This is a genomic window from Frankia sp. QA3, assembly GCF_000262465.1.
In the GTDB taxonomy this organism is placed as follows: domain Bacteria; phylum Actinomycetota; class Actinomycetes; order Frankiales; family Frankiaceae; genus Frankia.
The window spans coordinates 6,243,357-6,301,027 of the sequence record NZ_CM001489.1 but is presented as its reverse complement, the minus strand read 5'-3'; the positions used below and the strand labels follow the sequence as shown (position 1 = coordinate 6,301,027).

Annotated in this window: 42 protein-coding genes and 1 tRNA gene (1 of these 43 only partly in view); 18 read left to right on the top strand and 25 right to left on the bottom strand. The window is 73.6% G+C overall.

Going from position 1 to position 57,671, the window contains the following annotated elements:
* Together FRAQA3DRAFT_RS25815 and FRAQA3DRAFT_RS25810 are read left to right on the top strand one after the other, a co-directional pair.
* Nucleotides 1–1,194 carry the 3' portion of a magnesium chelatase gene (locus FRAQA3DRAFT_RS25815; RefSeq protein WP_009741993.1) on the top strand. 258 nt of this gene lie to the left of the window's left edge, so 1,194 of the gene's 1,452 nt are visible here — the last part of the coding sequence; its start codon lies off the left edge, out of view; it ends in the stop codon at nucleotides 1,192–1,194.
* 137 nt (nucleotides 1,195–1,331) lie between these two features.
* Nucleotides 1,332–3,326, top strand: coding sequence for a VWA domain-containing protein (locus FRAQA3DRAFT_RS25810; RefSeq protein ID WP_009741992.1), 1,995 nt, complete (start codon nucleotides 1,332–1,334; stop codon nucleotides 3,324–3,326).
* Here FRAQA3DRAFT_RS25810 and FRAQA3DRAFT_RS25805 read toward each other — a convergent pair.
* Nucleotides 3,246–3,968: a helix-turn-helix transcriptional regulator gene (locus tag FRAQA3DRAFT_RS25805; RefSeq protein WP_009741991.1), complete on the bottom strand. Its 723-nt coding sequence runs from the start codon at nucleotides 3,966–3,968 to the stop codon at nucleotides 3,246–3,248. The genes FRAQA3DRAFT_RS25810 and FRAQA3DRAFT_RS25805 overlap by 81 nt on opposite strands.
* A 95-nt stretch (nucleotides 3,969–4,063) precedes the next feature.
* Between FRAQA3DRAFT_RS25805 and FRAQA3DRAFT_RS25800 the strand changes: the two genes are divergently transcribed.
* The 3 genes from FRAQA3DRAFT_RS25800 (at nucleotide 4,064) to FRAQA3DRAFT_RS25790 (ending at nucleotide 6,480) form a co-directional block, all read left to right on the top strand.
* A complete protein-coding gene (locus FRAQA3DRAFT_RS25800) occupies nucleotides 4,064–4,543 on the top strand; it encodes an antibiotic biosynthesis monooxygenase (protein WP_009741990.1) in 480 nt (159 codons plus the stop codon).
* Between the two features lie 249 nt (nucleotides 4,544–4,792).
* On the top strand, nucleotides 4,793–5,878 hold the full coding sequence (locus FRAQA3DRAFT_RS25795) for a serine protease (RefSeq protein WP_009741989.1): 1,086 nt from the start codon (nucleotides 4,793–4,795) through the stop codon (nucleotides 5,876–5,878).
* Nucleotides 5,879–6,018: 140 nt separating this feature from the next.
* Nucleotides 6,019–6,480 carry a membrane protein gene (locus FRAQA3DRAFT_RS25790; protein ID WP_009741988.1) on the top strand — a complete coding sequence of 154 codons (462 nt, stop codon included), beginning with the start codon at nucleotides 6,019–6,021 and terminating at the stop codon, nucleotides 6,478–6,480.
* 54 nt (nucleotides 6,481–6,534) lie between these two features.
* Here the strand turns inward: FRAQA3DRAFT_RS25790 and FRAQA3DRAFT_RS25785 are convergent, their stop codons facing one another.
* Entirely contained in the window at nucleotides 6,535–7,434 is a 900-nt protein-coding gene (locus FRAQA3DRAFT_RS25785) for an alpha/beta fold hydrolase (RefSeq protein ID WP_009741987.1), read from the bottom strand.
* Between the two features lie 243 nt (nucleotides 7,435–7,677).
* Here FRAQA3DRAFT_RS25785 and FRAQA3DRAFT_RS25780 point away from each other — a divergent pair, with 243 nt between their 5' ends.
* Together FRAQA3DRAFT_RS25780 and FRAQA3DRAFT_RS25775 are read left to right on the top strand one after the other, a co-directional pair.
* Entirely contained in the window at nucleotides 7,678–9,453 is a 1,776-nt protein-coding gene (locus FRAQA3DRAFT_RS25780; protein ID WP_009741986.1) for an MBOAT family protein, read from the top strand.
* A gap of 119 nt (nucleotides 9,454–9,572) precedes the next feature.
* Complete coding sequence (locus tag FRAQA3DRAFT_RS25775) at nucleotides 9,573–10,757, top strand: DUF459 domain-containing protein (RefSeq protein ID WP_009741985.1); 1,185 nt, start codon at nucleotides 9,573–9,575, stop codon at nucleotides 10,755–10,757.
* A 63-nt stretch (nucleotides 10,758–10,820) separates the two neighbouring features.
* Here FRAQA3DRAFT_RS25775 and FRAQA3DRAFT_RS25770 read toward each other — a convergent pair whose 3' ends face one another.
* Nucleotides 10,821–11,201, bottom strand: a complete 381-nt coding sequence (locus FRAQA3DRAFT_RS25770; RefSeq protein WP_009741984.1) for a hypothetical protein — start codon at nucleotides 11,199–11,201, stop codon at nucleotides 10,821–10,823.
* Nucleotides 11,202–11,310: 109 nt separating this feature from the next.
* Here FRAQA3DRAFT_RS25770 and FRAQA3DRAFT_RS25765 point away from each other — a divergent pair, with 109 nt between their 5' ends.
* The gene (locus tag FRAQA3DRAFT_RS25765) at nucleotides 11,311–11,538 is read left to right on the top strand and encodes a DUF4287 domain-containing protein (protein ID WP_009741983.1); all 228 of its coding nucleotides are present in this window, start codon (nucleotides 11,311–11,313) and stop codon (nucleotides 11,536–11,538) included.
* 73 nt (nucleotides 11,539–11,611) lie between these two features.
* Complete coding sequence (locus FRAQA3DRAFT_RS25760) at nucleotides 11,612–12,022, top strand: PPOX class F420-dependent oxidoreductase (RefSeq protein WP_009741982.1); 411 nt, start codon at nucleotides 11,612–11,614, stop codon at nucleotides 12,020–12,022.
* Between the two features lie 22 nt (nucleotides 12,023–12,044).
* On the opposite strand, the gene FRAQA3DRAFT_RS25755 is transcribed toward FRAQA3DRAFT_RS25760, so the two are convergent.
* From FRAQA3DRAFT_RS25755 to mfd, 12 genes are all read right to left on the bottom strand, one after another.
* Nucleotides 12,045–12,803, bottom strand: coding sequence for a Bax inhibitor-1/YccA family protein (locus FRAQA3DRAFT_RS25755; protein WP_009741981.1), 759 nt, complete (start codon nucleotides 12,801–12,803; stop codon nucleotides 12,045–12,047).
* Nucleotides 12,804–13,255: 452 nt separating this feature from the next.
* Nucleotides 13,256–13,330: transfer RNA gene (locus FRAQA3DRAFT_RS25750), tRNA-Leu, on the bottom strand.
* A 332-nt stretch (nucleotides 13,331–13,662) separates the two neighbouring features.
* Entirely contained in the window at nucleotides 13,663–15,165 is a 1,503-nt protein-coding gene (locus FRAQA3DRAFT_RS25745; protein WP_009741980.1) for an NAD(P)/FAD-dependent oxidoreductase, read from the bottom strand.
* Nucleotides 15,166–15,330: 165 nt separating this feature from the next.
* Entirely contained in the window at nucleotides 15,331–16,155 is an 825-nt protein-coding gene (locus tag FRAQA3DRAFT_RS25740) for a uracil-DNA glycosylase (RefSeq protein ID WP_009741979.1), read from the bottom strand.
* A complete protein-coding gene (locus FRAQA3DRAFT_RS25735; protein WP_009741978.1) occupies nucleotides 16,152–17,387 on the bottom strand; it encodes a Ppx/GppA phosphatase family protein in 1,236 nt (411 codons plus the stop codon). The genes FRAQA3DRAFT_RS25740 and FRAQA3DRAFT_RS25735 overlap by 4 nt, the downstream gene beginning before the upstream one ends.
* On the bottom strand, nucleotides 17,384–17,953 hold the full coding sequence (locus FRAQA3DRAFT_RS25730) for a DUF501 domain-containing protein (protein WP_009741977.1): 570 nt from the start codon (nucleotides 17,951–17,953) through the stop codon (nucleotides 17,384–17,386). The genes FRAQA3DRAFT_RS25735 and FRAQA3DRAFT_RS25730 overlap by 4 nt, the downstream gene beginning before the upstream one ends.
* A gap of 115 nt (nucleotides 17,954–18,068) precedes the next feature.
* The gene (locus FRAQA3DRAFT_RS25725) at nucleotides 18,069–18,440 is read right to left on the bottom strand and encodes a septum formation initiator family protein (protein WP_009741976.1); all 372 of its coding nucleotides are present in this window, start codon (nucleotides 18,438–18,440) and stop codon (nucleotides 18,069–18,071) included.
* Between the two features lie 5 nt (nucleotides 18,441–18,445).
* Nucleotides 18,446–19,729, bottom strand: a complete 1,284-nt coding sequence (eno, locus tag FRAQA3DRAFT_RS25720) for a phosphopyruvate hydratase (RefSeq protein ID WP_009741975.1) — start codon at nucleotides 19,727–19,729, stop codon at nucleotides 18,446–18,448.
* An 804-nt stretch (nucleotides 19,730–20,533) separates the two neighbouring features.
* Complete coding sequence (gene sppA, locus FRAQA3DRAFT_RS25715; RefSeq protein WP_009741974.1) at nucleotides 20,534–22,690, bottom strand: signal peptide peptidase SppA; 2,157 nt, start codon at nucleotides 22,688–22,690, stop codon at nucleotides 20,534–20,536.
* Between the two features lie 65 nt (nucleotides 22,691–22,755).
* Entirely contained in the window at nucleotides 22,756–24,093 is a 1,338-nt protein-coding gene (locus tag FRAQA3DRAFT_RS25710) for a nucleoside triphosphate pyrophosphohydrolase (RefSeq protein WP_009741973.1), read from the bottom strand.
* Nucleotides 24,094–24,236: 143 nt separating this feature from the next.
* Nucleotides 24,237–25,004 (bottom strand): SurA N-terminal domain-containing protein, encoded by a 768-nt coding sequence (locus FRAQA3DRAFT_RS25705; protein WP_009741972.1) that lies wholly within the window; start codon nucleotides 25,002–25,004, stop codon nucleotides 24,237–24,239.
* A 103-nt stretch (nucleotides 25,005–25,107) separates the two neighbouring features.
* Complete coding sequence (mfd, locus tag FRAQA3DRAFT_RS25700) at nucleotides 25,108–28,728, bottom strand: transcription-repair coupling factor (RefSeq protein WP_009741971.1); 3,621 nt, start codon at nucleotides 28,726–28,728, stop codon at nucleotides 25,108–25,110.
* Nucleotides 28,729–29,226: 498 nt separating this feature from the next.
* On the opposite strand from mfd, the gene FRAQA3DRAFT_RS25695 reads away from it, so the two are divergent.
* Complete coding sequence (locus FRAQA3DRAFT_RS25695) at nucleotides 29,227–29,664, top strand: MerR family transcriptional regulator (protein ID WP_009741970.1); 438 nt, start codon at nucleotides 29,227–29,229, stop codon at nucleotides 29,662–29,664.
* A 63-nt stretch (nucleotides 29,665–29,727) separates the two neighbouring features.
* On the opposite strand, the gene FRAQA3DRAFT_RS37710 is transcribed toward FRAQA3DRAFT_RS25695, so the two are convergent.
* Nucleotides 29,728–31,302 carry a glycoside hydrolase family 26 protein gene (locus tag FRAQA3DRAFT_RS37710; protein WP_232291767.1) on the bottom strand — a complete coding sequence of 525 codons (1,575 nt, stop codon included), beginning with the start codon at nucleotides 31,300–31,302 and terminating at the stop codon, nucleotides 29,728–29,730.
* Between the two features lie 2,833 nt (nucleotides 31,303–34,135).
* Here FRAQA3DRAFT_RS37710 and FRAQA3DRAFT_RS25685 point away from each other — a divergent pair.
* The 5 genes from FRAQA3DRAFT_RS25685 to FRAQA3DRAFT_RS25665 are packed head-to-tail and all read left to right on the top strand — an operon-like array spanning nucleotide 34,136 to nucleotide 38,845.
* Nucleotides 34,136–34,987 (top strand): sugar phosphate nucleotidyltransferase, encoded by an 852-nt coding sequence (locus tag FRAQA3DRAFT_RS25685; RefSeq protein ID WP_035921504.1) that lies wholly within the window; start codon nucleotides 34,136–34,138, stop codon nucleotides 34,985–34,987.
* A gap of 23 nt (nucleotides 34,988–35,010) precedes the next feature.
* The gene (locus FRAQA3DRAFT_RS25680) at nucleotides 35,011–36,396 is read left to right on the top strand and encodes a DUF4910 domain-containing protein (protein ID WP_009741967.1); all 1,386 of its coding nucleotides are present in this window, start codon (nucleotides 35,011–35,013) and stop codon (nucleotides 36,394–36,396) included.
* Nucleotides 36,389–37,186 (top strand): 2-C-methyl-D-erythritol 4-phosphate cytidylyltransferase, encoded by a 798-nt coding sequence (locus FRAQA3DRAFT_RS25675; RefSeq protein ID WP_009741966.1) that lies wholly within the window; start codon nucleotides 36,389–36,391, stop codon nucleotides 37,184–37,186. The genes FRAQA3DRAFT_RS25680 and FRAQA3DRAFT_RS25675 overlap by 8 nt, the downstream gene beginning before the upstream one ends.
* On the top strand, nucleotides 37,149–38,075 hold the full coding sequence (locus FRAQA3DRAFT_RS25670) for a hypothetical protein (protein ID WP_009741965.1): 927 nt from the start codon (nucleotides 37,149–37,151) through the stop codon (nucleotides 38,073–38,075). Before FRAQA3DRAFT_RS25675 ends, FRAQA3DRAFT_RS25670 begins: the two co-directional genes overlap by 38 nt.
* Nucleotides 38,072–38,845: an SDR family oxidoreductase gene (locus FRAQA3DRAFT_RS25665; RefSeq protein ID WP_009741964.1), complete on the top strand. Its 774-nt coding sequence runs from the start codon at nucleotides 38,072–38,074 to the stop codon at nucleotides 38,843–38,845. Before FRAQA3DRAFT_RS25670 ends, FRAQA3DRAFT_RS25665 begins: the two co-directional genes overlap by 4 nt.
* Nucleotides 38,846–38,892: 47 nt before the next feature.
* On the opposite strand, the gene FRAQA3DRAFT_RS25660 is transcribed toward FRAQA3DRAFT_RS25665, so the two are convergent.
* Nucleotides 38,893–40,227: a glycoside hydrolase family 26 protein gene (locus FRAQA3DRAFT_RS25660; protein WP_009741963.1), complete on the bottom strand. Its 1,335-nt coding sequence runs from the start codon at nucleotides 40,225–40,227 to the stop codon at nucleotides 38,893–38,895.
* 504 nt (nucleotides 40,228–40,731) lie between these two features.
* Here FRAQA3DRAFT_RS25660 and FRAQA3DRAFT_RS25655 point away from each other — a divergent pair.
* A complete protein-coding gene (locus FRAQA3DRAFT_RS25655) occupies nucleotides 40,732–42,081 on the top strand; it encodes a hypothetical protein (RefSeq protein WP_009741962.1) in 1,350 nt (449 codons plus the stop codon).
* Nucleotides 42,082–42,139: 58 nt separating this feature from the next.
* Nucleotides 42,140–42,811, top strand: a complete 672-nt coding sequence (locus FRAQA3DRAFT_RS25650) for an O-methyltransferase (RefSeq protein WP_009741961.1) — start codon at nucleotides 42,140–42,142, stop codon at nucleotides 42,809–42,811.
* Nucleotides 42,812–43,040: 229 nt separating this feature from the next.
* On the opposite strand, the gene FRAQA3DRAFT_RS25645 is transcribed toward FRAQA3DRAFT_RS25650, so the two are convergent.
* From FRAQA3DRAFT_RS25645 to FRAQA3DRAFT_RS25610, 8 genes are all read right to left on the bottom strand, one after another.
* Nucleotides 43,041–44,606 carry a Wzz/FepE/Etk N-terminal domain-containing protein gene (locus FRAQA3DRAFT_RS25645; RefSeq protein ID WP_009741960.1) on the bottom strand — a complete coding sequence of 522 codons (1,566 nt, stop codon included), beginning with the start codon at nucleotides 44,604–44,606 and terminating at the stop codon, nucleotides 43,041–43,043.
* A 234-nt stretch (nucleotides 44,607–44,840) separates the two neighbouring features.
* Nucleotides 44,841–47,054 (bottom strand): hypothetical protein, encoded by a 2,214-nt coding sequence (locus FRAQA3DRAFT_RS25640; protein ID WP_009741959.1) that lies wholly within the window; start codon nucleotides 47,052–47,054, stop codon nucleotides 44,841–44,843.
* Nucleotides 47,055–48,873: 1,819 nt separating this feature from the next.
* Entirely contained in the window at nucleotides 48,874–50,193 is a 1,320-nt protein-coding gene (locus tag FRAQA3DRAFT_RS25635; protein ID WP_009741958.1) for a class I SAM-dependent methyltransferase, read from the bottom strand.
* A 291-nt stretch (nucleotides 50,194–50,484) separates the two neighbouring features.
* Nucleotides 50,485–51,138, bottom strand: coding sequence for a dTDP-4-dehydrorhamnose 3,5-epimerase family protein (locus tag FRAQA3DRAFT_RS25630; protein WP_009741957.1), 654 nt, complete (start codon nucleotides 51,136–51,138; stop codon nucleotides 50,485–50,487).
* Complete coding sequence (locus tag FRAQA3DRAFT_RS25625; RefSeq protein ID WP_009741956.1) at nucleotides 51,135–52,163, bottom strand: NAD(P)-dependent oxidoreductase; 1,029 nt, start codon at nucleotides 52,161–52,163, stop codon at nucleotides 51,135–51,137. Before FRAQA3DRAFT_RS25625 ends, FRAQA3DRAFT_RS25630 begins: the two co-directional genes overlap by 4 nt.
* 721 nt (nucleotides 52,164–52,884) lie before the next feature.
* Complete coding sequence (locus FRAQA3DRAFT_RS25620; protein WP_009741955.1) at nucleotides 52,885–53,643, bottom strand: serine O-acetyltransferase; 759 nt, start codon at nucleotides 53,641–53,643, stop codon at nucleotides 52,885–52,887.
* Nucleotides 53,633–53,869 (bottom strand): acyl carrier protein, encoded by a 237-nt coding sequence (locus FRAQA3DRAFT_RS25615; RefSeq protein WP_009741954.1) that lies wholly within the window; start codon nucleotides 53,867–53,869, stop codon nucleotides 53,633–53,635. Before FRAQA3DRAFT_RS25615 ends, FRAQA3DRAFT_RS25620 begins: the two co-directional genes overlap by 11 nt.
* Nucleotides 53,869–55,959, bottom strand: a complete 2,091-nt coding sequence (locus tag FRAQA3DRAFT_RS25610) for an HAD family hydrolase (protein ID WP_009741953.1) — start codon at nucleotides 55,957–55,959, stop codon at nucleotides 53,869–53,871. The genes FRAQA3DRAFT_RS25615 and FRAQA3DRAFT_RS25610 overlap by 1 nt, the downstream gene beginning before the upstream one ends.
* A gap of 563 nt (nucleotides 55,960–56,522) precedes the next feature.
* Between FRAQA3DRAFT_RS25610 and FRAQA3DRAFT_RS25605 the strand changes: the two genes are divergently transcribed.
* The coding region (locus tag FRAQA3DRAFT_RS25605; RefSeq protein ID WP_009741952.1) for a S8 family serine peptidase at nucleotides 56,523–57,671 on the top strand (1,149 nt) is incomplete at its 3' end.

Sequence of the window (57,671 nt, the reverse complement as noted above, 5' to 3'; positions counted from 1 at the left end):
GGCAAGACCCGGCTCATCCGCACCCTGGTGAGCCTGCTCGACGAGTGGTCGCCCGCCGTCGCCGGCTGCGAGATCAACGACCATCCGTACGAGCCGGTCTGCGGCCGCTGCCGGGCGCTGGCAGCCCAGCTCGGCGACGAGCTTCCGATCGGCTGGCGGCACCGCTCCGACCGGTTCGGCGAGAAGCTCGCGACTCCGGACACCAGCGTGGGCGACCTGATCGGCGATGTCGACCCGGTGAAGGTCGCCGAGGGCCGCACCCTCGGCGATCCGGAGACGGTGCACTACGGCCTGGTGCCGCGCACCAACCGCGGCATCTTCAGCGTCAACGAGCTGCCCGACCTCGCCGAGCGCATCCAGGTGGCGCTGCTCAACGTGCTGGAGGAGCGCGACATCCAGGTCCGCGGCTACCTGCTGCGCCTGCCGCTCGACCTGCTGCTGGTGGCCTCGGCGAACCCCGAGGACTACACCAACCGGGGCCGGATCATCACCCCGCTCAAGGACCGCTTCGGCGCCGAGGTCCGCACCCACTACCCGCTGCAGCTCGCCGACGAGCTCGCGCTGATCCGCCAGGAGGCGGTGATCTCCTGGGCGGGCTCGCCGCTCGGCACGCCCGAGATAGCCGATCACCTGCTGGAGATCGTGGCCCGGTTCACCCGGCTCGTCCGCGACGCTCCGCAGGTCGACCAGCGTTCGGGCGTGTCGGCCCGGCTGGCGGTGGCCGCGGCCGAGACGGTGGCCGCCTCCGCGGTGCGCCGCGCGGCGCTGACCGGGGAGGAGACGCCCACCGCCCGGGTGGTCGACCTCGCCGCGATCGTGCCGGCGGTGCGCGGCAAGGTCGAGTTCGACCAGCTCGAGGAGGGGCGCGAAGACGAGGTGCTCGCGCTGCTGCTGCGCCGGGCGATCGCCGAGACGTTCCGGGCCCGCCTCGCCGGCGCCGACCTGACCGGGCTGCAGAACCGGTTCGACGCCGACGGCCCGGTCGAGACGGGCGACATGGTGCCCGCCGCCGAGCTGCTGCGCCGGGTCGGTCCGGTGCCCGGTCTCGCGGCGATCCTGAACCGGCTCGGCGTGGACGGTGCGGAGTCGCCCGGCCTCGCCGCGGCGGCGCTGGAGCTGGCGATGGAGGGACTGCACCTCAACCGCCGGCTGGCGAAGGAGGAGCTGCCAGGCCGGACGGTCTACGGCTCCTAAAGCCCGGCCCGGCCCGGGCCGATCAGCCCGGGCCGTCGGGCGACGGCACACACGCGGCAACGGCGCTCGCGGAGGCATCGGTCCAGGTCCGGGACGTCCGGCCCCAGACCGGACATGACACCAGTGGGAGGACCCCGGTGAGCTCCGGCACATTCCGCTACGGCCCCTGGGACGGCGGGCCCGACCCGCTCGCCTCCCCCTTCACCGCGGCCGGCGCGCTCGACGAGATGTCCCGTCAGATCCTGGAGGGGCGTACCCCCCGCGAGGCGCTGGAGGCCCTGCTGCGCCGCGGCATGCCCGGCCGGCGCGGGCTGGACGACATGCGCCGCGCCATCGAGCGACGCCGGCGCGAGGCCCGTTCCCGGGGCCGGATGGACGGCACCCTGCAGGAGGTCCGCCGGCTGCTCGACACGGCCGTCGGGCAGGAGCGGGCGGCGCTGTTCCCCGACCCGTCGGACGAGGCCCGGCTGCGCGAGGCCGAGCTCGACGCGCTGCCCGCCGACCCGGCGCGCGCGGTGCGGTCGCTGGCCGAGTACGACTGGCGTTCACCGCAGGCCCGCGAGACCTACGAGAAGATCTCCGAACTGCTGCGCCGGGAGGTCCTCGACACCCAGTTCAAGGGGATGAAGCAGGCCCTGGAAGGCGCGACTCCGGAGGATTTCGCCCGCATCCGGGACATGATCGGCGCGCTGAACACGCTGCTGGAGGCCGACGCCCGCGGCGAGGACACCGACGCGGCGTTCGGCGAGTTCATGTCCCAGTACGGCGACTTCTTCCCCGAGAACCCGCAGTCGCTCGAGGAGCTGGTCGACGCGCTGGCGCGCCGTTCGGCGGCGGCCGCCCGGCTGCTCGCCGGGCTCACCCCGCAGCAGCGCTCCGAGCTCGCCGATCTGATGTCCACCGCGATGGAGGACCTGGGGCTGGCCGCCGAGATGTCCCGGCTCGCCCAGGCGCTGCAGGCCTCCCGCCCGGACCTGAACTGGGGCGGACGGGCCCGCGGGCGCGGCGGGCGGTTCGGCGAGGGCCTCGCCGGGGACGAGCCGCTGGGCCTGGGCGACGCCACGACGGCGCTGGAGGAGCTGGCGGAGCTCGACGAGCTCGCCGCCGCGCTCGGGCAGGACTACGCCGGGGCATCGCTGGAGGACATCGACCCCGACGCGGTCGCCCGGGCGCTCGGTCGTTCCGCCGTCGACGACCTGCGCAGCCTGCAGCAGATCGAGCGGGAGCTGGAACAGCAGGGGTTCATCACCCGCCGGGCGGGCAGCCTGGAGCTCACCCCCCGGGCGGTCCGCCGGATCGGGCAGGCGGCGCTGGCCCGGATCTTCCGCCAGGTCTCCGCCCGCGGCCGCGGCGATCACAACCTCACCGACGCCGGCTCCGCCGGCGACCTGCTCGGCACCTCGCGAGGCTGGCAGTTCGGCGACACCCAGCCGATCGACGTCGTCCGCACGGTCCGCAACGCCGTGCTGCGCGCCGGGCCGCCCGGGAAGGGCCGGCCGGTGCGGCTGGAGGTCGGCGACTTCGAGGTCGCCGAGACCGAGCGACGCACCACCGCGGCGGTCTGCCTGCTGGTGGACCTGTCCTACTCGATGGCCCTGCGCGGGACGTGGGGGATCGCGAAGTCGACGGCGCTGGCGCTGCACACCCTCGTCAGCACCTCGTTCCCGCAGGACAAGATCCACATCATCGGCTTCTCGGACTACGCCCGCGAGCTGCGGCCGGTGGAGCTCGCCGGCCTCGACTCCGAGATGGTTCAGGGCACGAACCTGCAGCACGCCCTACTCATCGCCGGCCGGCTGCTCAGCCGGTACCCGCAGGCCGAACCGGTCGTCATGGTCGTCACCGACGGGGAGCCCACCGCGCACCTGCTGCGCGACGGCACACCGTCGTTCTCCTGGCCGCCGATGCCCGAGACCCTGGAGCTGACCCTCGCCGAGGTGGACCGGCTGACCCGCCGTGGGGTGACCATCAACGTGTTCATGCTCGACGACGAGCCGCGGCTCGTGCAGTTCGTCGAGGAGATGGCCCGGCGCAACGGCGGGAGGGTCCTCTCACCCGACCCCACCGCCCTCGGCAGCTACGTCATCCGGGACTACCTGCGCTCCCGGGGGCGCCACCGCGTCGCCCGCTGATCCGCCCGCGGCCTCGGCGCCCCGGGTATCCCCCCGGGTGTCCCGGGTATCCCCTGCCGGCTGCGCGGGGTCGGCCTGCGGCGCCGCGGTGGGGGCGAGGACGGGGCCGGCGGCGAGCGGGTCGGCGGCGAGCCGCTCCCAGAACTCCGCCGCGAGCCGCTCGTAGGCGAGGCCGAGATCCAGGGTGCGCCGCAGCGACCAGACCATGGCGTCCGCCGGCAATGCGGCCAGCGTGCGGTAGACCTCCAGGTGCGCCCGGTGCGCGGCGGCCTGGGCGCGGGCGAGCCGGACCACGTCGCCGGGGCGGCCGAGGTCGCTGAACGCGAGCTTGAGCAGGCCGGGGTCGCGTAGTTCGGTGCGCCCGGAGTCGACCGAGGAGAGCCAGGACGCCAGGCTGCGCCGGCCGGCGTCGGTGATCCGGAAGATCCGCCGGCGGCGGCCCCCCGCCTCCCGCTCCTCGGCCAACAGCCCGGCCGCGGCCAGGCGCGGCGGCTCCTTGTAGAGCTGCGCATGCGGGAACGACCAGAAGTTCCCGACCGACTCGGCGACCGAGACCTTGAGGTCATACGGCGTGGCGCTGCCGCGGCGGGCCACTTCCCCGAGAACCAGGTACGACACCGGTGTCAGTGCGATCTCCGCCATGGTCTCGATAATACGGCTTGACTCATACCGTCTGTTCCAGACTATCCTACCTTGAGGCAACAGTCCGAGTCAGACGATTGTGAAGGTGGGTCACCGTGCCGACGATTCCCTGGACCACCCCGCCCAGCGGCAAGCCCGGCGCCGCCGACGCCGGGGGCACCAACGCCGGGGGCACCAACGCCGGGGGCACGCAGGTCGAGGCGACCAGCGCCGAGGCCGGCCCCATCGAGGTCATGGCCTCCCACTTCGTCCTCAGCTCGACCCGGCACACGGTCACGATGCTGCGCTCGGCCCTGGCCGTCCGGCGGGCCGTGCTCGCCGCGCCCGGCGCCCTCGGCGTCTCGCTGGTCGCCCGGCCACTGCGGCGCGAGTACTGGACCCTGTCCGCATGGACGGACCGGGCCGCGCTGGACGCGTTCGTCGGCGACCCCCGCCACCGGGAGGCGATGCGCCGCCTCGCGCCCGCGATGGCCCGGTCCCGGCTCGTCTTCTGGCGCCCGCCGGCCGGCGCCGGCGCTCCCACCTGGGCACAGGCCCACGAGCACCTCGCCGCGCCCACCACACCCACCGGCTGACCACCCGCACGCCGGCCGCGGCGACCACCCTCACCCGCCGCGGGGGATCTGACCGGCACCCGGTAGGCGCCCGCCGCGCCCCGGCCACCCGGATCTCGAATTCTGCTACTCTGCGCGATCGTGATGTCACGGAGGGCAGGCAAAGATGCGAGGGGTGCGAGGCATCGAGCGGGCACGCGGCAGCACGGGCAGCGGCCCCGGCCACCAGCCCGCTCGCGGCTGGTCGCCGCCGTACTGCTGACGGCGGGCGTGGGGCTCGCCCCCACGGCCATGCCGGCCTCCCCCGCCCAGGCCGCGCCGGGCGGCGCGATCCTCGCGGACGGCCCCGGCGGTCTCACCGGCCTGCCGGGCGCGGGGGTGCGACCGGCTGGCGATGGCCCGCCGATCGCCGGCCAGGCGGCCGGGGCGGTCCGGCCGACCGACCTCGCCGCCGAGATCACCCGCGGGCAGCCATCGCCGCCGTCGGCGCCCGGCGCGTTGAGCACCACCGAGCAGCGCGCGGTCGAGCGGTACTGGACGGCCGAGCGTCGCGACCGGGCCTTCGGCTCCCACACCACCGACCGCGCCGACGCCACCGGCACCAGCACGGCGTCGGTCGCGCCGTTCGCCGACGACCCGAACCCCGGGCTGTCGAGCACGCCCCCGCCGCCCAGCGACGGCACGCCGTACACCCGGGGCGGGCTGGTCACGTCGACCACCGGTCGGCTGTTCACCACGATCAGCGGCGCCGATTTCGTGTGCTCGGCGAGCGTGGTGACGAGCCCGGGCCGCGACCTCGTCGTGACCGCCGGGCACTGCCTGCACGGCGGCGTCGGCTCGCAGTTCGCCCAGCACGTCGCCTTCGTCCCGGGCTATGTCGACGCGACGATGCCGTACGGCATCTGGACCGCCCGCCGGCTGACCGTGACCCCGGGCTGGGCGACCGGCAGGAACTTCGACGTCGACGCCGGGTTCGCGCTGTTCAACACCCACGGCGGCCGGCACATCGAGGACGCGGTCGGGGCCCAGGGCATCGCCTTCGACCTGCCAAGCACCTACCAGCAGTACAGCTTCGGCTACCCGCGCCTGTCGCCGTACGACGGCAACCAGCTCATCTACTGCGCCGGGCCCGGGTCGGCCGACCCGTACGGCGGCTCGTCGATCGGGGTGCGCTGCCGGATGACGGCGGGCGCGAGCGGCGGCCCGTTCATCACCGGGTTCGGTCGCCTCGGGCCCGGGCACGGCTGGATCGACGCGGTGGTCAGCTACGCCTACACCGGCTCCACCGACCGCCTGTACGGGACGCGCTTCGGCGATGTGGTGAAACTGCTCTACTACCAGTCCTACCGGCTCTGACCCCGCAGGAGGCACAGGACCGGCACAGGAGGCACAGGACCGGCACAGGAGGCACAGGACCGGCACAGGAGGCACAGGACCGGCACAGTCGGCCCATAGCCGGTGCATAAGCGGGAGGTGTCGGTCGGTACCGTCTGCGCATGCCGCATCCGGGCAGCTTCGGGCTCCTCCTCACCCTGCACATCCTTCTCGCGGTCTTCGTTGTCGGACCGCTGACCCTGGTGTGCGCCGCCGTCCCCCGCCTGCTGCGGGTGGGACCGGGCGCCCTGCCGATGCTGCGGCTCGCCGCCCGGCTGGTGCGGGGGTTCGGGTTGGCCTCGCTGCTCATCGTGGTGACCGGCGCGGGGATGGTGCACCAGGGGTCGTTCGGCAGCGTGCGGTCGTTCAGCGACTCCTGGCTGCTGGGCTCGCTGGTTCTGTGGGTGGTGGCGTGCGGGATCTGTCTGGCGGTCATCGCGCCCGGCCTGTCGCATGCCGTCGCCGAGATCGACGCCGGCGGGGATGCCCGGCGCCGGCTCGGTTCCATCACCGGTGGCGCCGTGCTGAGCTCCGCCTGCTGGGTCATGGTCGTCGCCCTGATGGTGGTCAAGCCCGGGGCTTGACGTCCTCGCCCAGGGTGAGCCGGCGCGCGGCGACCCGACCGGGCCCGCGTCCGCTCAGCTCGCGGCGGCGAGGGGGTGCCGGTCGGCCTCCCCGCGGTCGACGACGTCCTCCAGCTTGTCCAGCACCCGGTCCCACACCTGCCGGGGCAGGTCGTGCCCCATCCCGTCGATCTCCAGAAGCTCCGCGGCCGGGATCGCCGCGGCCGTCAGCCGGCCACCGATCACCGGGATGAGCGGGTCGGCGCCGCCGTGGATGACAAGGGTGGGCGGGCGCAGCCCGGCGAGCTCCGCGGTGCGGTCCGGGGCGGAGAGCACCGCGGTGATCTGGCGCAGCACGCCGTCGGGGTTGGTCCGGCGGTCCCAGTAGATCTCGGCGCGCCGGCGCAGCCACGCCTCGTCCGGTGCGAACTCCGGCGAGCCCAGGACCCGGTGTGCCTCGTGCGCGGCGACGATGGACTGCTCCACGTCGAGCGGCGCCGGGCGCAGGAACAGCCCGATGGCTTCCGGCGTCGGCTGCACCCGATGGTCGCCTGGGTGCGACATCACCGACGTGAGGCTGCGGACCCGCTCCGGGCTGCGTAGCGCCGCGATCTGGGCGACCATGCCGCCCATCGACAGACCCAGTAGGTGCGCCGATTCGATGCCGAGCGCGGTGAGCAGGCCCAGCGCGTCGGTGGCGAGGTCGGTAAGCCCGTAGGGGGCGAGGTCGAAGCGCCCGGCGAGGATGGCCCCGAGGTCGGGCCGGCCGAGGTGGTCGAGGTGGGTGGACAGGCCCACGTCGCGGTTGTCGAAGACGATCACCCGGTAACCGCGGCGGGCGAGCGCGGCGAGCAGGTCGGGATGCCAGCCGACGAGCTGCTGCCCGAGGCCGCCGATCATCAGCAACGGCAGACCATCGTCGTCGCCGTGGATCTCGTAGGCGAGGTCGATGCCGTTGACCGTGACGATGCCCATGGTCGGAAGGTAGCCATCCCGTGGCCGGCGCGCACGTCTTCCAGGCCGAATCGACCCAACCTCACCCGTTCGGGCCCGCCCGCCGGCCGGCCGCACCGATCTCACCGGTCGTCCCACCACGTGGAGTGCGTGATCCCCGGCCCTCAACTACCCTTTGCATCTTGTCGACTCCATAGAGTAGCGATACGGAGCGCCCATCGAGGAACCACCCGCCACGCACCCGATCTCCCTGGACGGCCATACGTGATCTTTCCAACGATCGAGTTCGCGGCGTTCTTCGTCGTGGTGATGGCGCTGTCCTGGCTGCTGATGCCCCGGCCGGCGTTGTGGAAGCCGTTCATCCTCGCCGCGTCGTACTTCTTCTACGGCTTCGCCGACGCCCGGTTCGTCCTGCTCATCGTCGCCTCGACCCTGATCAACCAGGCCGCCGCGCGGGCGATCCACCGGTTCCGGGACCGGCGCATCCTCGCCGCCGCGATCGCCTGCGACCTCGGCCTGCTCGGCTGGTTCAAGTACTACGGCTTCTTCGCGCTGTCCGTCGATCGCGCCCTGACCGACGTCGGGCTGCCCACACCGCTCCCGCTGCTCCAGGTGGCGCTGCCGATCGGGATCTCGTTCTTCACCTTCCAGGCACTGAGCTACGTCATCGACGTCCACCGCGGGATCACGGCTCCGGCGCCGCTGCTCGACTTCGCCGTCTACGAGGCGTTCTTCCCGCATCTGGTGGCCGGTCCGATCGTGCGGGCCAGCGAGTTCATCCCACAGCTCGCCACCCCACGTGACCCCGCCCAGGTGCCGACCACCCGGGCGGCGTTCCTCATCCTCGGCGGGCTGATCAAGAAGGTGGTGCTCGCCGACGTCATCGCCTCCCGGCTGGTCGACCCGGTCTTCGATGCCCCCGGCCAGCACTCGTCCGCCGAGATCGGCGTCGCCGTCTACGGCTATGCCGTCCAGATCTACTGCGACTTCTCGGCCTACTCCGACATCGCCATCGGGATCGCGCTGCTGCTCGGCTTCCGCTTCCCGGACAACTTCGACCGGCCGTACGCGTCGCGCAGCCTGCAGGAGTTCTGGCGGCGCTGGCACATGACCCTGTCGCGCTGGCTGCGCGACTACGTGTACCTGCCCCTCGGCGGGAGCCGGCGCGGACGCCGCCGGACCCACCTGAACCTCATGATCACTATGACGCTGGGCGGCCTGTGGCATGGCGCGTCGTGGACCTTCGTGCTGTGGGGGGCGCTGCATGGTGCGGCCCTGGTCACCGAGCGCCGGCTGCGGACCTGGCGGACGGGGCGGGCGGCCGCCGCCGAGCTCGCCCGGATGCCGCTGCCGCGCGCCGCCGCCACCCCTGCCGCGCCCCTCGGCGAAGCCCTCGCCGCGCAGCGCCCCGCGCCGCCGGACGACCGCGGGACAGCCCCGCTTTCCGACCTCCCCTCGCAGCCCGACCTCCCCCCACAGTCCGGCGTCCCCTCGAAGTCCGGCCTCCCCTCGAAGTCCGGCGTCCCCTCGAAGTCCGGCGGGCCGCCGCGTTCCGGCGTGGCCCCGCCGCCCAGGGCCACGGCGCCAGCCACCAGCTCCGAGTCGGACGCCGCCTTGCCGACGCCCACCTCCCGTCAGGTCGGGATGGCGACGGCGCCCGCGCCGGCCGGCCTCGCCGGGGGGATCGCCCGGGTCGCCGGCCCCATGCGCGGCTGGGCGGCGCGGCTGGCCGTCTTCCACTTCGTGTGCGCGACCTGGGTGCTCTTCCGCGCCCCCGACCTGGGCACGGCGGCCCGCCTGTTCGAGCGGTTGTTCACCGCCGGCGGGCCGGCGCCGCTGGTCACCCCCGCGGTGTTGGTCGCAATCGTGGTGGGACTGGCCACGGCGGCCATCCCGCAAGGCTGGTGGGCCAGGGCACAGGCCCGGTTCGCCCGGGTGGGCCTCGGCCCGCAGGTCGCCCTGCTGACCACCGCAATGATGATCATCTATGCGGTCGTCGGGCAGCAGGACGTCGCCCCCTTCATCTACTTCCGGTTCTGAGCCCCCGCCCGGCGGGGCGCACGACCCGACAGGGCGAGGTTAATCACTTAAGGTAATCGGGCCACTACGAAAGATGAGTGCCTGTCCATCGCCCACAGCCACCGACGGAGCCGGCGACCATGACCGAGCGCGACGATGCGGTGCCGACCCGGCCGCCGGCGTCCGCGCCCGAGCCGCCGCCCGCCGGCCCGCCGCCACAGACACCCCGCGGCCTGCGGGGGCGCCCCTTCACCCGGAGCCGCCCACCGGACCAGGCCGCTGGGCCGGCGTCGGCGCAGTCACCCCCGCGTCATCGCCCCCGGTTGCCGCCGACCGAGGCGGACGCCGTCCCGGCCCGCCGCGCCCTGGTGCTGGTGGTCGCCGTGCTGGGACTACTCGCCGTGCTGCGCGCCCCCGCGATGGTCCACGCCGGCGAGGGGATGCGGCCCGGGCTCACCCGCACGCTCGTGCTGGGTGCGGCACGGCCGACCGAGCGGGTGACGCACGCGGTGCGCCTGGACGCACCGGACCGCTGGCTGACGCGCGCCTTCGGCCACGGGACCGCACCGCGCGGCGCCGCCTCGGAGCTGGCGACCGCGGCGAGCCGCGCCGCTGCCGGCGCGGCGGCAACTGGCCGGCCCGGCACCGCCGGGGCACCCGCCGCCCCGCCCGCCCCGCTACGCCTGCCGAGCGCCGCCGACCCGCTGCGAGTGCTCGTCACCGGCGACTCGCTGACCGAGTCTCTCGGCCCCACCATCACGAACACGGCGCCGGACACGGTCCGGGCACAGACCGAGACCCGGTTCGGCACCGGCCTGGTCCGGCCCGACTTCTTCGACTGGGCCGCCCACGCCCGCGTCCAGGTCGCCGAGCGCAACCCGGAGCTGGTCATCGTCGCCATGGGTGGCAACGACGGTCAGGGCATCACGCGAGCCGACGGCACGGTGCTGCCCGCCGGATCGGCCGAGTGGGAGGCCGAGTACCAGCGGCGGGCCAGCGTCGTCATGCGGATCTGGACCGGGGACGGGGCCAGGCGGCTGTTCTGGCTCAGCCTGCCACCTGCCCGCTCGGGCCGGCTGGACGCCTACTTCCGCCGGATGAACGCGGCGACGGCGACCGCGGCGGCGGGGGTGAGTGGCGCGAGCTACCTCGACCTGACCCCGTGGCTGTCGAAGGACGGCGCCTACAGTGACTACCTCACCGATGCCGGCGGCCGGGCCGTGCTCGCCCGCTCCCACGACGGGGTGCACCTGACCCTCGACGGGGCGCGGATCGCCGCGGCGCACGTGCTCGACACCGTCCGGGGCACCTGGCGGCTCGGCTGACGCCGACCGGCTGGCATGGCCCGGCTGACGCCGACCGGCTGGCATGGCCCGGCCGAAGCCCGATCAGCGCACGCGGAACCCGAAGCCGGCGCCGTCGAGATCCGCGCGCGCCCTGGTCACCGCCGCGTGGGCGTCGGCCAGCACCTCACGGGCGGGCGGGCGGGCCGCGCCGGCGGCGTCGAGCGCGGCGAGCAGGTCCTCGGCGAGCACGGCGAGCTGGTCGGGTAGGGCATGGGGGGCGAGCTTCGGCGGGCGCATCCCGGCGGGCGCACCCGTGCCGATCCGCTCGCCGAGCACGGCCAGCTCGTCGAGCAGCCGAACCGTGCGCTCCGCCCGGGTCATCCCGGAACCCACCGCGACGTCCCAGGAGGAACCGGCCCATCCTCGGATGCGACGGATGAGCAGACCCGTCTCCCGACTGAGATCATCGACCTCATCGGACATCCGGGCATGATACCCCACGATACCGGGGCGGGGCCTTGCTCTTTGCTGTGGCATGGGGCACGCTTGCGACATGAGCCGTTGACGTCGGGTTTTACTTCTGGAGGCGCGCATGTCGCTGAACCGCTCCCCGCAGACCCACCAGACCCTCATCGAGCGGATTCCGAAGGCAACGGGGCACGGGGTGAACCACTGGCTGAGGCGGCTGGACGACGGTCCGGGCCTGCTGCGCTTCACGGAACGGGTGAACTGGCTACGCGCCGAGCACAACCTGCCGCACAGCTTCGCGGCGGCTCTCGTCCACGAGGCGGACCTGCGGCGGCGGGCGAGCCGGGCGTAGGCACCGCGGCGCCGCGGCGGGCGCGAACAGCCCGCCCGGCGCCGCGCCACCCTCGGAGGTTCACAATGAGCGGATGGACCTCGATGCCGCCACCGAGTTCGTCCGCGATCATCATCGGGCGGTGCTGAGCACCACCCGCCGGGATGGCAGCCCGCAGATGTCGCCGGTGACGGTCGGGGTGGACGCCGAGGGTCACCTTCTGATCAGTACGCGGCTCACCGCGTACAAGGTCGGCCACATCGAGCGGGACCCAACCGTGCGGCTGTGCGTGCTGCCGGACGACTTCTTCGGACCGTGGGTACAGATCACCGGCACCACGGAGATCGTCCGGCTGCCGGCGGCGATGGAACTGCTGATCAGTTACTACCGCGAGATCTCCGGCGAGCATCCCGACTGGGACGACTACCGGGCGGCGATGGTCCGCGACAAGCGCTGCATCCTCCGGATCACTCCCACCGCCGCCGGCCCGGACCACTCCGGCTGAGCAGCCGACCCGCCCGGACGGTCTACTGGCGCAGCTTGGACAGCAGCCGCAGCATCTCCAGGTAGACCCAGACGAAGCCGATGAGCAGGCCGAAACCGGCTCGCCACGCCTCGGACCGCGGCGCGCCGGCGGCGATCGCCCGCTCGATGTAGTCGAAGTCGAGGATGAACTGGAGGCTCGCGACGCCGAGCACCAGCACGCTGAACAGGATGCCCAGCGGGGTCGCGTCATTGATCACCGGCAGGTGGCTGCCGCTGACCGCTCTGATGAGCAGGTCGACCAGGCTGAGTAGAACGACGCCGAGCAGCACGCCGGTCACGATGCGGGCCATCCGCGGGGTGGCCCGCAGCCGGCGGCTGCGGTAGGCGACGAGCATCACGACGAAGATCAACCCGGTGCCGAGCAGGGCCTGCGGCACGATGCCCGCAAAGGCGTCCTCGTAGAAGCGCGAGATCGCCCCCACCGCGACGCCCTCGATCAGGGCGAAGGCGATGACCAGGGACGGGCGCAGCCGGTTGCGCATCGAGACGACCAGGCTGATGACCAGCGCGACGAGACCGGCGGCCAGGGCGATGCCCGGGGCGTCCCGCCCGACCACCCAGCCGACCGCGCCACCGACGCCCAGCAGGGCGAACAGCCCCAGCGTGTGCACGACCACGTCGTCGATGGTGAGGGTGCTCGGCTGCCGGTAGTGGCTGGCCAGCTCCTCTGGGGTGGGCGTCGGCGGCGGCGCGAACCCGCCGCGGCGCAGCACAGGGTTCGAGGAACGAAGATCGGCCATCGAGCCGGCTCCTCTCGGTCGCCGCCGGGGCGGCGCCACCGTCATCAGCTGGTGCACACGTCAACCACGCAACGAACCCACGGCCGGGGAGGTTCCCCCGCCGGTCGGGCGGCACCACGGCGGGCCACCGGGCCGAGTGGACCGGACGGCCGCGGCCGAGTGGCCTGCCGGAGGCCCCGGCCCACGGACCCCCGCCCACGGACCCCCGCGCGCGGACCCCCGCACGCGGACCGGTGAGCGGATCCGGCGCCACGGATCCGGCGCCGTGGACGGAAGACAAGACCGCCAGGCGCGGGAGTTGTAGCGAATCTGGGACGGAAAGTAGCGGATGCGGCAACGCGGGGAAACGATTGCGCCCCCGCGCCGCGGCTCACCTCGGCATCGCGACGAAGCCTTCCACGCCGACCACCCGCGGCGTTCACCAACGCGCACGGGCGATCGGCAATGGATTGTGCCGGTGGTCGGAGTCGAACCGACACTCGAGCTGTTTTTAGGACAGCCTCCTCTACCAGTTGGGATACACCGGCTCGTCTACATCGCTGATGTTTCTACCACGCTACGTAGGGTCTGGGAATAACACATCGCGGAAAAAGTGGTCCGGAGATGGCGGCACCGACGAAAGCGTGACTCTTCGTGACTAGGATGCTGCCGCATTGCCATCCCCGCCGATCAGTGGACGGCCCAGATCGCTGGAAAGCCGAGCTCGCGGCTCGTTAGCGGCGTCGGCCCACTCCGGAGATGGCGGAATCCCGCCCCCACCTTGGTGCCGTTAAGCGACGGAGGCCGGTGAACCCCTCGAGAGGCGGGGATTCACCGGCCGGCGTGGGGCCGTGGCGCGGCCCGCGGACGCGGGCGACGGTCAGCTCCGGTGCCGCGCGGCCTGCGAGTTCGCCTCCGCCGCAGCGGCGGCGGGCGCGGGCGTGCCCGGCGGGGCGGACGCGGCGGCGGCCTCGTCGACGCCGGCGGCCTCGTCGGCACCGGGGTAGGTGGTGGAGCCCTCGAGCGCGGCCGGCGTCCCCGGGGCCGCGTCCGTGCCGGTGGCCGGGGCGGTCGCGGGGGCCGCCACCCGGCGGAACTCCGCCCGGGGGTCGGCGAACGAGCCCAGCGAGACGATCTCGCGGCGGAAGAACAGCGCCAGGCTCCAGTCGGCGACCACGCGGGCCTTGCGGTTCACCGTGGGAACCCGGCTGAGGTGGTACGTCCGGTGCATCAGCCAGGCGGGCCAGCCGCGCAGCCTGATCCCGTAGACCTCGGCCACGCCCTTGTGCAGCCCCAGGGAGGCCACGCTGCCGGCGTAGCTGTGCTCGTACGGCTTGATGGGCTCGTGGCGCAGCTCGGCGAGGAGGTTCTCCGCCAGCCGGCGGGCCTGGCGGACGGCGTGCTGGGCGGACGGCCCGGTCGTCGCCCCCTCGCCCTTGGTCAGGTCGGGCACGGCCGCGCAGTCGCCGGCGGTCCAGGCGTCCGCCACCCCGTCGACCTGGAGGAAGGCGGTGGCCCGCAGCCGGCCGCGGTCGTCGAGCGGGAGGTCGGTCCGCTCGAGCATCGGGTTGGGTTTGACACCGGCCGTCCACACCACGGTGCCGGCCTCGAACCGGTCGCCGTCGTCGAGAACGACCCGGCCGTCGAGCAGGCTTTCGACCCGAGTGTTCAGCTTCACCTGGATTCCGCGGTGTTCGAGCTGCTTGACCGTATACAGCCCCATTCCGGGGGAGACCTCCGGAAGAATGCGACCCGTCGCCTCCACGAGAACCCAGCGCATGTCCGCGGGCTCCAGATCCGGGTAATAAGAACACGCATCACGCGCCATGTCCTCGAGTTCGGCGAGTGCCTCGATTCCGGCATATCCGCCGCCGATGAAGAGGAATGTGAGCGCGCGCCGCCGGACCGCGGAATCGGTGGCCGACGCGGCCGCGTCGAGACGACTGATGACCTGGTTCCGGAGATAGATGGCCTCGGCCGCGCTCTTGAATCCGATTCCCTGCTCGGCGAGGCCCGGGATCGGCAGCGTCCGCGCCACCGAACCGGGACATATCACCAAAATGTCGTACTTAAGGTCGAAAGCCTCCCCCAGCAGCGGCTGGACGGAGGCCGTGCGTCGCTCATGCGACACCGTCACGACATGTCCGCTGACGATCCGACAACCCTTGAGCACCTTACGTAGCGGGACAACCACATGCCGTGGCTCAAGGTTACCGGCAGCCGCCTCTGGGAGGAACGGCTGGTAGGTCATGTATGAGTTGGGTTCGATGACAGTGATGGTTGCCTCGCCCCCGTGCAACTTCCGCTGAAGTCGCAGGGCCGTGTACATGCCGACGTATCCCCCGCCGACGATGAGGATGTGCGGTGCCTGCCCATAGCCCATGCAAAAACGGTACCCGCGGGGGCCGGCTTACACCCTGCGTCGAGCTGGCCGACCCCGACTATTCCGTGACGCAGGACACCAATACGGACGACCTTCGGCCCATCTCGCCGCCAGAGAGACAGTGCCGTGGCTCACGTGCTGTGTCCGCGACCACAAGGCATGGGCTTAGTCGAGCCGCTCAACCACTTCTGCCAGCGCCGCCGCGGAACGGAAAACCGTGTCGAGCATCACCTCGGTGACCCGTCCGGTGAAGGTGTTCTGCTGGCTTGGGTGATAGCAACCCACGACGCGGACCCCGGCACCGGGAAGTTCGACCCGCGTCCCATGGCCGAACGGCACCCTCGGCGCCGGAACGGCGTACCCGGCCTGCGCCAGCGCCGGCCACAGCGCCGTCCATGCGAAGCCGCCCAGAACGACGACGACCCGCAGCGTCGGCCGGACGAGTTCCAGGTCCCGGACCAGCCACGGGCGGCAGGTGTCCCGTTCCGTCGTCGTCGGCTTGTTCGCCGGCGGCGCGCAGCGCACGGCCGCGACGATCCGGGTGGCCCGCAGGCGCTGGCCGTCCCCGGCGGACTCCGACGTCGCCAGGGTGGCGAGCCCGACCCGGTGCAGCGAGGCGAACAGCCAGTCGCCGCTGCGGTCGCCGGTGAAGATGCGCCCGGTACGGTTGCCGCCGTGGGCGGCGGGGGCCAGGCCCACGATCAGGATCCGCGCATCCGCCGGGCCGAACGAGGACACCGGACGCCCCCAGTACGGCTGGTCGGCGAACGCGGCCCGGCGGACCTCGGCGACCTCCTCCCGCCAGGTGACCAGGCGCGGGCAGGCGCGGCAGACCGACATCCGGGCGTCGAGCGTGTCCGTGTCGGCGGCGTCGGCGGCCAGAGCGCCCACCAGCGCGGGCGTCTCGGCGACCGGCGTGGTCGGGTCAGCGAGGTCACCCGGCCAGCCGCCGCCCGCCCGGGCGGGACCGCGGTCCGGGCCGGCCGTCATCCCGCGGCGGGACCGGCCGCGGTCGGTACGGACGGCGCGGACGGCGACGGCGGCACCGCGGCGCTCGCGGTTGCCGGGCCGCTCGCGGCTGCCGGAGAGACGGCCAGGGCCAGCGCGATCCCGTCGAGGATGTCCCGCTCGCTGGCGACGACCGACGCGGCACCGGTGCGCTCGACCAGCGTGCGCAGCACGAGCGCGCCGGACGCGATGACGTCCACCCGCCCGGGGTGCATCACCGGCAGCGCCGCCCGCTCGTCGTGCGTCATGGCGAGCAGCCGCTCGGTGACGGCGGCAACCTGCTCGGCGCTCGTCACCGACAGGTGGATGCGGTCCGCGTCGTACCCCGGCAGGCCGGCGGCGAGAGCGGCGACGGTGGTGACGGTCCCGGCGACGCCTACCAGGGTGGCGGCCTCGGTCAGCGGCACCGTCTGGGCGGCGAGGTCGAGAGCGGCGTGCACGTCGGCGACGATCGCCGCGGCCTGCGCCGCGGTCGGCGGATCGTCGCGCAGGTGGCGCTCGGCCAGCCGGACGCAGCCGACGTTCACCGAGCGGGCCGCCCGGACGCCGTGAGCGTCCCCGAGCACCAACTCCGTCGAGCCCCCGCCGATGTCGGCGAGCAGGATCGGGGTGGCGACCGACGAGGAGCCGCCCGTCCCGGACAGACCGATCTTTCCGACCTGGCCGGACGTTCCCGCCGAGCCTGCCGGGCGAGGCTCAAAGCCGGTTGCTCCGCGCGCATCCGGGTCGCCGAGATGGCTGAATGTGCCGGGCTGCCCGGATGGTCCCGAGCGGTCGGATGCTCCCGGCTGGCTCGGCGCCCCCGCGCGGCCCGACCCTCCGACCTGCCCGGATCCCCCGACGAGGTCGCCGATGGCGCCGCCGAACGACAGCGCCGCCTCCTCGTCCCCGCTGATCACCTCGGGGTCGACCCCGAGGATCGCGCGCACGCCGGTGACCAGCTCATCGCGGTTGCGGGCGTCGCGGGTCGCGCTCGTGGCCACCATCCGCACCCGCGTCGCGCCCAGGCGTTCGATCTCGGCGGCGTAGTCGCGCAGCGCGGCGAAGGTCCGCGCCAGCGCCTGCGGGGCGAGCTCACCGGTGCGGTCGACCCCGGCGCCCAGCCGGACGATCTCCATCCGGCGGGTCAGCTCGTGCAGCCTGGACCCGTCGTAGTCCGCCACCAGCAGGCGGATCGAGTTGGTCCCGCAGTCGATCGCGGCGACGCGGCTCACGCCGGCACCTGCCCCGTCGTCCCGGCGGCGCCCGCCGCGACCCCGCCCGCTCCTGCCGGGCCCGCGGCCACGCACGGCCCCCGCCGGCCCCAGTCGTCGACGGCGGCGAGCGCCTCGTCGCCGAAGGGGTTCACCCCCGGCCCCGCGGCCAGACTGTGCGCGACGAGAACGTGCAGGCACTTGACCCGCTCCGGCATGCCGCCGGCGCTCGGGGCGCCGGGCAGGACCTCGTGGGCGTCGCGGCGGGCGAGGTAGTCCCGGTGCGCCGCGGCGTAGGCGGCGGCAAGATCGGCGTCGTGGGCGAGCCGCGCGGTCATCTCCCGCATCGTCCCGGCCCCCTCCAGCCGCGACACCGCCGCGGCGGCGCGGGGGCAGGTGAGGTAGTACAGCGTGGGGAACGGCGAACCGTCGGGCAGCCGGGGAGCGGTCTCGACCACGTCCGGCAGCCCACAGGAACAACGGTGGGCGACGGCCAGGACCCCGCGCGGCTCACGGGACAGCTGCCGCCCGACGATCTCGACCTCCTCGGCCGTCACCGCCGTCGACACCACGTTCTCCTCCCGCACCGCGACGCACTCCTCCCGGGGACAGCGACCATGCACCGGTACCGCCGCCTAGCATCGCAGATCCATGGCGCACCGCAGATCCACGGCCGGGGCCCACCCGCCCGCAGGCCCGCCGCTAAGGCGTCGCGATCTCCGACCACAGCCGGCCGTACCAGGCCGAGCCGCCGGACGATCCCCCGTGCTCGCCGGAGTCTCCGGGCGCGGGGGTGGGCGCGGCGGGCATCAGGTACGCCCGCTCACCCGGCTTGATGTAGTGCAGCCGCCGGCGCGCCTCGTCCTCGACCCAGGCCTGGTCGTCGTACCGCTCCACCGTGGAACGCAGCTCGTTGACCCGGGACTGGGTCTGCGCGTTCGTCCGGGCGAGCTCGGAGAGCTTGCTCTGCTGCTTCAGGTACAACCGCAGCGGATAGGCAAGTGTCAGGACCAGCGCGCAGATCACGACGGCGAGCAGGGTCGCCCTCGTGGTCAACGCGGCGCGCGGCGGCATGCGGATCAGGCGGGCTGCCCGTGCCGCGGGAAGGCACCTGCGCCGGCGAAGCGGGCCGCGTCGTCGAGCTCCTCCTCGATCCGCAGCAGCTGGTTGTACTTCGCGACCCGCTCGCTGCGGGCCGGGGCGCCGGTCTTGATCTGGCCGCAGTCGACGGCGACGGCGAGGTCGGCGATCGTGGTGTCCTCGGTCTCACCGGAGCGGTGCGACATCATCGCCCGGTAACCGCTGCGGTGGGCGAGGTTGACCGCGTCGAGGGTCTCGGTGAGCGTGCCGATCTGGTTGACCTTGACCAGCAGGGCGTTGGCGGCCTTGGAGGCGATCCCGCGGGCGAGCCGCTCCGGGTTGGTGACGAACAGGTCGTCCCCGACGAGCTGCACCCTGTTGCCCAGCCGCTCGGTCAGCGCCACCCAGCCGGACCAGTCGTCCTCGGCCAGCGGGTCCTCGATGGAGACGATCGGGTAGGCCCCGACGAGCTCCGCGTAGTAGTCGCTGAGCTCCTCGGCGGTGCGGGTGCTGCCCTCGAAGGTGTAGGAGCCGTCCGAGTAGAACTCGGTGGAGGCGACGTCGAGGGCGAGCGCGACGTCCGAGCCGAGGCGCAGGCCGACCTTGTCGACGGCCTCGGCGATGAGGTCGAGCGCATCCCGGTTGGTGGGCAGGCTCGGGGCGAAGCCGCCCTCGTCGCCGACGCCGGTGCCCAGGCCCCGGGCCTTGAGCACGCTCTTGAGCGCGTGGTAGACCTCGGCGCCCCAGCGCAGCGACTCGGAGAAGGTGCCCGCGCCGATCGGAGCGATCATGAACTCCTGGATGTCGACGTTCGTGTCCGCGTGCGCGCCGCCGTTGAGGATGTTCAGCATCGGCACCGGCAGCAGGTGCGCGCTCGGGCCGCCGAGGTAGCGGAACAGCGGCAGCCCGCTGGCGGCCGCGGCCGCCTTGGCCACCGCGAGGCTCACGCCGAGCAGGGCGTTGGCGCCGAGGGCGGACTTGCCCGGGGTGCCGTCGAGGTCGATGAGCGTCTGGTCGAGCAGGCGCTGCTCGGTGGCCTCCAGCTCGATGATCGCCGGGCCGATCCGCTCGATCACCGCGGCCACGGCCTTGGTGACACCCTTGCCGCCGTAACGGTCCTCCCCGTCGCGCAGCTCCACGGCCTCGAAGGCGCCGGTGCTGGCCCCGCTGGGCACCGCGGCGCGGCCCAGCGTCCCGTCCTCCAGGACGACTTCGACCTCGACGGTGGGGTTGCCACGCGAGTCAAGGATCTCGCGGGCTCCGACAGCCTCGATGGACGGCACGGCTAGGACCTCCGAATGCGACGACTCGAACGCGACGACACGATGGCACCGAACGGACCGCCGCGGACCGGCGCCGGAAGCAGGCACCGCGCCGGACACCGCGGCACGCCCGACGGCGTGGCGGGCCCATGCCGCGGGACGAGCGGGGCCGTCCGGACGAACCGGTCGGTGCGAGACTACCGTCGCGCCCCCGCCGACGCGGCGCTGATCCCGGCGCGTCGCGGAAGGTTGCGGCCGGGGCCCGCCGGCCGCGACCGGCCCCGGCCGGCCAGCCAGCCCCGACGCGGGCGGCGCGGTGTCACGCATCCCACAGCCCCGCGGGCCGCGACCCGCCGCAGCCCCGGGCACCCAGGTGGGGCCGCGCACGCGCCCGCCCGGCTTACAGCGTCCGACCCGCTGGCTCCAGCGATCGCGAGGTTCCGCGAAACCATCCCATGCCGCCAGCCCCAGCGATCACGGTGTTCCGCGGAACCGCGCCAAGCGCGCTGCGTCCGGCCCAGCTCCAGCGGCAGCGGCAGCGGCAGTCCTGCCTGCGCCGCACGACCACTGCCGCCAGCCGCCAACCACCAGCCGGCCACCCGGCAAGCCCGGTTTCCGGCCAGATTGAGGCCAGATCGTGCCGAGGCTTGGCCACGGTTCTGCGGCCGAAAAGCGTAACTACCCCTCGGCACGATTCTGTGCACAGGCGATCACGGAAAGGCGCGAAGGAGGCGGCACGGCGGTAGGCACGCCGAACCCCCAGGCGACCCCGCACCCGTCGCCCGATCAGACCGCACGGCCACGGACCACTGTGGACCGAGTCGTCTAGCCGATGCGCCCGAGCGGCGGCATCATCAGCGGCCCGCCGACGGGCAGGCCGAGCCGCGCGGCCAGCGGAGCCCAGGGTCCCCAGCCGGCGGCGAACCCACCGAACCCGCCAGCACCACCGAACGCCCCGGAACCGCCGAGCCCGGCGGAAGCGAAGAGCCCGCCAGCACCACCGAACGCCCCGGAACCGCCGAGCCCGGCTCCGGCGCCGAGCAGGGCGGCCAGCCCACCGGCCAGGATCCCCGGCCGGGCCGCCGCGGCGGCGCCGCGGTCCTCGCTGGACTTCGGCGTCCGGACCCGTTCCAACACCGACGGCTTGGGCGCCAGCCGCACCCGCGGCGTGTCCCCCTCGGGCAGCCCGGCCCGCGTCCAGGCCAGCCTGAGCGCGTCCGTCAGCCCGCCGAGCTCGTCGACCAGGCCGTGGGCGTGGGCGTCGGCACCCGTCCACACCCGGCCGCGGGCCAGCTCGTGCACCTGCTCCCGGGTCAGCCGCCGGGCCGCGGCCACCTTGTCGACGAAGTCCGCGTAGACGCGGTCGAGGAACTCCTCCAGCTTCTCCCGCTCCCCCGCGGTGAACGGGCGCCGCGGCGACATCATCAGGGCGTGCTCGCCCTCGGCGACCGCGCCGAAGCCCACCCCGACCTTGTCGAGCAGCTCCCGGACCACCTGCTTGCCGGCGAACACCCCGATGGACCCGGTCAGCGTGCCCGGATTCGCGACGATGAGGTCCGCGGCCAGGGAGACGAAGTAGCCGCCGGACGCGGCGACGTCCCCCATCGACACGACGAGCGGGCGGCCGCTGGCCCGGAACCGCTCGGCCTCCCGGCGCACCAGGTCCGAGGCGACGTAGGAGCCACCCGGACTGTTCACCCGGAACACCGCCGCCGCCACGTCCTCGTCGCGCGCGGCGGCCCGCAACGCCGCCGCGGTGGCCTCCGCGGCGAGCACCGGGCTGGCGAACGGCCCCGGGCTGCCCTGCCCGAGGATGACCTGGCCGGTGCCGTGGATGAGCGCGACGACCGACCGGCGTGGGTCGCGATGCGGCGCGGTGACCGACGGCGCCAGCGGGACGCCCTGGGCGTCGCCGGTGGCGGCGCCGTCGGGCGACCCGGCGCGGCCAGCCACCGAGCCGGGGTCGGCGTGGCGCTCCGGCGCGGGTGAGGTCTCGCGCAGGAAGAAGGCGCCCGGACCCCGCGCGGTGAGGGTCGCGACCCGGCGCACCGGCGACTTCTCCCGCCGCTCGGCGAGCCGGCGGTAGGCCGTGGCGTACATCAGCACCGGCTCGGCGCCCCCGGCCCCGTCGCCCGGTGCGCCGGCGGCGAGGTCGGTGTCCGCCGTGGGGGCGAGGTCGGCGTCGGCCGCGCCGGCCGCCGGGGACCCGCCGCCCGCCGACGAGCGCCGGACCCGTTCCCGCGCGGCCGCGTACACCTCGTCGCGGTAGCCGAGGCGGTCGATGAGCCCCGCGTCGAGGGCGACGGTGCCGGCCAGCGGGCCGAGGTCGATCAGCCGGCGGACCCGGTCGGCCGGCATCCGGCGGCCCTCGGCGATGCCCGCCACCACCTGCTCGGAGCTGGACTCGATGATGCGGCTCACCGCCTCCAGGTGCGCCGGTGTGAAGTCCCGCTCGACGAGCGTGTTCACCGCGTTCTTGTACTCGTAGCGCTGGCCGATCTCGACCGCGACGCCGAGCCGGTCCAGCGCGCCGCGCAGGAAGGGCGTCTCCATCCCCAGACCGGTCAGCCCGCAGTCCCCGGACGGGGCCAGCCAGATCTCGTCGAACGCGCAGGCGAGGTAGTACGGGCCGGTGCCGCCGCCGAACTCGCCGAAGGTGTCCGCGTAGGCGATGGCCGTGCCACCGGCGGCCCGGAAGTCGGCAATCGCCGCCCGGATCTCCTGGATGCGGGCCAGCGGCGTCCCGGCGGCGCCGATGTGCGCGACCACCACCGACACTCGCGGGTCCTCGGTGGCATGACGCAGAGCCTCCACCAAATCACGCAACGTGGTGCGCCGGTGGGCGAGAGCGAGGGTCACCGGGTCGCCGGGGACGCCTTCGAGCGGATCGACCGTCAGATCGAGTTCCAGGACGATCGGAGCCGTCCGCCGCGCCGCGATCTGGCGGACGTCGGCCAGCGCCTTACGTGGGATGGCAGCCATGGTCAGAGGCTAATACCACGACGGCCCCGGTTCCTCGGTCATGTCAACCTCACGTCGTCCCGCCGTCACCCATCCGGCGTGACGCAGTCACCCGACCCCGCGGGGGCGACCCAGAGTTCCCGCCAGCGCGCGGCGGGCAGCGCGCCGGGGGCGGCTCCGTCCCCCCGGGCCACACGCTCGGCGGCGGCCAGCCGGTCGCGGAAGCGGCGCGCCGACGTGCGCAGGGCCCGCTCCGGGTCGACCCGCGCCGCCCGCGCGAGCGCGACGGCGGCGACGAGCAGATCGCCGAGGACGTCGTCGGCGGCCACGCCCGGCCGGCCGAGTGCCGTGGCGGCATCGGCCGCGATCGCCGCGACCCGCTCGCCGGCCTCGGCTACCCCGCCGGACTCCGCCATCGCGCCAGATGCCGCCATTGCGCCAGATGCCGCCACCGCGCCGGACTCCGGCAGCGCACCGCCCGTCTCACCGGCGACCCCGGCGAGCGCGAGATCCGCCGGCACGCCGATCCCACCGGCCCGCTTGAGCAGCTTGGCCGCGAGCGTCAGCGCCGGCTGGGACAGCGCCACCCCCTCGGTCACCGAGGCGCGTCCCTTCTCCACGGCCTTGATCGCCTCCCAGTTGACGGCGACGTTCGCCGGCCCGTCGACGACCACGTCGGCGAACACGTGCGGATGGCGACGGATCAGCTTGGCGACCAGCCCCGCCGCCACATCGTCGACGTCCCAGCCGTCGCCCGCGCGCTCGGCGGCGATCCGGGCGTGGAAGAGCACCTGCATGAGCACGTCACCGAGCTCCTCGCGCAGCTCGGCGAGGTCGCCGTCCTCGATCGCCTGGTACGCCTCGTAGGTCTCCTCGATCAAGTAAGGGGCGAGGGACTCATGGGTCTGCTCGGCGTCCCATGGGCAGCCGCCCGGGGAGCGCAGCCGGTCCATCACCGCCACGGCGTCGAGCAGGACCGACCCGGGCAGCTCCGCCGTGCCGGCGAGAGTGCCCACCACGACCCCGGTGGCGGGGGTCGCGGCCGCGTCGGGGTCGGCCTGCGGGCGGGGCTGGGCGAGGCGGTCGAGCAGCCGGTCGAGAGGCGTCGGCGCGGACGGGTCCGGCAGCCAGGCGAGCTCGGTCGCCGCCGGATCGGGCAGGCCGGCTCGCAGGAAGGCGGCCAGGCCGACCCCCACCGGATCGTCCCCAGCCGGATCGCCCGCAGCCGGATCGCCCGGCGCCGCGGGCGGGTGGCCGTCGACGACGACGACGGTCGCGCCGGCGGCGCGCAGGGCGGCGAGCTGCGGGTGGGCCGGGGCGGCGGTCAGCACCGGCACCCGGCGCACCAGGTCCCACGCCGGCGCGGTAAGGATGCCCGGGGCGACCCGCGGGCTGGTGACGACCACCGTGATCCGCAGCATCATGACGTCCACTCGCTTCGGCTGGTCGGGGCCGGGCCGGCTCGGCCGGTCGGCGGGCGGTTGGCGGACCGCGGCAGGTCCGGCCCGCGGCAGGTCGAGCCGCCACGGGCCGGCAGACCACCACGGATCGGGGGAACCGCCGCGGTTCAGGACTGGGCGGTCAGGTCCAGCATGGGGGTGGGCGCGGGCCGGCTGGCGATCGTCCCGTCCGCGGCGATCACGGTGAACTGGCCGGTGTCCCAGGTGCCGAACCGCGGGTTGATCGAGATCGGGTCCTTCTTCTCGGCCTGCGCGAGGACGGGCCGCAGCTTCGCCAAGCGCTCCCGCCTGACGATGAAGCGGGCCAGGTACGGCTTCGCCTGCGCGTAGGTGAGCGGGATCCGGCCGAACCGGTTGATGATGCTGTCGTACTGCTCCCGGGTCTCCGCCTCGGTGGCGAGCAGGTTCGGGCTGACCCGGTCGCCGAGGGCCAACTCCAGCGCCCCGGAACGCATGATCACGGAGACATCGCGCTGCGCGAAGCCCACGGCGGCCGCCCGCTGCTCGAACGCCCGCACGCCGCCGAACTGGAGGACGGCATACGCCTGGTGGTACGAGGCGATGTCCGCGGGGCTCAGCGTGATGCCGCGCCGGGCCGCCTCGCCGGAGAACAGCTCAAGCTGCACGAGGGTGGTCAGCGTGCGCCGTTGCAGCTCGGTGCGGTTGAGGGCGCTCGACGCGGTCTGCCCGGACTGCGAGATCGGGACGCCATCGGCGGCCGCGAGCCCGCGCTCGACGATGCCGCGCAGTTGGGAGGTCTCGATGGGCTGCGATCCGACCTGGGCGGCGGTCCCGGCGTGAGTCGTGCAGGCCGTCCCGGCGGTCCCGACAAGCACGACAAACCCGACACCGGCGAGGAGACGGGAGAGCTTCACGACTCCAGACGCTATCCGCTCGCCTGTGGCGAAGCACACCTTCCCCGCACGACACCGCCGGATTCCCCGCCTGCCGCCCGCTGGATCCCGCCCGGGGTGCCGCTCAGCCCGCGGCCGCCGCGGCGACCGAATCGCCGGCGACGGCGGTCAGCAGCTGGCCCGCCCAGGCGAGCAGCGCCCGGTCACGCAGCGGCCGGGAGCCGATGCGGCCGGTCTCCGTCGGGGCCGGCACCAGCACGATCCGCACCGCGGGCTTCACCACCGCGCCCTTGTACAGGCGGGTCAGGCGCAGGGTCTGGCTCTCCCGCAACTCCAGCGGCGCGAAGCGGATCTGCCGGCCGGCCGCGGTGATCTCGGTGACGCCGAAGCTGCGCGCGAGCACCCGCAGGCCGGCGACGGCCAGCAGGTTCTCCACCGGCTCGGGCACCGGGCCGAACCGGTCCACCAGCTCCCCGCGCACCTCGTCGATGTCGGCGTCGGTGACCGCGCCGGCGAGGCGGCGGTAGGCATCCAGGCGCAGCCGCTCGCTGGGCACGTAGTCGTGCGGCAGGCTCGCGTCGACGGGGAGCTCGACCTTGACCTCGGGCGGCTCCTCCACCTTGTCCTTGCGGTATTCGGCGACCGCCTCGCCGACCATCCGCACGTACATGTCGAAGCCGACGGAGGCGATGTGCCCGGACTGCTCCCCGCCGAGCAGGTTGCCGGCGCCGCGGATCTCCAGGTCCTTCATGGCCACGGCCATGCCGGAGCCCAGGTCGTTGTGCTGGGCGATGGTGGCGAGCCGGTCGTGGGCGGTCTCGGTCAGCGGCTTGTCCGGCGGGTACAGGAAGTACGCATACGCCCGGTCACGGCCCCGGCCGACCCGGCCGCGCAGCTGGTGCAGCTGGGACAGGCCGAACACGTCGGCCCGCTCGACGACGAGGGTGTTGGCGTTGGAGATGTCCAGCCCCGACTCGACGATCGTCGTGCAGACCAGGACGTCGAACTTCTTCTCCCAGAAGGAGACCATCACCTGCTCGAGGGTGTCCTCGTTCATCTGGCCGTGCGCGGTGGCGATCCGCGCCTCGGGGACCAGCTCGCGCAGCCGGGCGGCGGCGCGGTCGATCGATTCCACCCGGTTGTGGATGAAGAAGACCTGGCCCTCCCGCAGCAGCTCCCGGCGGATCGCGGCGGCGACCTGCCGGGTGTCGTAGGGGGCGACGGAGGTCAGCACCGGGTGGCGCTCCTCCGGCGGGGTGTCGATGGTCGACAGCTCCCGGATGCCGGTGATCGACATCTCCAGGGTGCGCGGGATCGGGGTGGCGCTCATCGTGAGCACGTCCACCGCCGTGCGCATCTTCTTGAGCTGCTCCTTGTGCTCGACGCCGAAGCGCTGCTCCTCGTCGACGATCACGAGCCCCAGATCCTTGAACCGGTTCTCCCCCGACAACAGGCGGTGCGTGCCGATGACGACGTCGACGGTGCCGTCGGCGAGGCCCTCCTGGACCGCCTTCTGCTCGCCGGCCGAGTTGAACCGGCTCATCGCCTTCACGATGACGGGGAACGCCGCGTACCGCTCGGAGAACGTCTGGAAGTGCTGCTGGACCAGCAGCGTCGTCGGGACCAGCACCGCGACCTGCTTGCCGTCCTGGACGGCCTTGAACGCCGCCCGAACGGCGATCTCGGTCTTGCCGTAGCCGACGTCGCCGCAGATCACCCGGTCCATCGGGACGGGCTTCTCCATGTCGGCCTTGACCTCGTCGATCGCGGCGAGCTGGTCGGGCGTCTCCCGGAAGGGGAAGGCGTCCTCCAGCTCGCGCTGCCACGGGTTGTCCGGGGCGAACGCGTGCCCGGGCGCGGCCATCCGGGCGCTGTAGAGCCGGATCAGCTCCCCGGCGATCTCCTTGACCGCCTTGCGGGCGCGGCTCTTGCGCTTGGCCCAGTCCGCGCCGCCGATGCGGTCCAGACTCGGCGCGTCACCGCCCACGTAGCGGGTGATCTGTTCGAGCTGGTCGGTGGGGACGTAGAGCCGGTCGCCCCGGGCGTACTCCAACAGCAGGTACTCGCGCTTCGCCCCGGCGACGGTGCGGGTGACCATCTCGACGTAGCGGCCGACGCCGTGCGCGTCGTGCACGACCATGTCGCCGGGGACCAGGGCGAGCGGGTCGATGCCCTTGCGCCGCCGGCTCGGCATCCGCCGCATGTCCCTGGTGGTTACGCCGCGGGCGCCGGCGATGTCACTCTCGGTCAGGACCGCTAGGCGCAACGTGTCGCTGATGAAGCCGGTGACGAGCTGCCCGCGGGTCACCACGGCGACCCCGGCGGCGAGCTCGGCGTCCTCGGCGTAACGAGCGCCGAGGTCGGCCTCGTGCAGCATCTCCACCAGGCGCTGGGCCGGGCCGTGCCCCTCGGTCACGAGCAGCACGCGCCACGACTCGGCCAGCCAGCCCTTGACATCGGCGATGACGGCGGCGGTGTCGCCGTGGTAGAGCGGCGCCGGCCGCAGGCTCGCGACCACCGTGTCGTCGCCCTCGACGACGAGCCCGCCCGCCTCGCCCGGCACCGCCCCGCCATCCGCGGCGGGGCCGCCCGCCTCGGCGCCGGCCGGTGCCGAGGCGAAGGGGGTGACCGACCACCAGGGCAGCCCGAGCTCGCCCGCGCGCTCGCGGACCCCGGCGATGGAACGGTAGGCCGCGGCGCCGAGGTCGATCGGGGCGCCGCCGCCGAGCGCCGCGACGCTCCAGGACGCCTCCAGGAACTCCTGGCTGGTGCGCACCAGCTCGCTCGCCCGCGAGCGGACCCGCTCCGGGTCGCAGACCAGGACGTGGGTGCCGGCCGGCAGCTCGTCGAGCAGCAACGACATCCCGTCGACGAGTACCGGGGCGAGCGCCTCCATGCCGTCCACGGGGATGCCGGCGGCGATCTTGTCGAGCATGTCCAGCAGCTGGGGGTACCTGGTGGCGAGCTCGGCGGCCCGGCCGCGGACGTCCTCGGTGAGCAGCAGCTCGCGGCACGGCGGCGCGAACAGCCCGCGCCCGCCGGCCCCGGCCGGGGCCGATTCGCCCTCGGGCAGTGCCCGCTGGTCGGCGACGGCGAACCGGCGGACGTCCTCCACCTCGTCGCCGAAGAACTCCACCCGCAGCGGGTGCTCCTCGGTGGGCGGGAAGACGTCGAGAATCCCGCCGCGCACGGCGATCTCGCCGCGCCGCTCCACCAGGTCCACCCGGTGGTAGGCCATGTCCACCAGTCGGGCGACCACGTCGTCGAGGTCGGCGGTGTCGCCCGCCGCGAGGCTGACCGGGGCGAGCTCGCCGAGCCCGGCGACCTGGGGCTGTAGCACGGCGCGGACCGGCGCGACGACGACCCGCAGCGGCGGCAGGCCGGTGCTCGCCGGATGGGCCAGGCGACGCAGCACGGCCAGGCGCTGACCCACCGTGTCCGCCCGGGGGGACAGCCGCTCGTGGGGCAGCGTCTCCCAGCTCGGGAAGACGGCCACCACGTCGGGGCCGAGCAGGCCGGCGAGCGCGGCGGCCAGGTCCTCGGCCTCGCGGCCGGTGGCCACCACGGCGAGGACGGGCCGCCCGGCTCCGTGGGCTGCGGCGAGGGCGGCGGCGGCGAAGGGCCGCAGGGCGGCCGGACCGGCGAGATCGAGCACGGGTTCGCCCGCCGCGCCGATCGCCCGCCCCAGGGCGGGATCGCCGCCCGGCCGGGCGATCAACGCGTCGAGCAGCGGCGCAAGAGTCATGGTTGCGTCCGGTGTGCCTCTCGGAAACGAGCGGAGCGAAACAGGCGTGGAGCAGACGCCGCGGCACGGGGACCGCCACCGCGGAACACGACGACATGACGCAACGGGGCCCACCACGGCCCGGACCCGCTCGACCGCCGGGCCCGACCCGCCGCCCGACCCGCCCCCGGCGATGACCCGGGCGGTCGGCCGGCACCGGCCCGACCCCGTCGGCACAGACGATATGACCAGCCTACGACACCGATGCCCGCCCCACCGCCCCACCGACCGCGCCCCACCATCCGGATTGCGCACCCGCACCCGCACCACCCGATGCGCCCCACGGGCACCTGCACCACCGCAGACCTGCTCCGACGCCCCTCGCCGGGAGCCGGGTGGGAGTCGGGCCCGGCCGGTAGCGCCGAGCGCGCCCGGCGGCCAGTCGACGTACAGTCGACTGCCTGGCGTCCAGTTCGGCCGCCCGATACCTACGCTGACGTTAGGGTCGAGTTGTCCACCATGCGCCGCAACGTTTCGGGATCGGACGCGGCCCGTGGCGACGTCTACCAGATCGGGGACGTCGCCGAACGGGTCGGCCTCTCCCTGCGAACAGTCCGCTACTACGAAGAAGCGGGCCTGCTCATGCCGGTGGGACGGACCGTCGGTGGGTTCCGCCTCTACGACGTCGACGCGATCGAGCGGCTGCTGCTCATCAGGAAGATGAAGCCCCTGGGCTTCACGCTGGAGGAGATGCGCTCGCTGCTGATCCTGCGCGACGAGCTGGCCACGCCCGACCTGGCCGCGGACACCCGCGCCGCGTTGCAGGAGCGGCTTGGCACCTGGGTGCTACTCGCCGAGGAGAAGCTGTCGACGCTGCGGGAGCAGGTGAGCGTGGCGGAGTCCTTCGTCGGTGGGCTGCACGACGACGCGGAGCGCACCGGCGGCGGCGCGGTCTGACCCACCGCCGGCTGGGCGCCCCGCGCGGCCACAAGGGGACACGCGGGGCGCCGAGGCGGGGTCTTAGCCCCAGAGCCGCTGGTAGACGGCCGCCGAGGCCGGATTGAGATTGGGGTTCACCAGCGAGGAGCGGACGTTGCCCTCCTCCGCGTCGGGGAAATACGCCTCGTAGGCGAGGATGTCGGCGTTGTGGGCGAACGTCTCGTACATCTTCTCCATGTAGGCGGGATTGTCCCCGCCGGCGGCGCCACCCCGCCCGGCCTTCGTGCCCTGCTGGCTGACCACTCCCCACTCGGGCACCGAGAACAGCTTGTGGTGGGTGCGCGCGAAGGTGATGACCTGGCAGAGCCCCGCGTCACCGTTGCACTGGTTGTCGAAGTCGGCGTAGGTCGGGCTGGGCGGGTACTGGTCGTAACTGTCGATGCCGATGACGTCGACGTACTGGTCGCCGGGGTACAGGTCGAACGCGCCGACCGGCGTGGTCGACCCGTGGGCGTTGAGATTCCAGTCGATGCGGACCTGCGGGCTGGTTGCCTTGATCGCCGACGAGGCGTTGCGGAAGCACTGGATCCACTGCTGCGGATCCGTCGCCGCCCAGGCGAACCACAGGCCGTTGAACTCCCAGCCCAGCCGGACGAACGAGTCGCCCCGCCCCATGCTCATCAGCCAGCGCCCGAACTGCCGCCATTTGGCGTCGTAGTTGCCCGCCGCGCAGTCGGCGAGGTTGCCCTTCTGCGCCCCCGAGTCGGGGAACAGCGGCTGGGTGATGACCCATGTGCCGGCATACCCGGAGAAGGTCGACGCGCTGCGCCCCATCCACGGGTCCGTGATGGCGCTCCAGCTCGACCGCTCGGTGTACATGACGACGACGTCGTTGGGCCGGCCACGAAACCTCGCCCAGGCGTTCGCCTGCGCCAGGGTGTGCGCGGCGACGCCCGTCGGGAACAGTCCGGTGGTCGCGGCCCGCTCGACCTGCGGGACGGCCGCCGCCGGCACACTGCTCTGGGTGGGCCGGGCCGCGGTGCCCGGCTGCGCGGCCGGCGACGCGCCCGATCCCGCACTGGTGGCGATGGGGTCGGACCCGCCGTCGCTGCCGGAGGGCACCAGCAGCAGGGCGGTCACCGCGACCAGGGTGAGCACCACCGCGACCGACACCGCGATGACGGGCAGATGGGGGATGCGGCTGGCGTTCCCGCCCCAGTGGGCGATGATCCACGCCGCCGCCCGAGCCCGTGGCCCGGAGTCCGTCGCCGCGCGGTCGTCGGGCCGGCCGGTGTGGCGGGCGCCGGCCTTGGCGGCCTCGGAGGCCCGCGCCGAGCCGACCTCGTCGGACCAGACCTCGTCGTCGGTCCAGGCGGCCCGGCCGCCCCGCCCCGGTCCACCCTTCGCCGCCGCACTCCGGCCCGATTCGACCCGGCCCGATCCGGCCCGGCCCGATCCGGCAGCGGCCGGCCCCGACCGGCCAGATCGAACCCGGTCCGGCGCGATTCGACCCGGGCCGACCCGGTCCAGGGCGACCCGATCCGGTCCGCCGCGGTCCGGTCCAACCCGCTCCGGCCGGACCCGGTCCGGCGCAGCCCGGTCCGACCCGGTCCGACCAGCTCCGAGCCGATCCGACCCGGTGCGATCTGTCCGCACCCGATCCGTCTGGACCCGATCTGTCCGGACCCGATCTGTCCGGACCCGATCCGGTGCCAGCGGCTGCGACGCGAATCGATCCGGCGCCGGCCGTTGCGACGCGGGCCGATCCGACGGCAACCGATGGTCCCGGGCCGGGCCGGTCCGGCGGTCCCGGTCATCCTGCCGGCCGTCGTCCAGCCGGCCTTCGGGCTGGGTTCCGGCCAGGCTCGCACGGCCGCGGGCGCCGTCGTGGCCGCGGGCGGCCGGGAGGCCATCCATGGCCGCCGGGACGGCGGGACCGGCCGGCGGCAACGGCGCCCACCGCCCGCCGCTGCGGGGATCGGCGGCCAGCCAGGCGTCGCGGGCAGCAGACCATGCACCGGTACGCGGGATCCCATGGGTGGGCCCTGAGTCGTCCCGCCCGTCGGCGTGGCGCCCGTCCTGGCCGGCTGCGTCGCGGCGCGCAACGTCCCGGGGAGCGCCGGTCTCCGACCAGCGTAGGGCGCCCGTCTCGGCCCCCGGGCGCGTGCCGTGCGGCGGCACCCGCACCGGCGGGGTCAGGGGCGCACCGTCCGCGGGCGGGGGTGGGGGCAGGTCCGCCCGATCCTCACCCGGCCACGCGCGGTCACCGCCGCGGGCGCCAGGCCGACGGAGTTGGAACAGCGCCGTGCCCTCGTCCCAGCCGGGCGGGCCGGCCGGATTCGCCGGCTGCCCGGCCGGGGATCGACCGCTCACCAGGACGGCCCGCTCGGAGAGCGGATTGGTCGGCGCGTCGGGGGGCGGACTGGCCGGTGGATCCACCGGCGCGTCGGTCGGCGCGTCGGTCGGCGGGGCGGTGGGCGGGTCCACTGACAACCCGGTGCCGAGTGACGCCGCGCGGGCGGAGGACGCCCGTGGGGACGCCGACCGGGAGCCGGCCGCCCCAGGCCCGAACGCATCCGAGCCGACCGGACCGGAGCCGACCGGACCGGGGCCGACCGGACGGGAATCGACGGACCATGGGTCGGTCGGACCGGAGTCGACGGACCATGGGTCGGGCGGATGGGGGCTGGGCAGGCGGAGATCAGGCGGACGGGCTGCGGGCAGCCGGAAGCCGGGCGGGCGGATGCCGGGCAGCCGGGGATCGGCGGGTCGGTCGGAACCGGCCGCCTCCGACCGGTCCGCGTCGGCCCCGGGGACCGGACCCGCCCAGGACTGGCGGTCGGCGTTCCCGGCGCCGGACGCGGTGTCCGCGCCGGGCGCCGGCCGGCTCGCGGCGGGGCCGGTCCTCGACCTGCCCGCGGGCAGGGTCATGGACGGAGGGAGGAGCACCACCGGCGGCGTCCGGCGGCGGCGCCCGGCCCGGCCGGCGCCCGACCGGTGGTCCGCGCGAGCGCCGTCGCTGTCCCCGTCGGGCGGCTCCGGCCCGGACGCGGCTGGCCAGGAGGGGTCACCATCCGCGAACCCGGCGCCGCCGGCCGGGCGGGACTCCACCGGCCCGGCGGAGCGGTGCACCCTAGCCGTCGTGGTCGTCGGGTCGACGCTGCGGCGGTGCTGCGGGATCCGGGCGGCGTCGGGCCAGCCGTCGCCCGGCCCGGCCGGCGCGGCGGCGGGGTCGTCGCGGCCGGCGTCCGGGCGGTGATCGGCCGCGCGGACCCGGTCGACCCGTGGTCCGCGCTGCACGCCGTCCCCGTCCGATTCGCCGGACGGTGGCGCGACCCGCTCCCGGTCGCCGGCCGGAGGCTCATCCGACCAGGAGCGTCCACGCACCCGCATCACCCCAGATCGTGCTCTCTGACCCATCGAAACATCTCGGCGTATCCGGTGCGCAACTCTCACCCGGGGTGACAATTCCTCCGCCCGGCCGACCTGCCAGGGGATTCGTCGACACCGGCAACGCCGTGAGCGGAGGCCCATTCACCAATCCGGTAGTGACGGACGAACCGTAACAACAACGCACGAAGAGCGATGTCGGCGGCCTCGACTTATCACGGACAGCAACGATCATCCGCATCGGCACCAAACCCCTTCCGCTCTGTGGGAAGCAGCCGGCAGCCGGCGACCGCCGGCAGGCCGGACGCCCGCGCCATCGCGGGATCCACCAGTCATGACGCGGTGCCGGTCGGGCGAGTTGCCAGTCCTGCGGCGATCTGGCACTATTTATCGGCCGTTCGCCACGAAGGTGGGCCACGTGGTGCCGCCACCCGGTGCCGGCTTTCGTCGGCGGTCAGGCCGATCCGGGGCCGCCGGCGGGGCGGCGAGCGGTGCGGCGAGGGTCGCAGACAAGCGGCCTGACCAGGCTAAACGCCAGGCGTGGCGGCAACCTGGGGACGGGACGGTCGCCGGGGCGGCGTGGGTGTCGCCCGGCGGCGGCGTGGCGGGAATCTCGTGGGGGCGATGCCACCGTTGCGGAGATCTCGTGCGAAGCCGGGCGCCGACCACGCACGAATGCGCGCACGGGGGGCTACGCCGCGACACGACCAAGCGGGCGGCCTCGACCGTTGCGGGAGTGTCGCCGGGCGCGCCGGCAACGGGTTGAGGGGACTCTCCCAGCAGGCAGAGGGCCATACGGTACCGTTGCGACGGCAGTGCCGGGGGGGCGCCGATGAAGGCGGTCCGTCCCCGGTATCCACCGAGAAGTGGCAGAGGGGGATCACGCCCGCGCGCGCCATGAGCGCGGGCGAGCGAGTGACGTCCTCACGCGCGGGAGCGCGCCATCCCGCGCACCGGGAACGACCGGCGGCTGCCCCCGTCGGCCCCCGGCATCGGTCGGCGAGTGGCAGCGGGCCGTTACGGGTCACCCGGAATGCACCGCGATCCAGCGAGGACCATGCCAACAGCGCCCATCCGCCCCACCGAGCCCGACCGGGGCATGAGCACGGGAGACGCAACAGCCTTGAGCACCGAAAGCGCCAGGACCGAGATCCCCGACGCCGCCGACATCCCGGTCGTCATCCTCTGCGGCGGGATGGGTACCCGGCTGCGGGAGGCCAGCGAAAAGCTGCCGAAGCCGCTGGTGGACATCGGCGGCAAGCCGGTGCTGTGGCACATCATGAAGACGTATGAACACTACGGCTTTCGCAAGTTCGTGCTCTGCCTCGGCTACAAGAGCGACCTGATCAAGAATTACTTCCTGGCCTACCGGGCGCAGGTCGCCGACTTCACCCTCACGCTCTCCGACGACCACACCCCGCAGTTCCACAACGCGGTGGGCGACGAGAAGTGGGAGGTCACCTTCGCGGAGACGGGCCTGCTCACCGGCACCGGCGCCCGCCTGCGCCGGGTCGCCCAGTACCTGACCGGGCCGCGGTTCATGCTCACCTACGGTGACGGCGTCGGCGCGATCGACGTCGGCGCGGTGCTGTCCGACCACGTGAAATCCGGCCGTCTCGGCACCGTCACCGGCGTCCGGCCGTCGAGCCGCTACGGCGAGCTGGAGACCGACGGCAACGCGGTGACGCTGTTCGCCGAGAAGCCGCCGCAGACCGGCTGGGTGAGCGGCGGGTACTTCGTCTTCGAGCGCGAGTTCATCGACAAGTACCTCGACGACGACCCGGCGCTGCTGCTGGAGCGCCACCCGCTGCAGCAGCTCGCCCGCGACGGCGAGCTCACCCTGCACAACCACGACGGGTTCTGGATGGGCATGGACACCTTCCGGGACTGGACCGAACTCAACCAGCTCTGGGATTCCGGGTCCGCGCCGTGGCGCGTCTGGACCGACTGAGAATTCCGGACGGATCCGCGACGATGACCGAATCCGCGAGCGTGGCCGGGACGACCGGCCACGCCGGTGATCGCGACGACGCCGTGCTCCCGGCCGACCCGGGCCGCTGGCTGCACGATCTGGTCGCCGACCTGCTGCCACCCATGCGCAGCATCACCGGCGAGGGGGTGCGCACGACGCTGCGCACCGTCGCGCGGGCACTCGGCCCGGACGTCGGGCTAGCCGTGCACGAGGTGCCCAGCGGCACGCCGGTGCTGGACTGGACCGTCCCCCGGGAGTGGAACGTCGGCTCGGCCCGGCTGATCGGCCCGGACGGCAAGACGGTCGTCGACGCCGCCGACAACCCGCTGCACCTGCTGGGTTACAGCACGCCGGTGCGCGCCAGGATGACCCTCGACGAGCTGCGCCCGCACCTGTTCTCGATGCCGGACCGGCCGGACTGGGTGCCCTACCGGACCTCGTACTACAACGAGAACTGGGGCTTCTGCCTGACCGACCGGCAACGCGGCGCGCTGCCCGACGGCGAGTACGAGGTCGAGATCGACACGACGCTCACCGACGGGTCGCTGACCTACGGCGAGATCGTGCTGCCGGGCGAGACGTCCGACGAGTTCCTGATCACCACGCACACCTGCCATCCGGCGATGGCCAACGACAACTGCTCGGGCATCGCCACGGCGACCCTGCTGGCGCGGGCGCTGGCCGCCGGGCCGAGGCGGCACACGTTCCGGCTGCTGTTCATCCCGGGGACGATCGGCTCGATCACCTGGCTCGCCCGCAACCGGGACGCGGTCGGCCGCATCCGGCACGGGCTGGTCCTGACCGGCCTCGGCGACCGCAGCGACCCGACCTACAAGCGCAGTCGCCGGGGCGACGCCGCCGTCGACCGGGCCGCCGCGGTGGCGCTGGCCGAGACGGGCCGGCCGCACCGGGTCGTCGACTTCTCCCCCTACGGCTATGACGAGCGGCAGTTCTGCTCGCCCGGCTTCGACCTGCCCGTCGGCCGGTTCGGTCGGGGCCAGCACGGCGAGTACCCGCAGTACCACACCTCCGCCGACGACCTGGAGTTCGTCACGCCCGAGTCGCTCGCCGACTCGTTCGCGATCCTGCGGCGCACGGTCGAGATCTGCGAGCGGGACCGGACCTGGCGCAACACCGCCCCGTACGGCGAGCCGCAGCTCGGCCGGCGCGGCCTTTACCGGGCCATCGGCGCGACGATGAACCGCCAGGCCATCGAGATGGGCCTGCTGTGGGTGCTCAACCTCGCCGACGGCACCCACAGCCTGCTCGACATCGCCGAGCGCGCGGACCTGCCGTTCGACACCGTCGCCGAGGCCGCGGACGCGCTGGCCGGCGTCGACCTGCTCGCCGAGGCGGGCGCCGGCCCCGCGGGAGCGACCGGTGGCTGACCTCGCCGGCAGATCCGGCCGGTCCGGGCGGCCGGAGCGGTCCGGCATCCCCGGACCGGTCTGGACGATCGTGCTCGCGGGCGGCGGCGGCACCCGCTTCGGCGGGCCGAAGCAGTTCTTCGACCTCGGCGGCGAGCCACTGCTCGCCCATCCGGTCGCGGCGGCCCGCGCGGCCAGCGACGGCATCGTCGTGGTCGTGCCCGCGGGGACGGCCGAAAGTTGGCCCCCGCCGCCCGGCGTCCGCCAGGTGACCGGCGGCGCCACCCGGGCCGAGTCCGTCCGGGCCGGGCTCGCGGGCGTCCCCGCGGACGCCGGCATCATCGTGATCACCGACGCCGCCCACCCGCTGGCCACGCCCGCCCTCTACCGGCGCGTCGTCGACGAGGTCCGGGCCGGGGCCGACGCGGCCGTGCCCGGCCTGCCGCTCACCGAGGTGGTCAAGGAGGTTCGCGTCGCCGACGAGATTCGGTCGACGGGTGGGATCGGTCCCTCCCCCAGGCTGGTCGCGGGGGCGTCGCTGCCGCGGGAGACCCATCGGCTGGTGCAGACTCCACACGCGTTCCGGGCGGACCTGCTGCGCTCCGTGCACGCGGACGCCCGCGAGGCGGTGGAGGACTCGGCGATGGTCGCCGAGGCCGGCGGCCTGGTCGTCGTCGTACCGGGCGAACCCGCCAACATCCATGTCACGACGCCGGACGAACTCGCCATGGCCCGGCTTCTTCTCACCCACGTCCGTTCCGAGGGGGAATCCGATGAGTTCGGTACTGGTCGAGTCCACGCTGTCCGATGACGAGCGGCGGGCCAAGCTCTACCAGGGCGACCTGTTCGTCTACGCACCCAGGCCGGCGACCCGCGAGTTCGTCGAGTTCAGCCGCGCGCTGATCCGGGAGGCGTTCGGCAGCCTCGACCCGGAGACGGCGCAGTACCACATGCCCGTCGAGGAGTACGCCGCCCTGCTCGCCGAGCTCAAGCCGCGGTTCATCCACCATCCGACCTGCAAGGAGCTGCTGCCGGCGATCCTCGCCGAGCACGGCGCCGACCCGTCGAAGACCTACTTCGACGTGCCGCGGCTGCGAACCTCGACGTCGGACGACTACCTGACCTCCGGCATCGCCTACGCCTTCCACCCGCACCGCGACACCTGGTACTCCGCGCCGTTCTGCCAGCTCAACTGGTGGATGCCGATCTTCGACATCGTCCCGGAGAACGGCCTGGCCTTCCACCCGCGCTACTTCAGCCAGGGCGTGAAGAACGGTTCTCGCGACTACGACTACTACGAGTGGAACGCCAAGAGCCGGGCGGACGCGGCGAAGCACATCAAGTCCGACACCCGCAAGCAGCCCAAGCCGGAGGAGGAGGTGGAGATCTTCCCGCAGACCCGGGTGGTCGCGCCGTCCGGCGGCATGCTGATCTTCTCCGCGGCGCAGCTGCACTCCTCGGTGCCGAACAACTCCGGGCGCACCCGGTTCAGCATGGACTTCCGCACGGTGCACTTCGACGACGTCGTCAACCACGTCGGGGCGCCGAACGTCGACTCCGAGTGCACCGGCACCACGATGCGGGACTACCTGCGCGGCACCGACCTCGCCCGCATCCCCGAGGACATCTGCCTCAGCTACGACACCGCGCCCCCGCGGGAGGACGCCGTGCTGGTGTTCTCCCAGGCGTCGAGCGCGTGACGGCCGGATCCGCGGGCGACCCGGCGGCGGACTCGCTTGCGCTGGCCGGGCACGTCGCCGTCGTGACGGGCGCGTCCAGCGGCATCGGCCGCGCCACCGCGCTGCGCCTGGCCGCGGACGGAGCCACCGTGCTCGCCCTCGGCCGCGACCAGGCCCGGCTCGACGGCCTCGGCAAGGAGGCGACCGGGCCGGGCACGCTGCTGCCCGTCCGGCTCGACCTGACCGACGACGCGGCCGTCGCCGACTTCGTCGCCGAGGTCACCGCCCGCCACGGCCGGGTCGACCACCTGGTGCACAGCGCCGGGGCCTACGCCAGCGCCCGGGTGGACGCCGCGTCCCTGGCCGACCTGGACGCGCAGTACCTCGCGAACGTCCGGGCGCCCTACGCGCTGACCCAGCGGCTGCTGCCCGCGCTGCGGGTCGCGGGGGCAGCCGGCGGCGCCGACATCGTCATCGTCAACTCCACGCAGGGCATTCGTGCGGGCGCCGGCGCGGGCCAGTTCGCCGCGACCCAGCACGCCATGCGCGGTTTCGCCGACAGCCTGCGCCAGGAGATCAACGCCGACGGGATCCGGGTCGCCACGATCCACCTCGGCCGCACGGCCACCCCGCGCCAGGAGACGATCTACGCGCGGGAGGGCCGGGAGTACGCGCCGGCGCTGCTCATCCAGGCCGACGACGTCGCCGACCTCGTCGACTACCTGATCCGGCTCCCACCCACCGCCGAGATCACCGAGCTGCACCTGCGCCCCGCGAAGAAAAGCTACTAACGCCCTTCCAGCCGTCGCCCGGCCCGCACCAGCCGGCCGGGCGACGGTCAGCGGGGCGTGGTCTGCGGTGGTTGGGCGCCGAACAGGGCACGGTAGCGCTGGGCGGCGCGGGGGTTGCTCGGCGGATCGAACAGCGAGGACTGGACGTTACCCGCATCGGTCGCGGTGAAGTACGCCTCGTAGGCGAGGTTCGCCCGGTTCGCCTGGAACAGCTCGTACATCTTCTGGATGTAGTACGGGTTGTCCGCGCCACCGCCCGCCGAGCGGACGACCCCCCATTCCGGCACGGCGAACCGCTTGCCATGCTCGTGGGCGAACCGGGCGACGGTGCAGGCGCCCGAGTCCTGGTGGCACTGGGCGTCGAAGGTCGCCCGGGTCAACGACGGCGGGTAGGAGTCGTAGGCGTCGATGCTGACGACGTCGACGAACCCGTCGCCGGGGTAGGCCGCCCAGACGTTGTCCCCGTTGGGCATCGAGTCCCGGTGGGCCGAGACGTTCCAGTCGATGCGCACGTCGGGCGAGGTGGAGCGGATCGCGGTCACCGCCCGCTGGAAGCAGGTCCGCCAGGTGGCGGTGTCGCGCGGGTACCACCAGAACCAGTCGCCGTTGAACTCCCAGCCGAGCCGGACGAAGGCGTCCCCACGGCCGTTGCGCACCAGCGTCCGCCCGAACGTCGCCCAGTTGGCGTCGTAGTCACCGCGGGCGCAGGCGGCCTCGTTGCCGTCCTTCGGGAACAGCGGCTGGGCGACGGACACCTTCCCGGCGTAGGCCTGCGGGCGGAGCTCCGACAGCGGCCAGTCGTCCCCGACGATCTTCTGCCAGTTGTCGCGGACGGTGAACACGACGGCGACGTCGGTCCGGCGGCCGAGCCAGCGTTCCCACGTGGCCAGGTCATGGGGCGGGTTGGCGTTGGCGCCCGAGGGCCAGGCGACCCCGCCGGCCTGCGGGGCGGGCGGACCCGATCCACCGCCACCGCCACCGCCGCCGAGGACGACCAGCCCGACGACACCGAGCACGACCACGAGGACCGCCGCGAGCCCGGTGACCGCCAGCGCCCGTCCGCGCCGCGACCGCGGCATCCGCCACCGCGACCCGCCCGATTCGCCGGACCCGCCAGCCCCGCCAGCCCCGCCGGACTCGCCGGACTCGCCGGACAGGAGCGTCGAGCCGGACGTCTCGGGGCCCGTGGACGCGCCAGAGTCCACGGGCCCCGAGGTCCGGATGCCCGGCAACGGCATGGTGCCGGTGTCGGCACCGGGCCGGCCGGGCCCGCCACCCCCGTTGATTGCGATGGCGCGGGTCGGCGAGGTGCCGCCCCGCTGCGGACCGATCCGGTCGGACAGGGGCGGACGCCCTCCCGGCACGATGCCGGAATAGCGCACGTTACACCTCCACGGTGAGGACAGATCGCCGGAGTCGCCGGAACGACCGGACGTCATCGCGACAGCAATGAACGACCGACCCCGCCGCACCAGTGCGAGAACAGGCTTCGGCCGCAGCCGATAACGCCACCCCGATACAACGAACGCGGGTCTTCGCCCGAGGAGTTCCCAGATCTGAGAACTTCTCCGATCACGACGGTCCGGGTGACCCCGGTCATTATTCACCCGCCGGCGCCAGGTTCACGGAAGACACCACGAGGACGACTGCGAGCGGTGACGGACGGGCGACCGTACGCCCCGGGAATTAACCGAAGACCACGGTGGAAGGCGCCCGATCGGCGCCGGCTACACTTGCCGACGGTGCCGTACTTGCCGGCGGTGCCGTCCACACGGCGCACCGGGCCGCCATGCGGGGCCACCCGGGTATCGTCCGCAGCGTTCACCGCCGCCCGAGCGACTGCGGCGCCGGGAACCCGCCGACCGAGAACGGGGGACGGGAAACCAGTGGTCACCACCACCCTCACGACCAGGATTCCGCGGTCGTGGGTGATCCCGACCCAGGAGGCGGGCAGCGGCCGGACGGCGAACGACGCGACGCTGCGGCTGCTCACCGTTCTACTGTTCTTCGAGATCTTCTTCCAGCGGATCGCCATCCCCGTCGGCGGTTCGCAGGTCCAGGTGATCCTGCCGATCACCTACGTGTGCGCGGCCATCATGGTCAGGCGCGGCGGGCTGAGCCGCTACTCGAGCCGGATGACCGGCTACCTGGTGGCGATGACGGCCTGCTCGCTGTCGGCTCTCGTCGCCTTCCTACGGCAGAAGGACAGCACGTCCCTGACGTCGCTGCTGCTGCTGCTGGCGACGTATGTCCCGTTCGTCTTCGGCCTGCGCCCCGCCGATGCCCGGGCGCTGCTGCCCCGACTGCTCGACCGTTTCCTCATCATGATCACGGTGCTGGCCGGGCTGGCCCTGTTCCAGTTCGCGATTCAGCTCGTCGGAGTTCCGTACACCGATGTCGTCAAGGACGTCGTGCCGTCGCAGTTCCTGATGCACGGCTTCAACACCTCCTACCCGGTCCAGTACGGATCGTCGCTGTACAAGTCGAACGCCTTCGTCTGCTTGGAGGCGTCGTTCTGTTCGCAGTTCCTCGGTTTCGGCATCGTGGTCTGCGTCCTGCGCAACGGCGGCTGGTGGCGGCTGCTCATGTTCGTGCTGGCCATTCTCAGCACCGTTTCCGGCACCGGTCTGCTGCTACTGGCCTGCGCGGGCGTGCTGCTGGCGGTCCACAAGGGCGCCCGGTTCGCGCTCACCGCCCTGGTCGGCGTGGGCCTCGTCGCCCTGATCATCAGCTTCACCCCGGCGTCGGACATCTTCGCGGCCCGCGCGACGGAGACGTCCTCGTCGACCTCCAGCGGCAGCCTGCGCTTCGTCCAGCCCTACCAGCGCACCTGGGACGCGCTCGGCAGCGATCCGGCGACGGTGGTGTTCGGCTCCGGCGCCGGCTTCGCCGACCGGGACGCCGGTGAGTTCTTCCGCCGCACCGGCCTGCCGCTGAACTACGCGCTCGTGCCGAAGCTCGTCCTCGAGTACGGGGTCCTCGGCACGGTGACGTTCATCAGCTTCATCGTCGCGATGTTCGTCCGCGGCTCGCAGTCGTTCGTGCTCTCCGGCTCGGTGTTGATCTTCTACACTGTGCTGTCCGGCGGCCTGCTGGCCCCGGTCGTCACCGGTCTGGGCCTGCTGCTCGTCTCCTGGTTCACGGTCTCGCCGCAGGAGGACCGGTTGGCGGACGAGGGGCCACCGCCCCCGATCCCGCCGCCCCCCGCGCAGCGCAGGGCATTCGCGGGCATCTGACCCACCGGCCGGGCCCCGGCCGGGCGCCCGGCGGGCCCCACGATGGAGGTTTCGACCGGTGCATGACACCGCGCAGGGCTGGCGGGCTGTCGACGACTATCTCGTCGACACCCTGGTCGACGAGGACGACGCGCTGCGGCAGGCACGGGCCGCGAGTCACGCGGCCGGGCTGCCGCCGATCGAGGTTGCGGCGAACCAGGGTGCCTTCCTGGCTCTGCTCGTCCGCATGGTCTCCGGCCGGCGGGTGCTGGAGGTCGGCACCCTCGGCGGCTACTCGACGATCTGGCTCGCGCGGGCCGTCGGACCGACCGGCCGGGTGGTCACCATGGAGGTCGATCCCCACCACGCCGAGGTCGCCCGGGGCAACCTCGACCGCGCCGGCCTCGGTGCCGTCGTGGAGGTCGTGCTCGGTCCCGCCGCCGACTCGCTCGACGCGCTGATCGCCGCGCGACCCGAGCCGTTCGACCTCGTGTTCATCGACGCGGACAAGCAGAACAACGCGCGCTACCTCACGGCTGCGCTGCGCCTGACCCGCCCCGGCAGCGCGATCGTGATCGACAACGTGGTGCGCGGCGGGGCGGTCGTCGATCCCGGCAGCGAGGACTCCATGGTCCAGGGGACCAGGGCCGTGCTGGACCTGGTGCGGGCGGAGCCGCGGCTGACGGCGACCGCGCTGCAGACTGTGGGCAGCAAGGGCTGGGACGGCTTCGTCCTCGCGCTCGTGCAGTAAGGCGCGCTCGTGCGTGCAGTAAGGCGCGCTCGTGCAGTAAGGGCCCCCGCCCGTTGCCGGACCCCGCCTGCCTACCGCAGGATTGGGCGCCCTCACCACGGCCGCCGGGCGGGGCGAACCGCCATCCGACGGCCGACGGCCCCGCTCGACGCGCTGGGCGCGAGGAGCGGGGCCGTCATTGCTCTGGCCAGGGCCGGCCGCGCCGGGGCAGCCGGGCAGACCGGCGCGGTTACCGGGCCGGGCGGGCGTAGCGGTCGGTGGCCTCCGGGTCCATGCCGCCGCGCTTGCTCGGCGCGCCTTCGCCGCCCACCGGCGAGTTCGACGTGATCGTGTCGACCGAGGAGCGACGCTCCGGGACGTTGCTGGTCACCCGGCGGATGCCGGTCCGGCCGTCGTGGACGACGCCGACGACACGCTCGGCGAGCGCCGGCCAGTCCCGCGGCACCTGCTCCAGCTCCTTCAGGTGCGTCTCGGTGGACGTGATGACCACGACCGCGTCGGCCTGGATCGCCGACGCAGCGGTCATCGGCAGCTCGGCCAGCGCCGAGGTGACCAGGATGACCAGGTCGACGACGGGGGCGCGGTCGGCGAGGATCGGCGCCAGGCCGCCGGGACGCGCCGCCCGGGCCGGCGAGACCCGGTTGTAGAGGATGTGCCCGCGCCCGGTGCCGGACGAGCGGGCGAGGCAGGTCGGCTCGTGCGCCCAGCGCGGCAGCTCCCCGGAGGTCGCCCGTGGCAGCCCCTCCAGCGACGCCCGCACCTCCGACGACGGGGAGGTGTCGAGGATCAGCACGACGCCCTGGTCGTCCGACCAGGCGGCCGCGACCGAGGCGACGAGGTCCGCGGTGAGGTCCCCGCGCGACGCCGGGGTGAACGCGACCACCTTGCTGGTCGGCGACATCACCGCCGACATCGCCGAGACGAGCGTCTCGGCCGCGCTCGCGGTCGTGCGCCCCGGCTCCAACGCGGCGATCAGCGGGACGCCCAGGGTGTCCGACGGGTTGTGCGGGTCCAGGATCGTCGGCCGGCGCTGGTACATGATCCAGATGGCGGCGATGGAGCCGAGCAGGCCCACGATCGCCGCGACGAGGGTGTTGCGCAGCAGGTTGGGACCGCCCTGGCCGTCGGCGACCGGCGGCTCGGCCAGCTTGATCGCGGAGCTGCCCAGCACCGACGCGGTGCGGGCGTCGGCGATCTTCTCGTTGAGGCTTTGGATCTGCCGGGAGCGCACGGAGTTTGCGTTCACCCCGGCCGCGTCGGCCCCCTGGCCGGCGGCCTGCTGCTCGAGGACGACCTGGTCACGCAGCTTGATCAGCGCGTCCACGGAGGACTGGCTGTTGGCGCCGTAGCTCGTCAGCAGCGTGCTGTAGGCCGTCTCGCCCGCCTTGACCAGAGCCGTCGCCGCCTCCTGCGACGGCCCCTTGCCCTTCATGACGAAGAAGTAGCCCTCGTCCGACGGGGACGTGCTCAGCCGGCTCGCCACATCCGACTCGGACAGCTTGAGCGCCTTCGCGATCTCCGCCACGGCCGCCGAGGACTGGGCGAACTGCGCCTGGGTCTGGACGAACCGGGTCGCGTCGACGGAGTTGGCGAGCGTGCCGGAGTCCGTGGAGAGGAAGATCCGCGCACTCGACGTGTAGGTGGCCGACTGCGCCTTGGAGTAGATGGCCGCCAGCGCCGCAAAGATCACGACCACGATGACGATGATCAGCAGCCGCGGCTGGATGATGCGGAACAACGAGGGAGCAGACGGGGCCCGGCTGGTCTCGCCACCGCCCTGTGCGTTGCGGCTCATGACGCGCCCGCCCCGGACTCAGAACGGGCGGACCGCGCCCGCACGCGGATCGGAGAGCCGGCGGACTGACGCACCGACACCTCCAGCAGGACGTGAAGCGGACTCAATGTGGCCCCCCACAGGAGCATCCGGCCCGATTGCCGGACCACGGTCTAGATCTGACGAACCGATTTGTGAGCATAGCCGATAGCGGATAGTAAACGGTCATAGCTATGACTGACGCAGTGATGGCGCTCAGGAGCCGCGCCCGCCACGCCGCGGGCCGGTTGCGCGACGATGACCGTCGCGGTGACCTTCCGGGGCGGGGCCCGTACCGTCCACATCATCCACCGGCCCGATACCGCGCTCGGATTCACCCGACTTCCCTCGCGGCGATCGACGGTCACGATCCGTGCGGGTCGGCCGGGGTCGCGGTAGTTCCTGTCGCAACTCTTCCGGGACGTCAGATTTCCGAACTTTTGTCGAGTTATTTCCATCCCGTCGTTTAGTACTGGACCTATCACGCCGCGCCGAGCCTTCGGGCAACTCCCACCCGCCGGTCATTTCCGCGTCGTCGAACTCGCCGCCGGCCGCGCGGCCACCGGCCTGCTGCCGTCCCCCGGAAGAACGTCGGTCCTGGCGTGATCGTCCCCGATCCGGCGACCATCCGCCCGCCGTGACGGGGTCCACGCCACCGCGCGGGCCGCCGGCCGGCACCGGCTCGGGCGGCCTCGCTCCCCGGTCCGACCATCCTGGGCGGCCGGACCGACCCGCGCCCGACCGGGACTGCCGCGACCCGCGCCCACCGCCGTCACCACCACCGGCGGATTTGCCGGCAACCGGACGCGCCGGATCAACCGCGGATCCCGGATCGTCCTGCGCCGCGCGCAATGCCGCCTGCTCGGCATCATGTTCCCGCCCCAGCCGGCGAAGCAGGACGAACCAGACCGGAGCAATGGCCCAGAAAGCAATGTTGAATCCGATCACCGCGCCCCGGGCCTCACCGAGAACCGCCCCGATGATGGGGAATCCGAGCAGCATCGGGGCGAAGGCCGCGTTCAGCCTGAACGTGATCTTGGTCTTACCGAGTGCGTAGACCATGCAGGCCGGTCCCACCGGGACCGCCGCCGCGAGATAGTGCAGGATCGACAGGCCCAGGATGCTCTTCGTCCCGTCCCAGGTGTCGCCCAGCAGGGCCTGGCCGTAGCGCTCCGGCAGGAAGTAGAAGATCAGGCTCCAGGCCGCGCCGATCGCGAGCACCAGTCCGGACAGTGCGTACGCCGCCCGCTCGCGAGCGTGCACGTTCATCGAGGTCCGCTTGGAGAACTCGGGGAGGGCGAAGCTCACCACCCCGACCCCGACCACGGTGGTCGGGCCGAGCAGCGTCCGCGCGCCCTGCAGGGCGCCGATCGTCGACAGCGACCCCACCGCCCCGATCGCCAGCATCGACGTCTGCAGGGCGCCCTGCACCGTGATGAACTCCGCCGCCAGGTACGCCGAATCCGTCCTGTTCTCCGCCAGCCACCTTCTGGTCGCCCCCGGTGATGGCCAGAAGCCGGCCTGGACGATGCCGATCAGGGCGGCGACCAGGGCCGAAGCCCCCCAGGCCAGCAGCAGCGGGGACGACTCGGTCACCCCGCGATGGACGAGCACCCAGATCCCGAGGATCTGGACGACGGCCCACACGAGGTCGTTGAGGAACGCCCCGAACGGCCGCCCCATGGCGAAGAAGACGTACCGCCAGGCGTCCTGCAGGAGCAGGCCGGGCAGCACGAAGCCCATCGCTGACAGCGACGATCCGACCGGCCCGCCGACGGCGAGGCCGACGCCGACGAACACCACCCCGACCCCGAGGCCGAAGACGAACGACGACCCGGTCGTGGCCGAAGCGGCCGCCCGGAACGACGACGGCGTCGCGCCCGAGTAGAACATGCTCAGCGGCATACAGGTCGCGCCCCGACACAACCCGATCACGATGGCGAACAGCGTGTAGGCGATCCCGAACGCGCCATACTCGACATCGCTGACCTGGCGCGCGATGAGGAACGAGATCGCGGCGTTCGTCGCGCTGGAGATGGCCTGGTCGGCAAGGGTCCAGATCGCCTTCGACCGGGTGCTGCCGCCGCCTGCGCCACCACCGGGGCCGAGCCCCCGCTCGAGATCGTCGGCCTCGCCGAGATCGTCGCCATCGGCACTGCGGGCACGGTCGCCGACCGCCCGGCCGGCGTCAGCCCGCCGCCGCGCCGCGCCGCCCGCTCGCGCGCCACGCCGCTCGATGAGCCCGGTGTCCGGGTCGTCGACGAGGTCCTCGTGGGCCACGCCGGTGGCCGACGGAACGGACCGCGCGACCGCGCCGCGGCCGCGCCGCCGCGCGCCGTCGGGGTCCGCCGGCGCATTCGGGTACTCGCCGACGCCGCGCGGTCGGTCGCCGGGCCGCGACTGGCCGGGCAACGACTCGCGGGAGACCACCTGGGTGGACTCCGCGTCCGGCGGGGCGGGGCGGCGGCGACGGTGCGAGCGGGGTGCGGGAGCCTCGACCCGGGTGATGACCTCGGTCTGTTCGAGGCGGAGGCGATGCTGCAGGGCGCTCAGGTCAATCGTCGAGGTGATCGTGTGCGGCAGCGGGCTACCGCCCGGCGACCGGCGCAGCCCCGGCAGCGCCGAGGTCTCCGGCGAGGCCGGGGCATCGCCGGCGGGCGACGCCGGCCTCGCCTCCCCACCGCCGCCGACATTTCCCGGCCCTGTCTCCGGCCTCGGCCCTGGGGTTGGGGTTGGGGTTGGGCCTGGGGTTGGGGTTGGGCCTGGGGTTGGGGTTGGGGTTGCGGCCATGGGTCCGAATCCGCGCAGGCTGCCGCCCGCCGCGGGACCGCCGGCTTCGGCGGACCGGGCAGAACCCGGCGACGCCGCGCTGACCGCGATCCAACCCTGACCGGCGGGATCCACCCGCGGCCGCGGACCCGACGCAGGGCGCGGACCTGACGGCGGGCGCGGACCTGACGGCGCAGGAGGGGCCGACGGGACGGGACGCACTCGGGGATCGACGGTGATCGGGACCATGGGCGACGGCGCCTGCCCGGCGGGAGGACCACCGGGTGGCGCCGGGATCAGCCTCGGCAGCACTGCGGGGGGCCGTTCGGGTGACGCGGGGACCGGACCGGCAGGAGAAGCCCCCGTACCTGGCCGGGACGACGCGGTCCGGCCGGGCGGTCGGGACCCGGCCCAGCCGGGCGGGGTCGGGGTCTGGCCTGCCGGGGCGCGGTCCGGCGGGGTCTGGCCTGCCGGGGCCTGGCCTGCCGGGGCCTGGCCTGCCGGGGCCTGGCCTGCCGGAACCTGGCCCACCGGGGGCGGGCCGGTCGGAACTCGTCCCGCGATCGGCGCCGGCCCCGCCGGGTAGCCGCCCGGCGGCGACGTCGGGACGCGGCCCCCTGTGGGAATCCGCCCCCGCCGGGGCCCGCTCGCAGGCGCCGAAGGCCGACCGGGGGCGGGGGCCGATCCTGCCGGGTAGCCACCCGGCGATGCCGGTGGCCGGTGATTCGCGGCGGGCGGCCCCCCCGCCGGATGGCCGGCGCGGGGCATCCCATGGCCGGCGGGAGGCCGCGTCGGAGCCCGATCGGGGGGCGGGGCGCCGGACATCGGGGCCGGGGGTGGGGTCACGGTCCGTCGGGGGTCGGGCGGGCCGATCGGCGGTTGTCCCTGGCCGTGCGGCGGGGGCCGCGTTCCGGACCCGGTGACCTGGGGATGCGGCGGCGGGGCCGCGGGCCGCTGGCCCGGCCAGACCGGTTCGCCGGCCGCACTGGACGCCGGTTCAGGCGAACCGGGGTATCCCTGGGGCTGACCCCACGATCCGGCCCCGGGGTGGTCGGGTTGTCGCTCGCCCGGGGCCGGTCCCGTCCGGTCGGGGAACGGGCGCCCGTCCGGGCCGGTTCCCCAGCCGGGCGGGGGCAGGCGAGGAGGCGGGGCCTGGGGTGCGGCCCAGGTCTGCGGCGGGATGGGCGACGACACCTCGAAGCCCACGTACGCCGGATCGTAAACACCCGCTCCGGCGCGGTGGCCGCCGGCCGCCAAGGATTCGTCCGGCGCCGGCGCGGCCGACCGGGGAAGAGACGGGGTCTGTTCGACGGGGCGAGGGCCCTCGGGCGGCAGATCCTCCGGCCCGCCCGAGGCCCGTAGGTCCACATCGATGTCCGTCATGCTCGCTCTCCCGACCGACGACGCCGGACCGGCGCCCGCGACCCGGATGGCCGCAGGCGGAGATGACGACGACCCCACACCACGATGCAGGACCCGCCTACAGCACGACCGGCCGGGGTACCGGCACGATGAAGGAGCCGCCGCGCGCGGCGTATTCCGCCTGCTGGGCGATGATCTCCTTCTTCACGTTCCAGGCCAGTAGCAGCAGGTAGTCAGGCTGACGCTCCAGCAGGACGGCGGGGTCGAGGATCGGCAGCCGCGCCCCGGGGATGTACTTGCCCTGCTTGTGGACGTTGCGGTCGACCACGAAGTCGATGAGGTCCGTGGTGATGCCGCTGGAGTTCAGCAGCGTCGCGCCCTTGGCCGCGGCGCCGTAGGCGGCGACCGTCTTGCCCTCGGCCCGCAGCGACCGCAGCAGCGCGATCAGCTCCTCCTGCACCGTGCGCACATCGTCGCCGAAGGTGGCGTACCGCGCGAACGAGTCGAGGCCCGCGGCCCGCTCGGCGTCGAGCACGGCGGCGACCGACTCGGCCGGCTGGGCGGTGGCGGCGTGCTGCATGCTCCAGCGCAGCGTCCCGCCGTGCAGCTCGGGGAACTCCTGGACGCCGACGAGCGCGAGGCCGTGGCGGCGCATGAGGGCGTCCACCGCGATGGTGGAGAAGTAGCAGAAGTGCTCGTGGTAGACCGTGTCGAACTCGGTGTGGGCCAGCAGGGCGCCGACGCCGGGGTTCTCGACGTCGACGAGCCCGCCGTCGGCGAGCAGGATCGAGAAGCCCTCGACGAAGCTGTTGAGGTCGGGGACGTGGGCCATCACGTTGTTCGCGATGATCACGTCGGCCCGCAGGCCCTCCGCGACGAGCTGGCGGGCCAGGTCCGCGCCGAAGAACTCCTCCCGGGTCGGCACGCCGGCCTCGCGGGCGGCGGCGGCCGGACCCGGCGTCGGCTCGATGCCCAGCACCGGGATGCCCCGCTCGACGAAGGCCTTGAGCAGGTAGCCGTCGTTGCTGGCGACCTCGACGACCAGGCTGTCCGGGCCGAGGTTACGGCTGGCGATCAGGTCGATGACGTGCTTCTCGGCGTGCCGGACGAGCATGTCCGAGAACGAGGAGAAGTACGGGTAGTCCTCGTCGAAGATCTCCGAGGCGGGCAGCTCGTGGGTGAGCTGGACCAGCGCGCAGGACTCGCAGAAGCCGACCTCGAGCGGGAACGACGGGTCGGTGGCGTCGAGGGCGTCGGCGCGCACCAGGCGGTTCGCGATGGGCGTCGACCCCAGGGAGAGGAACAGCCGCGGGGCCGCACCGCCACAGGACCGGCAGGCGGTGACCGGCGAGGCGATTCCGCCGGAGGTGGCCGGCGACTCGTTCGCGTCGGCCGTGGCGGTTCCGCTACCGCCCTGGGCCGGGGTTCCGGATGACATGCGCTCCCCTTGGTGAGATGTCGACATCGATCTGCCCGCACCGGTGCCTGGTACACGACCCGACGGGCCAGACGCGGGTGTGCCGGTCGGCCCAGCGGGCCGAGCGGCGTGGTGACTGCACATCCGGCGCAGGGATGTGACGGTCCCGAAAAACCTGATCTTCACGGCGCCGGGGTCAGGTACCGTGTCGCCCTCCGGGTCGCGAGGGCACCGCCCGCACCCCAGCCGGCGTTGAGTTTCGCAGGCCCTGGGAGTGATCAGACAACGGGGGGTGGCTGTGGCGACAACGATTCAGACCGTGGCGCCGGTGGCGTCGGGAACGTGAACCGCCGCACCGCCGCCATCCGCCGCCGACGCCGCACCGCCGCCGGGCAGCCCGAGCAGCCCGAGCGGCCCGAGCGGCCCGCCGGCCGGACCATCCGCGAGCAGCGGCCAGGCCCGGTCCTTGTCGGAGACGACCGACACCGGCAGCGGCCAGGCGATGCCGAGGCGCGGGTCGTCGAAGCGCAGCCCGCGGTCGTGTCCCGGGGTGAAGGGGACGTTCATCTGGTACGTCGCCTCGGTGGCGTCGGCCAGCGTCTGGTAGCCGTGCGCGAGCCCCGCGTCGATGAACAGCGCCCGGTGGTTGTCGGCGGACAGTTCGACCGCAACGTGGCGCAGGTACGTCGGCGAGTCCGGCCGGGGGTCGACCACGACGTCGAGCAGCGCGCCCCGGGTGCAGCGGACGAGCTTGGTCTCGCGAACGGGTTCGCCGGCCCAGTGCATGCCGCGGATCGTGCCGGCCGTGGCGTTGTAGGCCACGCTGCACTGGGCCACGTCGACGGCGAGCCCCGCGGCCGCGAACTCCTCGGCGCAGAACGTCCGGGCGAACATGCCCCGGGCGTCGGTGAACGCCTCGACGTCGACGATCCACACCCCCGCGATCGCCGTCGGCGTGACGATCACGGATGGGCCCAGAACAGGTCGGCGTCGAGCTGGCCGGTGCCGATCAGGTACTCCAGCTGCTTGAGCCGGGTGTGCCCGCGGCCGGTGAAGGTCTCCGCATCGAGCTGGATGCGGCTGAAGACCTCGTGCAGCTGCTGGGCGCCCTTCAGCGCGTTCCAGTCGCAGGAGAATCCGGGCAGGGTGCTCGCGATCTTGTCGAAGGACACCCGGTAGCTGCGGTTGTCGCCGCCGTTGTCGCCGAAGCTCAGCTTGCACCCGGTGAAGACGCTCGCGACCGCATCGGCGATCTCCTTGACCTGGTAGTTCTGCTCGCTGTCGCCCACGTTGAAGATCTGGTTGTGGACGACGTCGCGCGGCGCGGTCAGCACGAGGCGGATCGCCTTCGCGATGTCCAGGCCGTGGACCAGCGGGCGCCAGGGGGTGCCGTCCGAGGTCATCGCGATCTCGCCGGTCGTCCAGGCGACGCCGGCGAGGTTGTTGAGCACGATGTCGAAACGCTGCCGCGGCGAGGCGCCGTAGGCGGTGGCGTTGCGCAGGAACGTCGGCGAGAAGGAGTCGTCGGCCAGCGGGGCGACGTCGCGCTCCACGTAGACCTTGCACTCGGCGTACGGGGTCTGCGGGTTGACCGGCGAGGTCTCGGTGACGTCCTCGCCGGTCGCCACGCCGTAGACGCTGCACGAGGACATGTAGACGAACCGTTCGACGCCGGCCTGCTTGGCGAGGTTCGCCAGCCGCACCGAGCCGAGGTGGTTGACCTTGTACGTGACGTCCGGCGCGAGCGCGCCGAGCGGGTCGTTGGACAGCTCGGCCATGTGCACCACGGCGTCGACGCCCGCGAGGTCCTCGACGGTGAGGTGGCGCAGGTCCCGGTCGAGGGTCAGCGGGGTCCGGTCCGTCCCGCGGTACAGCCAGCCGTACTTGTAGTAACCGGTGTCCACGCCGATGACCTCATGGCCATCGCGCATCAGCTCGGGCGCAAGTAGGCACCCCAGGTACCCCTCCGTGCCCGTCACGAGCACCTTCATCCGCGAGTCCTCCCCATCTCGGCCGCGGGGTGGCCCGATCGGGCCAGACGGTCCGGCCTCAAACCGTACCGAGTCGGTCCCGCACCCCGGCCTCCGACATCCCGAGGGGTGCCAGCCGCCACCGGGCCGGCGCGCTCCGCCACGAGAAGAAAGGCCGGCCGTCGGCCGTGACCGGGAGAAGACGTACAGCCATGCTCGTGAGGACGCCAGCGCCGACTCGTGGTCGGCTGGTCGGGCATCAGCAAGGCGAGCGCGTAACCTCGCCACCCGCCAGGGCCGCGGCCCTTGCCCTCGACCCCGCCCCTGGCCCTGGCCCTGACCCTGGCCCTGACCCTGGCGATCATGGTGTTCCGCGGAACCGCGTCCCGCTGCCTTGCCGCCCGATTCACTTCCTGGCACGCCGCCCCCGCCAACCCTTGACGAGCCCTGGATGAATGGTTCCGAAGTTCTCGTGACCCTAGGTAGCCGTCCACCAGCCCTACCTGCGCCGCACGACCACTGCCGCCAGCCCGCCAGCCCGGTTCCCGGCCAGATCGAGGCCAGATCGTGCCGAGGCTTAAACACGGTTCCGCGGCCGAAAAGCGCAACTACCCCTCGGCACGATTCTGTGCACGAATGACCACCGAAAGACACAATGGATGTGGTGCGGCCAGTGGGCACACCGACCCCCGAGGCGACCCCGCACCCGTCGCCGCCCTGGGAGTAGCCCGCCCGTACGGGGTCAGCGGACGGGGGGTCGCATGATCCGGGCGGGAGCGGCGAAGACGGTGGAGCCCGGGGGCACGTCCGTCATCACGATCGAGCCCGGCCCGATGCGAACGTCGTCACCGATGGTGATCGCGCCGATGAGGTGGACGCCGGGGGCGAGCTCGACCCGAGCGCCGATCTTCGGCACGTCCCCCGGCGAGGCCGACCCGCCGGCGTAGCCGATGGTCAGGTTGTGCCGCAGCGTGCAGTCGTCGCCGATCTCGCAGTACGGCGGGATCAGGATCGTCTGGTGATGGCCGATGTGGACCCGCCGGCCGACCCGGGCCTTCTCGGAGAGCTCCACCCCGTACAGGTTGCGGATGACGAGGTTGTTGAGCACCTTGTAGACCACGGTGAGCGCGGCGCGCAACGGCTGGCGCCGGGTGCGCCGCCACTGCCCGAGGCGGTAGACGGCGAGTACATGCAGCCCCGGATGGGCGAACGAGCCGTAATGCCGGCGGAAGTCCTCCCGCAGGATCTCCCGCAGGCCCAGCTCGGACGCCTCCCGGCGGTCGGCCTCGGCGGCACCCGCCAGCGCGGCCGTCGACGGGGCGGGCGTCGACGGGGCGGGCGTCGACGGGGCGGGCGTCGACGGGGCGGGCGTGGCGGCGGTGTTGTCCGGGGCCGCGGTCGACGGGGTGGCGTGGGCGGTGGAGCCGTTGGGCGTGGCCGGGGGGCTCGCGGGTTCGCGGGGGGCCGTCCCGTTGCGGGCGGCGCCGGCCTCAGTGGACACCGCTGAGCTCCTCGATGTGCTCGCGCATGTCACCGACGGTGGCGAAGCTGGCGAGCCGGTCGTCGGCGATCTGGATCGAGAACTCCCGCTCGACGGCGTAGATCAGGTTGATGTGCGCGAGCGAGTCCCAGCCGGGAACGTCGGCGGCGGTCATCGCGTCGGAGACGATGAGGTCGTCATCACTGAAGATCTCCCGGAAGATCTGCTGGAGTCGATCCTGCACCATTACCTGGGCACCTCTTCCATCCTGCGGTCCTGCGGCCGCGTCTGGGCGAACACGTGCGTGGACAGCTCGGCAGGCGGCACGCCCAGTGCGCCCGGCTGGTCGGCCCGGTCCGGGTCCGCGCCGGCTCCGGCCGCGACGACGCGCATCAGGCCGGGCGTCGCGTATGGCGCGTCCGCGGCGCGGGACCAGTGGGTCGTGCCCGGCGCCGACGGATCGTCCGGCGCGTCCACCCGGGTGAAGCCGAGGCGTTCGTAGAGGCCGGCGACCAGGGCGTTCTTCGCCGATGGCCGGTGCTCGCCGACGACCCGGGCGAGCCCGCGCCGCCGCGCCTCGGCGAGGATCAGCCCGGCGACCTCGTCCTCCAGGGTCCGACCGATCACCCGGCAGCTCATCAGCCAGGTGTCGACGGCCAGGGCGTCACCCGCCTCGACGGCGATGACCACCGCGACGAGGCCGTGATCGGCGAACCGGTCGGCGAGGCGGACACAGAGCACGGCCGCGGCGGGATCGGCGGCCAGCCGGGCGATCTCGTCGGCGCCGCGGCGGCGCCCGGTCAGGTTGAACTGGTTGGTCTTGCCGACGAGCTGGGCGGCGCGGGGCAGGGTCAGCTCGTCGAGCGGGACGACGGTGGCCGTCATGTTCAACCCCCGGTGGAACTCCGCCAGCGAGGGGGCCGCGGCCTCGGCGGCGGCGAGTTCGGCCCGGGCCCGGTAGGTCGCCGTCCGCGCGGCGTCCTCCGCGGTGAGCGCCGTGGTCTCGAAGAACGGGTAGTCGGCCAGCGCCCGGACGTAGCCATGCGGGTCGGCGGGCAGCGCGAGGACATCGACCTCACCGACGAGCTGGCGCACCGCCTCGCGTTCGGCCGGGTTGTCGTCGACGAAGACGAGGGCGTCGAGGCCGAGGCCAAGGGTGGCGGCGATCCGGCGTAGCTGGGTCGGCTTGTCGTCCCAACAGGCGCTGAACATCGCGATGTCGTCGAGGCGCAGCCGCATGCCGGGGTGGCGCTCGAACGCTTCCCGCGCGTCGGCGTCGTTGTTCTTCGAGCAGACCGCGAGCACGACGCCGCGCTTCCTCAGCTCGACGACGTAGTCCTGGAAGGCGGCGAAGGCCTCGCCGACGGCGCCGTCGCCGAGCGCGATGCCGGCGAGCCCCTCCTCCCCCAGCACGCCGCCCCACAGGGTGTTGTCGAGGTCGAGGACGAGGCACTTGCGGCTCACCCCGAACTGCGCGCCGATCACCGCCGCGGTGTGCCGGGCCAGCAGCGGCACCTGGGCAAGCGACACCGCCTGCTTGGAACGGTGCCAGTAGCGCGCGTCGAACCAGGCCCGCTTGCCGACGTCGGCGGCGAGGCGCTCGCAGTCGACCAGGCCGATCCCGTCGCCGGCGGCCCGGCCGAGCTCGGCGTTGACCCGGGCGAGCAGGGTCGGGCGGGCACCGTCGGTGCGCAGCGCCAGGTGCCCGAGGGCGACCTCGCCGGGCACGGCGAAGGTGTGCTGGACGACCCGGGCGCCGCAGCGGGCGCGGATCGTCTCCCACAGCGACGTCCAGCGGCGCACCTCGGCGGTGACCGCGGCGTCCGGGTCGTCGGCGATCGACGGCAGCGCCGCCTCGCCGGCGTGCACGGCGAGCACGACCACGTCCGGCGCGAAGCTGTACAGCCCGCTGCCGGGGTCCAGGATCTCCTGGCGGTACTGGCCGTACCCGCACTCGTAGGTCTCGATGGCGACCCCCGCCCGCGCGGCCGCGAGCGGCAGCAAGGCCGCGAACTGGGACGTCGTGTAGCTGCCGAGGACCGCGACCCGGGCCGAGCGCGGCAGCGGCGCGACGGCGGGCAGGCAGCGGCGCAGCACACCGGCCGCCGCCGACCAGGCGCCGAGGTCGCCGTCGGTGTCGGTGAGGGCCAGCGCCCAGCGCACCGCCCCGGCCGGGTCCCCGGCGCGCTCGTGTGCGACGGCGAGATCGCGGCACAGCGCGGCGGTCGGGATCTCGCTCGCGGCGGCGAGCGCGGTCAGCTCGGCTACCCGCCCGTCGCGCGGCGGCGCCTGCCGGTCAGGCCCGACCCCCACGCCGGTGTCCCCTCTTTCGGTCATCCCTGCGGCCCCTCTCGTGGTGGCCCGTCACGGCACCCCGCATCCGAACCCAAACTCTACCCTCACGTTAGAGTTGGTTCGAACGGAACGGCGAGGGCGGGTGGCGGCGATATCCGCCGGATATCCCAGGCTGCCGCGGCCATAACGACAACAAGGGCACCATGGATGTCCCGGGCGATATCCGGCATTCGGCGAGCGCCCGGATGGCCTGCCGGAGGCGATGACAACAACACCGATCCGCCCCGCGGCCGGACCGGCACAGTCAATCCATAGAGGTAATCGTCACGTTACAAAGTGTAGTAACCGGTGGGCCGCAGCGGCATCGCCCCACCATGTCCGGCGCCATTGCGGCCCCGGGCCCGTGCCCGCGACGCGCCGACGGGTGCGCGAATACCAGGTCAACGAGGGTGGATCTATCCACTTGTCGACAACGGCTCGCATAGTGCCGGCGATGTGGAAAACTGCCTCACACACGGCGACGCCGACCGCGCCATTCCCGTCCGGCCACCCGTCATCCCCCTCAGCGCGCCGAGTGGCACGTCCCGGGAGGCAGGTCCCCCCTGATGCAGCACCGCGCCATGCCCCGCGGTCCCACCGGGACGGTGCCCCGCGGTCCCACCGGGACGGTGCCCCGCGGTCCCACCGGGACGGTGCCCCGCGGTGCCGTCCGGGCGGCGTCCGCCGTCCTGACGCTGCTGGTCGTGTTCGTCCTCGGCGAGCCGCTGCTCGCCGCAACCGCCGTCGCCGCCCCTGTCACCGTCGCCGTCCCTGTCACCGTCGCCCCCGCGCAGGGCTCGCAGTGGTACCACGCGGTGCTCGGGCTCGCCCAGGCGCAGCGGATCAGCCAGGGCGCCGGGTCGGTGGTCGCGGTCATCGACGGCGGCGTCGACGCCGGCCACCCCAAGCTGCAGGGCCAGGTCCTGCGCGGCGCCGGCGTCGGGCCGGGATCGGCGCCGGACGGGTGGCGCGACGACGATCCCGACGGCCACGGCACGGCGATGGCGGGCCTGATCGCGGGGCGCAACGACAATGGCCAGCCCGAGGTGCGCGGCATCGCCCCGGCCGCCCGGATCCTGCCCATCTCGACCGGTGCCGAGGCGGACTCGGCGGAGGTCGCCCGCGGCATCCACCGGGCGGTCGACCTCGGCGCCGACGTCATCAACCTCTCCCTCGGCTCAGCCGGGGCCGCGACCCCCGACGAGCGGGAGGCGGTCGCCTACGCCTTCGCCCACGACGTGGTCGTGGTCGCCTCGGCCGGCAACGCGGAGAACGGCGACACCGAGATCAACTCGCCGGCGAACATCCCCGGCGTCGTCGCCGTGACCGGCTCGACCGCGCGGGGCAACTTCTGGCGGGGTTCGGCCCGCGGAGCGTGGGCCGTCATCGCCGCTCCGGCCCCGGGCATCCGGGCGCCCGTGCCGACCAGGGTCTCCCCGGACGGCCTGGACACCGGCGCCGGCACCTCCAACTCGGCCGCGATCGTCTCGGGCGTGGTCGCGCTCATCCGGTCGGCCCGGCCCGACCTGGACGCGCCCAACGTCATCAAGCGGCTCGTCTACACCGCGCGGGACGCGGGCTCGCCGGGGCGCGACGTCGAGTTCGGTTTCGGCATCGTCGACCCCGCCGCGGCGCTGACCCGGCCGGTGCCGGTCGTCGCCGCCAACCCCTTGCTGGCCGCTCCGACCCGCTGGGGCACGGTCGGCCAGGCACCC

Coding starts and splice junctions, on each gene's coding strand:
- FRAQA3DRAFT_RS25805 (WP_009741991.1), bottom strand. CDS start 3,968: ATGGCGGAGATCGCACTGACACCGGTGTCGTACCTGGTTCTCGGGGAA.
- FRAQA3DRAFT_RS25790 (WP_009741988.1), top strand. CDS start 6,019: ATGCCGCATCCGGGCAGCTTCGGGCTCCTCCTCACCCTGCACATCCTT.
- FRAQA3DRAFT_RS25785 (WP_009741987.1), bottom strand. CDS start 7,434: ATGGGCATCGTCACGGTCAACGGCATCGACCTCGCCTACGAGATCCAC.
- FRAQA3DRAFT_RS25775 (WP_009741985.1), top strand. CDS start 9,573: ATGACCGAGCGCGACGATGCGGTGCCGACCCGGCCGCCGGCGTCCGCG.
- FRAQA3DRAFT_RS25770 (WP_009741984.1), bottom strand. CDS start 11,201: ATGTCCGATGAGGTCGATGATCTCAGTCGGGAGACGGGTCTGCTCATC.
- FRAQA3DRAFT_RS25765 (WP_009741983.1), top strand. CDS start 11,311: ATGTCGCTGAACCGCTCCCCGCAGACCCACCAGACCCTCATCGAGCGG.
- FRAQA3DRAFT_RS25760 (WP_009741982.1), top strand. CDS start 11,612: ATGGACCTCGATGCCGCCACCGAGTTCGTCCGCGATCATCATCGGGCG.
- FRAQA3DRAFT_RS25755 (WP_009741981.1), bottom strand. CDS start 12,803: ATGGCCGATCTTCGTTCCTCGAACCCTGTGCTGCGCCGCGGCGGGTTC.
- FRAQA3DRAFT_RS25745 (WP_009741980.1), bottom strand. CDS start 15,165: ATGGGCTATGGGCAGGCACCGCACATCCTCATCGTCGGCGGGGGATAC.
- FRAQA3DRAFT_RS25740 (WP_009741979.1), bottom strand. CDS start 16,155: ATGACGGCCGGCCCGGACCGCGGTCCCGCCCGGGCGGGCGGCGGCTGG.
- FRAQA3DRAFT_RS25725 (WP_009741976.1), bottom strand. CDS start 18,440: ATGCCGCCGCGCGCCGCGTTGACCACGAGGGCGACCCTGCTCGCCGTC.
- sppA (WP_009741974.1), bottom strand. CDS start 22,690: ATGGCTGCCATCCCACGTAAGGCGCTGGCCGACGTCCGCCAGATCGCG.
- FRAQA3DRAFT_RS25710 (WP_009741973.1), bottom strand. CDS start 24,093: ATGATGCTGCGGATCACGGTGGTCGTCACCAGCCCGCGGGTCGCCCCG.
- mfd (WP_009741971.1), bottom strand. CDS start 28,728: ATGACTCTTGCGCCGCTGCTCGACGCGTTGATCGCCCGGCCGGGCGGC.
- FRAQA3DRAFT_RS25695 (WP_009741970.1), top strand. CDS start 29,227: ATGCGCCGCAACGTTTCGGGATCGGACGCGGCCCGTGGCGACGTCTAC.
- FRAQA3DRAFT_RS25685 (WP_035921504.1), top strand. CDS start 34,136: ATGAGCACGGGAGACGCAACAGCCTTGAGCACCGAAAGCGCCAGGACC.
- FRAQA3DRAFT_RS25680 (WP_009741967.1), top strand. CDS start 35,011: ATGACCGAATCCGCGAGCGTGGCCGGGACGACCGGCCACGCCGGTGAT.
- FRAQA3DRAFT_RS25670 (WP_009741965.1), top strand. CDS start 37,149: ATGAGTTCGGTACTGGTCGAGTCCACGCTGTCCGATGACGAGCGGCGG.
- FRAQA3DRAFT_RS25645 (WP_009741960.1), bottom strand. CDS start 44,606: ATGAGCCGCAACGCACAGGGCGGTGGCGAGACCAGCCGGGCCCCGTCT.
- FRAQA3DRAFT_RS25635 (WP_009741958.1), bottom strand. CDS start 50,193: ATGTCATCCGGAACCCCGGCCCAGGGCGGTAGCGGAACCGCCACGGCC.
- FRAQA3DRAFT_RS25625 (WP_009741956.1), bottom strand. CDS start 52,163: ATGAAGGTGCTCGTGACGGGCACGGAGGGGTACCTGGGGTGCCTACTT.
- FRAQA3DRAFT_RS25615 (WP_009741954.1), bottom strand. CDS start 53,869: ATGGTGCAGGATCGACTCCAGCAGATCTTCCGGGAGATCTTCAGTGAT.
- FRAQA3DRAFT_RS25610 (WP_009741953.1), bottom strand. CDS start 55,959: ATGACCGAAAGAGGGGACACCGGCGTGGGGGTCGGGCCTGACCGGCAG.